This is a genomic window from Clostridium sp. DL-VIII (assembly GCF_000230835.1).
Taxonomy (GTDB): Bacteria; Bacillota; Clostridia; order Clostridiales; family Clostridiaceae; genus Clostridium.
Genome location: NZ_CM001240.1, coordinates 4,890,150 through 4,947,820, shown reverse-complemented (window position 1 = coordinate 4,947,820; position 57,671 = coordinate 4,890,150). Strand labels below are relative to the sequence as shown.

53 protein-coding genes, 2 pseudogenes, 1 riboswitch and 1 other annotated feature (2 of these 57 cut by a window edge) are annotated in these 57,671 nt (G+C 29.7%); of the genes and pseudogenes, 35 read left to right on the top strand and 20 right to left on the bottom strand.

What is annotated here, in order from left to right:
• On the bottom strand, positions 1–223 hold the 5' portion of the coding sequence (modD, locus tag CDLVIII_RS22840) for a ModD protein (RefSeq protein ID WP_009171844.1). It extends 626 nt beyond the left edge of the window; only the first 223 of its 849 coding nucleotides appear in the window; it begins with the start codon at positions 221–223; its stop codon lies beyond the left edge, outside the window.
• Positions 224–448: 225 nt separating this feature from the next.
• On the opposite strand from modD, the gene modA reads away from it, so the two are divergent.
• The 3 genes from modA to CDLVIII_RS22825 are packed head-to-tail and all read left to right on the top strand — an operon-like array spanning position 449 to position 2,858.
• Positions 449–1,291 (top strand): molybdate ABC transporter substrate-binding protein, encoded by an 843-nt coding sequence (gene modA, locus CDLVIII_RS22835; protein WP_009171843.1) that lies wholly within the window; start codon positions 449–451, stop codon positions 1,289–1,291.
• 13 nt (positions 1,292–1,304) lie between these two features.
• The gene (locus CDLVIII_RS22830; RefSeq protein WP_009171842.1) at positions 1,305–2,105 is read left to right on the top strand and encodes an ABC transporter permease subunit; all 801 of its coding nucleotides are present in this window, start codon (positions 1,305–1,307) and stop codon (positions 2,103–2,105) included.
• A 24-nt stretch (positions 2,106–2,129) separates the two neighbouring features.
• Positions 2,130–2,858, top strand: coding sequence for an ABC transporter ATP-binding protein (locus CDLVIII_RS22825; RefSeq protein WP_009171841.1), 729 nt, complete (start codon positions 2,130–2,132; stop codon positions 2,856–2,858).
• Between the two features lie 233 nt (positions 2,859–3,091).
• Here CDLVIII_RS22825 and CDLVIII_RS22820 read toward each other — a convergent pair whose 3' ends face one another.
• Positions 3,092–3,958, bottom strand: a complete 867-nt coding sequence (locus CDLVIII_RS22820) for an MBL fold metallo-hydrolase (protein WP_009171840.1) — start codon at positions 3,956–3,958, stop codon at positions 3,092–3,094.
• A 162-nt stretch (positions 3,959–4,120) separates the two neighbouring features.
• Here CDLVIII_RS22820 and CDLVIII_RS22815 point away from each other — a divergent pair, with 162 nt between their 5' ends.
• The 3 genes from CDLVIII_RS22815 to CDLVIII_RS22805 all read left to right on the top strand — a co-directional run bounded on the left by CDLVIII_RS22815 (position 4,121) and on the right by CDLVIII_RS22805 (position 6,115).
• Positions 4,121–4,954 (top strand): Mrp/NBP35 family ATP-binding protein, encoded by an 834-nt coding sequence (locus tag CDLVIII_RS22815; protein ID WP_009171839.1) that lies wholly within the window; start codon positions 4,121–4,123, stop codon positions 4,952–4,954.
• A gap of 94 nt (positions 4,955–5,048) precedes the next feature.
• The gene (locus CDLVIII_RS22810) at positions 5,049–5,489 is read left to right on the top strand and encodes a C-GCAxxG-C-C family protein (protein WP_035302513.1); all 441 of its coding nucleotides are present in this window, start codon (positions 5,049–5,051) and stop codon (positions 5,487–5,489) included.
• A 179-nt stretch (positions 5,490–5,668) separates the two neighbouring features.
• Complete coding sequence (locus CDLVIII_RS22805; protein WP_009171837.1) at positions 5,669–6,115, top strand: DUF134 domain-containing protein; 447 nt, start codon at positions 5,669–5,671, stop codon at positions 6,113–6,115.
• Positions 6,116–6,209: 94 nt separating this feature from the next.
• Here the strand turns inward: CDLVIII_RS22805 and CDLVIII_RS30225 are convergent.
• The 4 genes and pseudogenes from CDLVIII_RS30225 to dapB all read right to left on the bottom strand — a co-directional run.
• Positions 6,210–6,359 (bottom strand): annotated as a pseudogene (locus tag CDLVIII_RS30225) (dinitrogenase iron-molybdenum cofactor biosynthesis protein); the annotation flags it as partial.
• 5 nt (positions 6,360–6,364) lie between these two features.
• Positions 6,365–7,222, bottom strand: a complete 858-nt coding sequence (gene ablB, locus CDLVIII_RS22800) for a putative beta-lysine N-acetyltransferase (RefSeq protein ID WP_009171836.1) — start codon at positions 7,220–7,222, stop codon at positions 6,365–6,367.
• A complete protein-coding gene (gene ablA, locus CDLVIII_RS22795; RefSeq protein WP_009171835.1) occupies positions 7,209–8,480 on the bottom strand; it encodes a lysine 2,3-aminomutase in 1,272 nt (423 codons plus the stop codon). Before ablA ends, ablB begins: the two co-directional genes overlap by 14 nt.
• Before the next feature lie 67 nt (positions 8,481–8,547).
• On the bottom strand, positions 8,548–9,408 hold the full coding sequence (gene dapB, locus CDLVIII_RS22790; RefSeq protein ID WP_009171834.1) for a 4-hydroxy-tetrahydrodipicolinate reductase: 861 nt from the start codon (positions 9,406–9,408) through the stop codon (positions 8,548–8,550).
• A gap of 124 nt (positions 9,409–9,532) precedes the next feature.
• Positions 9,533–9,665, bottom strand: a riboswitch (cyclic di-AMP (ydaO/yuaA leader).
• Positions 9,666–9,982: 317 nt separating this feature from the next.
• Here dapB and CDLVIII_RS22785 point away from each other — a divergent pair.
• Positions 9,983–11,722: a S8 family peptidase gene (locus tag CDLVIII_RS22785; RefSeq protein WP_009171833.1), complete on the top strand. Its 1,740-nt coding sequence runs from the start codon at positions 9,983–9,985 to the stop codon at positions 11,720–11,722.
• 22 nt (positions 11,723–11,744) lie between these two features.
• On the opposite strand, the gene CDLVIII_RS22780 is transcribed toward CDLVIII_RS22785, so the two are convergent.
• Complete coding sequence (locus tag CDLVIII_RS22780; protein ID WP_009171832.1) at positions 11,745–12,104, bottom strand: multicopper oxidase domain-containing protein; 360 nt, start codon at positions 12,102–12,104, stop codon at positions 11,745–11,747.
• Between the two features lie 200 nt (positions 12,105–12,304).
• Positions 12,305–12,360, top strand: a sequence feature (sodium ion sensor (DUF1646 type); this cis-regulatory element may regulate processes involved in with the transportation of sodium ions).
• Positions 12,361–12,465: 105 nt separating this feature from the next.
• On the opposite strand from CDLVIII_RS22780, the gene nhaA reads away from it, so the two are divergent.
• Positions 12,466–13,674: a Na+/H+ antiporter NhaA gene (nhaA, locus tag CDLVIII_RS22775; protein ID WP_009171831.1), complete on the top strand. Its 1,209-nt coding sequence runs from the start codon at positions 12,466–12,468 to the stop codon at positions 13,672–13,674.
• A gap of 49 nt (positions 13,675–13,723) precedes the next feature.
• Here nhaA and CDLVIII_RS22770 read toward each other — a convergent pair whose 3' ends face one another.
• The gene (locus CDLVIII_RS22770; RefSeq protein ID WP_009171830.1) at positions 13,724–14,041 is read right to left on the bottom strand and encodes a hypothetical protein; all 318 of its coding nucleotides are present in this window, start codon (positions 14,039–14,041) and stop codon (positions 13,724–13,726) included.
• 327 nt (positions 14,042–14,368) lie between these two features.
• On the opposite strand from CDLVIII_RS22770, the gene CDLVIII_RS22765 reads away from it, so the two are divergent.
• Positions 14,369–15,019 (top strand): class I SAM-dependent methyltransferase, encoded by a 651-nt coding sequence (locus tag CDLVIII_RS22765; protein ID WP_009171829.1) that lies wholly within the window; start codon positions 14,369–14,371, stop codon positions 15,017–15,019.
• Positions 15,020–15,082: 63 nt separating this feature from the next.
• Complete coding sequence (locus tag CDLVIII_RS22760) at positions 15,083–15,583, top strand: AAA family ATPase (RefSeq protein WP_009171828.1); 501 nt, start codon at positions 15,083–15,085, stop codon at positions 15,581–15,583.
• A 251-nt stretch (positions 15,584–15,834) separates the two neighbouring features.
• Here the strand turns inward: CDLVIII_RS22760 and CDLVIII_RS31590 are convergent, their stop codons facing one another.
• Positions 15,835–16,005 (bottom strand): hypothetical protein, encoded by a 171-nt coding sequence (locus tag CDLVIII_RS31590; RefSeq protein WP_009171827.1) that lies wholly within the window; start codon positions 16,003–16,005, stop codon positions 15,835–15,837.
• Position 16,006: 1 nt separating this feature from the next.
• A complete protein-coding gene (locus tag CDLVIII_RS22755; protein WP_009171826.1) occupies positions 16,007–16,966 on the bottom strand; it encodes a hypothetical protein in 960 nt (319 codons plus the stop codon).
• A gap of 158 nt (positions 16,967–17,124) precedes the next feature.
• On the opposite strand from CDLVIII_RS22755, the gene CDLVIII_RS29460 reads away from it, so the two are divergent.
• The 5 genes from CDLVIII_RS29460 to thiH all read left to right on the top strand — a co-directional run bounded on the left by CDLVIII_RS29460 (position 17,125) and on the right by thiH (position 22,928).
• Positions 17,125–17,811, top strand: coding sequence for an Hsp20/alpha crystallin family protein (locus tag CDLVIII_RS29460; RefSeq protein ID WP_009171825.1), 687 nt, complete (start codon positions 17,125–17,127; stop codon positions 17,809–17,811).
• A 630-nt stretch (positions 17,812–18,441) separates the two neighbouring features.
• Positions 18,442–19,473 carry a CAP domain-containing protein gene (locus CDLVIII_RS22745; RefSeq protein ID WP_009171824.1) on the top strand — a complete coding sequence of 344 codons (1,032 nt, stop codon included), beginning with the start codon at positions 18,442–18,444 and terminating at the stop codon, positions 19,471–19,473.
• 670 nt (positions 19,474–20,143) lie between these two features.
• Entirely contained in the window at positions 20,144–20,341 is a 198-nt protein-coding gene (thiS, locus tag CDLVIII_RS22740) for a sulfur carrier protein ThiS (protein ID WP_009171823.1), read from the top strand.
• Positions 20,342–20,985: 644 nt separating this feature from the next.
• Positions 20,986–21,756: a thiazole synthase gene (locus CDLVIII_RS22735; protein ID WP_035301893.1), complete on the top strand. Its 771-nt coding sequence runs from the start codon at positions 20,986–20,988 to the stop codon at positions 21,754–21,756.
• An 11-nt stretch (positions 21,757–21,767) separates the two neighbouring features.
• Positions 21,768–22,928, top strand: a complete 1,161-nt coding sequence (thiH, locus tag CDLVIII_RS22730; RefSeq protein ID WP_009171821.1) for a 2-iminoacetate synthase ThiH — start codon at positions 21,768–21,770, stop codon at positions 22,926–22,928.
• Positions 22,929–23,056: 128 nt separating this feature from the next.
• On the opposite strand, the gene CDLVIII_RS22725 is transcribed toward thiH, so the two are convergent.
• Complete coding sequence (locus CDLVIII_RS22725; RefSeq protein ID WP_009171820.1) at positions 23,057–23,650, bottom strand: sigma-70 family RNA polymerase sigma factor; 594 nt, start codon at positions 23,648–23,650, stop codon at positions 23,057–23,059.
• 283 nt (positions 23,651–23,933) lie between these two features.
• Here CDLVIII_RS22725 and CDLVIII_RS22720 point away from each other — a divergent pair, with 283 nt between their 5' ends.
• On the top strand, positions 23,934–24,437 hold the full coding sequence (locus tag CDLVIII_RS22720; protein ID WP_009171819.1) for a GNAT family N-acetyltransferase: 504 nt from the start codon (positions 23,934–23,936) through the stop codon (positions 24,435–24,437).
• 29 nt (positions 24,438–24,466) lie between these two features.
• Complete coding sequence (locus CDLVIII_RS22715; protein WP_009171818.1) at positions 24,467–25,405, top strand: tRNA-dihydrouridine synthase; 939 nt, start codon at positions 24,467–24,469, stop codon at positions 25,403–25,405.
• A 94-nt stretch (positions 25,406–25,499) separates the two neighbouring features.
• On the opposite strand, the gene CDLVIII_RS22710 is transcribed toward CDLVIII_RS22715, so the two are convergent.
• Positions 25,500–26,051 carry a helix-turn-helix transcriptional regulator gene (locus tag CDLVIII_RS22710; protein WP_009171817.1) on the bottom strand — a complete coding sequence of 184 codons (552 nt, stop codon included), beginning with the start codon at positions 26,049–26,051 and terminating at the stop codon, positions 25,500–25,502.
• A 527-nt stretch (positions 26,052–26,578) separates the two neighbouring features.
• Between CDLVIII_RS22710 and CDLVIII_RS22705 the strand changes: the two genes are divergently transcribed.
• Positions 26,579–29,512, top strand: coding sequence for an EAL domain-containing protein (locus CDLVIII_RS22705; protein ID WP_009171816.1), 2,934 nt, complete (start codon positions 26,579–26,581; stop codon positions 29,510–29,512).
• Between the two features lie 53 nt (positions 29,513–29,565).
• Positions 29,566–31,314, top strand: coding sequence for a diguanylate cyclase (locus tag CDLVIII_RS22700; RefSeq protein WP_009171815.1), 1,749 nt, complete (start codon positions 29,566–29,568; stop codon positions 31,312–31,314).
• 188 nt (positions 31,315–31,502) lie between these two features.
• On the opposite strand, the gene CDLVIII_RS22695 is transcribed toward CDLVIII_RS22700, so the two are convergent.
• On the bottom strand, positions 31,503–32,375 hold the full coding sequence (locus CDLVIII_RS22695) for a LysR family transcriptional regulator (protein WP_009171814.1): 873 nt from the start codon (positions 32,373–32,375) through the stop codon (positions 31,503–31,505).
• Positions 32,376–32,701: 326 nt separating this feature from the next.
• Between CDLVIII_RS22695 and CDLVIII_RS22690 the strand changes: the two genes are divergently transcribed.
• The 3 genes from CDLVIII_RS22690 (at position 32,702) to CDLVIII_RS22680 (ending at position 36,087) form a co-directional block, all read left to right on the top strand.
• A complete protein-coding gene (locus CDLVIII_RS22690) occupies positions 32,702–33,598 on the top strand; it encodes a sugar phosphate isomerase/epimerase (protein WP_009171813.1) in 897 nt (298 codons plus the stop codon).
• A 37-nt stretch (positions 33,599–33,635) separates the two neighbouring features.
• Positions 33,636–34,607: a D-2-hydroxyacid dehydrogenase gene (locus CDLVIII_RS22685; RefSeq protein ID WP_009171812.1), complete on the top strand. Its 972-nt coding sequence runs from the start codon at positions 33,636–33,638 to the stop codon at positions 34,605–34,607.
• Between the two features lie 91 nt (positions 34,608–34,698).
• Positions 34,699–36,087, top strand: a complete 1,389-nt coding sequence (locus tag CDLVIII_RS22680) for an MFS transporter (protein WP_009171811.1) — start codon at positions 34,699–34,701, stop codon at positions 36,085–36,087.
• A gap of 385 nt (positions 36,088–36,472) precedes the next feature.
• Here the strand turns inward: CDLVIII_RS22680 and CDLVIII_RS22675 are convergent, their stop codons facing one another.
• Together CDLVIII_RS22675 and CDLVIII_RS22670 are read right to left on the bottom strand one after the other, a co-directional pair.
• Entirely contained in the window at positions 36,473–37,339 is an 867-nt protein-coding gene (locus tag CDLVIII_RS22675; RefSeq protein WP_009171810.1) for a phage replisome organizer N-terminal domain-containing protein, read from the bottom strand.
• 153 nt (positions 37,340–37,492) lie between these two features.
• On the bottom strand, positions 37,493–38,752 hold the full coding sequence (locus tag CDLVIII_RS22670; RefSeq protein ID WP_009171809.1) for a helix-turn-helix domain-containing protein: 1,260 nt from the start codon (positions 38,750–38,752) through the stop codon (positions 37,493–37,495).
• Between the two features lie 194 nt (positions 38,753–38,946).
• Here CDLVIII_RS22670 and CDLVIII_RS22665 point away from each other — a divergent pair, with 194 nt between their 5' ends.
• The 6 genes from CDLVIII_RS22665 (at position 38,947) to CDLVIII_RS22640 (ending at position 44,915) form a co-directional block, all read left to right on the top strand.
• A complete protein-coding gene (locus CDLVIII_RS22665; protein ID WP_009171808.1) occupies positions 38,947–39,900 on the top strand; it encodes a flavodoxin family protein in 954 nt (317 codons plus the stop codon).
• Between the two features lie 389 nt (positions 39,901–40,289).
• Positions 40,290–40,628 (top strand): hypothetical protein, encoded by a 339-nt coding sequence (locus CDLVIII_RS22660; RefSeq protein WP_009171807.1) that lies wholly within the window; start codon positions 40,290–40,292, stop codon positions 40,626–40,628.
• Positions 40,625–40,996, top strand: coding sequence for an IS66 family insertion sequence element accessory protein TnpB (gene tnpB, locus CDLVIII_RS22655; protein ID WP_009171051.1), 372 nt, complete (start codon positions 40,625–40,627; stop codon positions 40,994–40,996). Before CDLVIII_RS22660 ends, tnpB begins: the two co-directional genes overlap by 4 nt.
• Positions 40,997–41,075: 79 nt before the next feature.
• The gene (locus CDLVIII_RS22650) at positions 41,076–42,689 is read left to right on the top strand and encodes an IS66 family transposase (protein WP_009171806.1); all 1,614 of its coding nucleotides are present in this window, start codon (positions 41,076–41,078) and stop codon (positions 42,687–42,689) included.
• Entirely contained in the window at positions 42,676–42,954 is a 279-nt protein-coding gene (locus CDLVIII_RS22645) for a hypothetical protein (RefSeq protein ID WP_009169737.1), read from the top strand. Before CDLVIII_RS22650 ends, CDLVIII_RS22645 begins: the two co-directional genes overlap by 14 nt.
• 260 nt (positions 42,955–43,214) lie before the next feature.
• Positions 43,215–44,915 carry a methyl-accepting chemotaxis protein gene (locus CDLVIII_RS22640; RefSeq protein ID WP_009171805.1) on the top strand — a complete coding sequence of 567 codons (1,701 nt, stop codon included), beginning with the start codon at positions 43,215–43,217 and terminating at the stop codon, positions 44,913–44,915.
• A gap of 156 nt (positions 44,916–45,071) precedes the next feature.
• Here CDLVIII_RS22640 and CDLVIII_RS22635 read toward each other — a convergent pair whose 3' ends face one another.
• On the bottom strand, positions 45,072–45,728 hold the full coding sequence (locus tag CDLVIII_RS22635) for a hypothetical protein (RefSeq protein ID WP_009171804.1): 657 nt from the start codon (positions 45,726–45,728) through the stop codon (positions 45,072–45,074).
• Positions 45,729–45,796: 68 nt separating this feature from the next.
• Positions 45,797–46,069 (bottom strand): annotated as a pseudogene (locus CDLVIII_RS30885) (hypothetical protein); the annotation flags it as partial.
• Between the two features lie 588 nt (positions 46,070–46,657).
• Here CDLVIII_RS30885 and CDLVIII_RS22630 point away from each other — a divergent pair.
• Positions 46,658–48,217 carry an AAA family ATPase gene (locus tag CDLVIII_RS22630; protein ID WP_009171803.1) on the top strand — a complete coding sequence of 520 codons (1,560 nt, stop codon included), beginning with the start codon at positions 46,658–46,660 and terminating at the stop codon, positions 48,215–48,217.
• A 570-nt stretch (positions 48,218–48,787) separates the two neighbouring features.
• Here the strand turns inward: CDLVIII_RS22630 and CDLVIII_RS22625 are convergent.
• The 3 genes from CDLVIII_RS22625 to CDLVIII_RS22615 all read right to left on the bottom strand — a co-directional run bounded on the left by CDLVIII_RS22625 (position 48,788) and on the right by CDLVIII_RS22615 (position 50,345).
• Positions 48,788–49,138 carry a helix-turn-helix domain-containing protein gene (locus tag CDLVIII_RS22625; RefSeq protein ID WP_009171802.1) on the bottom strand — a complete coding sequence of 117 codons (351 nt, stop codon included), beginning with the start codon at positions 49,136–49,138 and terminating at the stop codon, positions 48,788–48,790.
• Between the two features lie 83 nt (positions 49,139–49,221).
• Positions 49,222–49,416 carry a 4-oxalocrotonate tautomerase DmpI gene (gene dmpI, locus CDLVIII_RS22620; protein ID WP_009171801.1) on the bottom strand — a complete coding sequence of 65 codons (195 nt, stop codon included), beginning with the start codon at positions 49,414–49,416 and terminating at the stop codon, positions 49,222–49,224.
• A gap of 458 nt (positions 49,417–49,874) precedes the next feature.
• Positions 49,875–50,345: a YbaK/EbsC family protein gene (locus tag CDLVIII_RS22615; protein WP_009171800.1), complete on the bottom strand. Its 471-nt coding sequence runs from the start codon at positions 50,343–50,345 to the stop codon at positions 49,875–49,877.
• 508 nt (positions 50,346–50,853) lie between these two features.
• Here CDLVIII_RS22615 and CDLVIII_RS22610 point away from each other — a divergent pair.
• From CDLVIII_RS22610 to CDLVIII_RS22585, 6 genes are all read left to right on the top strand, one after another.
• Complete coding sequence (locus CDLVIII_RS22610) at positions 50,854–51,804, top strand: WYL domain-containing transcriptional regulator (RefSeq protein ID WP_009171799.1); 951 nt, start codon at positions 50,854–50,856, stop codon at positions 51,802–51,804.
• 93 nt (positions 51,805–51,897) lie between these two features.
• Positions 51,898–52,635 (top strand): CRISPR-associated endoribonuclease Cas6, encoded by a 738-nt coding sequence (gene cas6, locus CDLVIII_RS22605; RefSeq protein ID WP_009171798.1) that lies wholly within the window; start codon positions 51,898–51,900, stop codon positions 52,633–52,635.
• Positions 52,636–52,649: 14 nt separating this feature from the next.
• The gene (cas8a1, locus tag CDLVIII_RS22600; protein WP_009171797.1) at positions 52,650–54,455 is read left to right on the top strand and encodes a type I-B CRISPR-associated protein Cas8b1/Cst1; all 1,806 of its coding nucleotides are present in this window, start codon (positions 52,650–52,652) and stop codon (positions 54,453–54,455) included.
• A gap of 1 nt (position 54,456) precedes the next feature.
• Positions 54,457–55,365, top strand: a complete 909-nt coding sequence (cas7i, locus tag CDLVIII_RS22595) for a type I-B CRISPR-associated protein Cas7/Cst2/DevR (RefSeq protein WP_009171796.1) — start codon at positions 54,457–54,459, stop codon at positions 55,363–55,365.
• Positions 55,366–55,371: 6 nt separating this feature from the next.
• A complete protein-coding gene (gene cas5b, locus CDLVIII_RS22590) occupies positions 55,372–56,043 on the top strand; it encodes a type I-B CRISPR-associated protein Cas5b (protein WP_009171795.1) in 672 nt (223 codons plus the stop codon).
• Between the two features lie 137 nt (positions 56,044–56,180).
• On the top strand, positions 56,181–57,671 hold the 5' portion of the coding sequence (locus CDLVIII_RS22585; RefSeq protein WP_009171794.1) for a CRISPR-associated helicase/endonuclease Cas3. The gene runs 729 nt beyond the window's last position; only the first 1,491 of its 2,220 coding nucleotides appear in the window; the start codon lies at positions 56,181–56,183; its stop codon lies beyond the right edge, outside the window.

Sequence of the window (57,671 nt, the reverse complement as noted above, 5' to 3'; positions counted from 1 at the left end):
CTTTTTTTATTAAAGTTCCAGAAGGTCGAGTTTTAATTAGCTTTATGCCTAATTTACTAAATATTTTTGCAACCTCTTCACAACCACAAAGAACAGCATTGTCTCTAGTAAAGAATTGTATTTTACCTATTTGATTATTAAGTCCTAAAATTAAAGTGGTTAAATCTATATATGGTACATCTTCCTTAATAAATCTGTCAATAAGTTCATCTGAAATATACATTGTGTAACGCCCCCTTTTGATATTTTTATTAATTTATATTAGACTCTTTATCAAAGCAAGTCAAGAATTTTTATTAGCATTTGACAATAATAAAATTAAAAGTTATTGAATTTAAAATATAGATAATGTATAATATAACAAAACATGGTAAAGTGCAATGATGTGAGAGAGATGGGTTGCGTTTTATCATGTTTTATTTTTAGTAATAATATAGGGGGAAGATATATGAATTTGAGAAAAGCTACAGTAGTAGGATTAATTAATTTAATGGTACTTACAATGTTTATAGGATGTACTAAAATACAAAATTTTGCACAAGGAAATACAGCACGTAAAAATACAGAAGTTCAAGTTAATACACCAGAAGCTAAAAAATATGCAGGGAAATCATTACTAGTATATTGCGCTGCAGGAATAAATGATCCAATGAATGCTATTGGAGAAAAGTTTAAAGAAAAATATGGTGCAGAGGTTCAATTTACGTATGCTAATTCGACTGAACTTATAAGTCAGATGGAAATATCCCAAAAAGGTGATATGTGCGTTTTAGCATCTGTAGAAGATTATCAGTCTGCAAAAGATAAAAATCTAATTAAAGATGAAAAGGAATTAGCTAAGCACATACCTGCTATTGCAGTACCTAAAGGAAATCCAGCAAATATAAAATCATTAAAAGATTTTGGAAATTTAGGAGTTAAGGTTATTCTAGGTGATCCACAAGTAACTCCTTTAGGAAAGCTTGCAAATAAATTATTTGAAGAACAAGGCATATTGAATTCTGCAAAAAATAATATGGTGGCTACATTTAGTACGGTAAATGAAGTAGTTACTTTTCTTTCTCAAGGTAAAGCAGATTGCTCTATTGTGTGGGAGGATAATGTTTTAAATGCATCTAAAAATTTAGATTTAATAAGTATTCCTGAAAGTGAAAATATGGTTAAAACAATTCCAATATGTATATTAGAAAGTTCAAGTGAAAGCGAATTAGCAAAAGAATTTATGAACTTTTCAGTATCTGCTGAGGCAAAGGAAATATTAAAAAAATTCAATTTAAAACCGATTGAATAAGGTAACCTGCATTATGTTTAAAAAGAATTACGAAGATATTATCTTTAAAATCATAATAGGAATATTTGTAATTATACTTTCTGTATTAATATTATTTACAATATGGTCAGTATTAAAAAGAAGTGCTCCTTATATATTAGAAAGTCTTATGGATACAGAAATTCAATTTTCTATAAAAACTACGCTATATACTTCAACGGTAGCTACTTGTATTTCTTTGTTATTTTCCATTCCTATTGCATATGGATTAGCAAAATATAATTTTTTCGGAAAAGGAGTAATTAGCGGAATAATACAAATTCCAAATTCGATTCCACCTATTGCATCGGGAATTGCATTGTTGTTATTATTCAGTAATGAAAAAATCAGTGTTTTTCTAAATAAAATACATCTTGACCCAGTGTTTTCGACTAAAGGAATTATATTGGCTCATTTTTTTATTAATGCACCATATATGATTAGAATTATAAGAACAGCCTTTGAGGAAATAAATCCTAAACTTGAATTTATTTCGAGGACTTTGGGATATGGAAACTTTGGAACGTTTTTTAAAGTGAGTATTCCTATGGCTAGGAATGGTTTGATTACTGCTATTATAATAACTTGGACTAATACCCTTGGTGAATTCGGAACGGCATTAATGCTTGCAGGTTCTATTAGGATGAAAACGGAGACATTACCAGTAGCAGTATTTTTAAATTTATCAGGTGGAAATTTAGATAAAGCTTTAGCAGCGGCAACTATTTTAATAATTATTTCTATAATAGGATTATTTTCTTTTGAATTTATAAGTAAAAAAGATAGTTTATATTAAAAGAAGCGGAAGGGAGGAGGTGTTGTGCTTAAAGTTAATCATGTATATAAAAAATTTGGAGAATTTGAACTTAAAGATATAAGTTTTCAAGTAAATGATGGGGAATATTTTGTAGTATTAGGGCCTACGGGAACAGGAAAAACGGTTATACTAGAATCAATTGCTGGAATGCATAATATAGATAAAGGTGATATTTATATTGATAATATTAATATCACAAAAACACCACCAGAAAGAAGAAATATAGGACTTGTATATCAAAGCTATTTACTATTTCCGCATTTATCTGTAAGAGATAATATAGAATTTGGGCTTAAGGCAAGAAAAATGAAGAAAAGCGAAATAAACAGAGCGTTAAGTGAAATAGTTGAAATGATTAATATAAAATATTTGTTAAATAGGAAGCCGCAAAATTTAAGTGGTGGAGAAAAGCAGAGAGTAGCTTTTGCAAGAGCCATTATTACAAAGCCTAAAATACTTTTATTAGATGAGGTTAGTAGCGCTTTAGATCCAAAAACTAAAAGGGAATTTCAAATTAATTTAAAGAAAATACATAAAAAGTTACATACGACAACAATTCATGTGACTCATGATTTTAATGAAGCGATGTATTTAGCGGATAGGATAGCAGTCATTAATAAAGGTAAAATATGTGAGATAGGACAGCCTGAGGATATATTTAAAAATCCAAAAACAGATTTTGTGGCTGAATTTATAAGTTGTAGTGGATTAGATTGGATAGATAAAAAATAATCAAAGGTAAATTTTATAGCAACTCATCTGAAAGATCAATAGAGATTATAACAGATAATGCTAAATAGATTGAAATGAAAAAGCCACCCGGATTTTAATCGAGTGGCAATTTATATGTTCCCTATAATATTTATAAAATGATAATTTACCTTTTTATAACATAATAAAGTAAATTATACTTCTCATGGTAATATCGAAAAAGTTGGTAAAGTTTAATTTTGGTAAAAGTATACTTATTTATCTAGACTTAAAATTGTTCCAGTTCTATTTATAAATGAATTTTTACAATTTTCATGAATAGCATTAACAGCATTTTCACCAGTACAATGAGATAATCCTAATAAGTCAGGAGTCAAATTATTTATACACTTAATAGATTTTTCTATTCTATCAGGATTTGCTTCGATAAGATGTGTTCCACCAATTATTCCAGCTATTTTTTCATTAGTTCTATCCTTGATGGTTTGTACAATATTTAAAAATCCTGGGTGGGCACATCCAAGTAATACTACAATTCCATTTTTAGTTTTAAGACCTAGAGAGATTTCATCATTAAAAGTATCTACTTCATACTTATCTCCGACTTTAAGCTGCATATCTTTATTTAATTTCTCAAAGTCATAATATTTGTTAAAATTAGTAAATATAAAGACATCGTCACTTACTTTAAGAATATCATCATGTACAAAATCAATGAATATATTTTTGCTCTCAATATATTTCTTATCAAAATCAATGCCTACATAAGTATAGCCGCTTTCTTTTGAAAAATCAGATTTTAGATTTCCATCAGAATAGTGGTATCTTTCAGCTTTTTCAAAAAAATATTCACTTACTATAAGTTTTGGAGTTATATTATATGTTTCTAATAATCTTCTTACTCCGCCGCAGTGGTCATAATGAGCATGGCTTAAAATTAAAACATCTACACTTTTAAGATCTATATTTAATTTTTCAGCATTGTCAATAAAATCACCAGATTTTCCTGTATCAAAAAGGATATTACAATTATCAGTTTTGATAAACATAGATAAACCATGTTCGTATTTTAATAATTTATTTTCATCTTGAGTATTTTCAATTAAAGTTGTTATTTTCATTTTTACTTCTCACCCTCATACAATAAATAGTATTTTTGGTTTTTAATTTATCATAAGTAAAATTATAACATAATATAATAGAAATTAATAGCATTTGACAATAACCTAAAAAGAGAATAATATAATATTGGCAAATGCTAATTAAAGTTGGGAGATGATTTTATGTCAGATTGTAATTCTTGTTCATCAAAAGATGGATGCACTAGAGATAAAAGTAACTGCATGATTGAAAATAATCCATTAAATAATATTAAGAAAATTATTGGAGTTATGAGCGGTAAAGGTGGAGTTGGTAAATCTTCAATTTCTGTTACTATAGCAAAACATCTAAAAGGACTTGGATATAGCGTTGGTATTTTAGATGCTGATGTAACTGGCCCAAGTGTTCCAAGACTTCTTGGAGTAGCAAATCAAAAAGCTTTTTCTTCTGAAAATATGATTCAGCCAGTGGAAACTAACGATGGTATCAAAGTTATGTCTTTAAATTTATTAATGGAGAATGAAGAAGATCCAGTAATTTGGAGAGGACCAATAATTTCAGGAATGGTTAAACAATTCTGGACTGATGTGTTTTGGGGAGAACTTGATTATTTAATAATAGATATGCCTCCAGGTACAGGAGATGTTGCATTAACAGTACTTCAATCTATTCCAATAAATGGAGTGGTTATGGTGTCAGTTCCTCAGGACTTAGTTTCAATGATAGTAGCAAAAGCTGTTAATATGGCTAAGAAAATGAACATAAATATTCTAGGTGTCATTGAAAATATGAGTTATATAACTTGTACAAAATGTGGAGAAAAGATGAAACTATTTAATGGTGATAATACAGAAAAATTTTTAAAGGATTTCGATTTAGAACTTTTAGGAGAGCTTCCTATGTTAAGTAGTATAAACAACTTGGGAAAATATAATGATGGAAGTGTAGATCAGAGTCTTGAATTATTATTTGATCCAATAGTTAAAAAAATTATTAGTAATTTCGAAAATATGTAGTTTTTTAAATAATTAGAATGCTAAAAAAGAAAGTAGTTATATTATCCATGAATTGTAAGGGAGGACTAAAGTGGAGAATATTAGAGAACGTGCTATGGAGTTATTTAAACAGGGGTATAATTGTTCTCAATCTGTATTTGGAGCTTTTTGCGAAGAGTGTGATATGGATTTTGAGACAGCACTTAAATTATCATCTTCCTTTGGAGGAGGAATGGGTAGATTACGTGAGGTTTGTGGAGCAGTAAGCGGTATGTTTATGGTAGCTGGTATGAAATATGGTTATAGCGATCCAAAGGATAGTTCATCTAAAGCTGAACATTATAAAAGAATTCAAGAGCTGGCTGAACAATTTAAGGAGAAAAATGGTTCTATAGTTTGCAGAGAGCTTCTAGGATTATCAAATCAAAAGGATAGTTACATACCAGAAGAAAGAACAGATGAATATTATAAGAAACGTCCATGTGCAGAGATTGTTGGTGATGCAGCTGAAATAATATATGAATTTACAAAATCTTACAACAGGAATGGCAGATAAGAAAGATTAGAATTTTAAGATATGATAAAAATATTCAATAGTGAAAATGTGGTTTTGTTACTATATATGGAGATTTGAAGCTTTTCATAAAATTGAGTATAATTAATTTAATAAATAATTATAACATAGTTAGGTATTATACCAGTTTGAATATATAGTAATCCAAGGAGGATAAAAAAGTGGCAAGACCAACAAAATTCAGAAGAGTCGAGTTTTTTCCAGAAGATGATTATTTTGTACCATGGGGAAAGCCAAAATGTCAAATTGAAGAAATAGTCTTAAAAGTAGAAGAACTTGAGGCAATGAGATTGAAAGATATTGAGGAATTAAATCAAGAAGAATGTGCTGAAAAAATGCAAGTATCAAGACAGACTTTTCAAAATATAATAGATAGTGCAAGAAAAAAAGTGGCTACAGCCTTAACAGAAGGAAAGGCAATAAGAATAAGTGGTGGTCACTACACTACAAAGCTTTGTAAATTTAAATGTTTAGAATGTGGAACAATCTATGAAATAAACTATGATCAAGATAGAGCCATTTGCCCAAACTGTGGTTCAGATAAAGTTATGTGCAGTAAAAAAGCAGGATTCTGTAGAAATTGGTGTAAAGGTAATAATGCAGAATAAAATATTTAATATAAAATCAAAATTAGTAGTAAAAAAAGTTGTTCATAGTAATTTCAAAAATCACTATGAACAACTTTTTAATTAAATTTATTAATTATGAACATTCATGTTCATGACAGACGTCACCAGAATCTACAAGGGAACCTTCAATCCATTTTAAAGCTACAGTTTTAACATCTCCAGAGCAGCCACGTAAAACTTTTATACCAGCATTATTTAACACTCGTACAGCATTTTTAAGAATATATACTAGTCATTGTGTATATTTTTTACCCAAATGTTCATATCTTCAAAGGTGCCGCAGATATTACAGTTATTAACCATGCGGCCTGTAAAGGTATAATTATGCTTACTTAACACATAATTAATACTCGGATTTATTGCTCTTGATAAACTATATAAAGTCATAAAGCCCTTAGCTTTAAGATCACATTCTAATGAATTAATAATATTAGATAATACTCCATTCCCCCCATAGGCAGGATAAGTAGCACAGTCAGTTATTTCTGCATTTAAATTCTCAATATCCATATCTGCAGAAGCTATGCTGATAATTTTTCCATCATAAATAGCAACTTTATATAAAACTTTTTTATTCATAGTTTCCTTTAAAAATTCCTCATCATAAATAGGAGAGGGATATGTTGAAAAAACAGTGGAAAAAAGTTTGATCATCTCTTTTATATCATTTTTATTTGCATTTCTTATAGTATAATTCAAATTGCTTTGTTTAGTAGTAAAAGTGTTTTTTATATCTAAACATTTTTTTATTAATAAATTTTTCTCAATAAAATTACTGCACAATTCTCTATTACTATTAATAAAATATGACATGCAAAGGGCATCTTCGCCTTTAAAGAATCCATCAATTTTTCCTTCTAATTTGAAACCTGCATCTGAAAAAATCTCAGATGATTCAGTAGTACAATTACAAATAATTTTGCCTAGATGCTGCTTTGAAGCATAGTGAATAATTCTTCTTAGATTTTGAGTAGTTATATTACTATTATTAATTATTTTCACACGTCTACTTGTTAAATCTACATATATTCTAGTACGATCTATATTGGTATAATAGTTATTATTTTTATAGCTATCTGATTTCATTAAATTCTTTCCTCCTTCTCATTCTTACATTGCTCATTGGAGTAAGACATATTCTCTCATCTCTGTAGAGTTTCTCTAGTCCTTTATAATCGTCTTTTTTAAATTTATCACATATACCGCAATTTTTACATTCATGAGTTTTATCAGATGGTTCAGTATAAGTACATAGTATACCTTCATAATTTCTAAGTACTAATTTTTCAGGGGATTGAGATACTAAGTATTGAGGATTAATAGGTATTTTTCCACCACCGCCTGGTGCATCTATTACAAAGGTTGGAACGGCAAATCCAGAAGTATGTCCTCGTAAAAGCTCTATAATTTCAATACCAGCTGAGACTGGAGTTCTAAAATGTTCTATTCCTTCGGATAAATCACATTGGTATATATAATAAGGTCGTACTCTGTTTTTAACTAATTTTTGAACTAAATCTTTCATAATGTAAGGGCAATCATTGATATTCTTTAACAAAACAGATTGGTTACCAAGGGGAATTCCAGAGTCAGCAAGCATTTTACAGGCAAGCATTGCTTCTTTAGTTATTTCTTTTGGATGGTTAAAGTGAGTATTAATCCAAACAGGATGATATTTTTTTATTATATTGCATAAATTGGAGGTTATTCGTTGAGGCATAACTACTGGAACTCTGGTGCCTATTCTTATAACTTCAACATGTTCAATTTCTCTTAATTTTTTTAATATAAATTCAAGTTTTTCATCTGAAACACACAATGCATCTCCCCCAGAAAGTAAAACATCTCGTACTTCTTTATGTACCTTAATATATTCAATAGCTTTTAAAATATCATCGTTACATAAGGAACTGTCTTCATGCCCAGCAAAACGTCTTCTTGTACAATGTCTGCAATACATCGAACATTGTTCTGTAATTAGAAGAAGAACTCTATCAGGATACCTGTGTGTAAGTCCGGGGACGGGGGAGTCAACTGTTTCATGTAAGGGATCGCTAATATCATACTCTGATATTTCTGTTTCATGAATGGTAGGAATAGCTTGTCTTCTAATTGGACAATTATAATCATCGGAATCTATTAGTGTCGCATAATAAGGTGTAATAGCCATCTTTAGCTTTTTTAGACTAGCATTTACTCCGAGTTTCTCTTCTTCTGTGAGACTTACGACTTGTTCCAACTCATCTACAGTAGTGATTCTGTTGGCAATCTGCCATTTCCAATCATTCCATTGTTCTTTAGTTACATCTTTCCATATAGATATATCTTTATAATTTCTTTTCATAAATTAATCACTCCTTTTAAACGTTAACAAGGGTCTGCTTGAATATTTTTAGGCTTTTTCAGTAGTATTATTTATCAAGATCTATTGCTATCATTTTTTTATTTATGCTAGAATTCTCTTTCTTTTGCTTAATATATAAATCTTCAATAACTTTTGATAAGGATAATACATCACTCATTTCATAAAATCCAATTTTGTCTTTGATAAAATTTATTGCATGAATTGCACCAGAGGCGAAGACTTTTCGTGAAAATGACTCATGAGAAATTGTGATTTTATCATATTCACCAGCAATTAATACCTCATGCTTTCCAACGATACCACCAGCGCGGACTGAATTTGTAGGGATTTTGTCTTTACTAATATCTTTGCCTAGATATAATAGACCATCCTCTATTTCGTTAACTATTTTAAGTGCTGTAGCAGATGGGATATCTTTCTTATTTTTATGATGTGATTCAGTAACTTGGAAATCGTAATTATCTAATAAAATAGATGCTAATTTTGCTAGTACCATTAAGACATTTACGCCAAGTGTAATATTAGGTGCATATACTATACCAGTCTGATTGTTATAAGCCAACATCCTGATTTTTTCCAAATCCTCCTTAGAGAAACCTGTGGTACCTATAACTAAATTAATTCCAAGATTGGATATTATTTGTACGTTATTTAATGTAGCCTCAGGAGCAGAAAAATCTACTATAACATCTGGTCTACATTTTATAAGAAGTTCCTCTAATTTATTTGTTCCTTCTATTTTAATACCAATATCCTGAATTCCGATTGCTTGACCTAAATCCATATTTTTCTTTGTGCTCCCTGGACTGCACATGGCTAATACAATTTTCATATCTGTTTGCTTAAATATCATCTTGGCTATTTCTTTTCCAGTTTTTCCAATACCAATTACACATATTTTTAACATAATAAGCCTCCTTAAAGTATTAATTATAATTAAGCAAAATAATAAGCTGCAGAGAAGTCTCCACAGCTTATTAAGTAATAATATTTATGGGTATACTAAAAAAACTATATTATTATAGTATTTAAAAACTTCTCTTCAACGCTTACGAGATTAGCTGACGGATTCGGATTGAAGAAAATTAACCCTACTTATCATACTGATAAGATTAACCCCAATAATTGGTTCTCCCGTTCAAATTGATTCAGCGCTACCAATATTATTTTTTGCTTATATCTTTATATAACCATATCATTTTCGTATATATATGTCAATATACATACGAACATATATATGTTTCAATATATACAGAAAAATATATATTAAAACAATTAATAAGATGATTATAAAATGGATAATTTAGTGAATAAACAAATATTATTAACTATAAGAGTTATTATTAAATTTCCTGCAATGCAAAAAAAAAATAATTCACACTGCGGCTGGTTTCATTGATATATACTTAAATATCAGAACGTGTCAATAAATATATATGGATGTTATATACACTTATGAGTGGTTTGATTGGGGGGAGAAAATGCAGAAGAACATATTAGCCGAGAGAGTAATTAATGATATAAACTATGATAACTATGTGGTACTGTATCGGGGAGATATTGAGGCTGAAATTTCGAAGATTCCAAATTATTATGTGACAATAATCAATGATAAGTATGCAATAGTATCTGTAAAGAAAGATGTTGAAATTAATATGGGGAATGAACCTCATATACAGGCAATAACATATGTTGTTCCAGCAGAATTTTATACTTTACAGCAGGTTTCACCAATTGAGGCATCTCAAGCTAGTTTCGTACAGGTGGGATCACCCTTAAACTTAACTGGCAGAGGAGTTAATGTAGCAATAATTGATTCGGGAATTGATTACTTAAACGAAGAGTTTATGAATGTTAATGGTGAAACTAGAATTGAAAGTATTTGGGACCAGACTACAACAACAACTGAAGAAAAGACGTATGATCCTGTTCCATTTGGAAATGTATATGATAGGAACAAAATAAATGAGGCTATAAGAGCTTATAGAGAAGGAAATTCTCCTTATGATATAGTTCCTACTCTAGATGAGATTGGGCATGGTACTAATATGGCTGGAATAATTGGTGCAACGGGGAAGGATCAAAATTTAAAGGGAGTGGTTCCAGAATGTAATTTTGTAGTAGTAAAGCTAATAAGGGACATTTCATATGAAAAGCAATTTCCAGAAACTCAAGTTCCAGTATTTAATATAACTGCCATTTTTGCAGCAATAGAATATTTATATGAATATATATTAATAAATGGAAAACCAATGGTTATATATTTTCCTCTTGGAAGTACAATAGGAAATCATAAAGGAACAGGAATTTTAGAGAACTTCATAAGTTCAATTTTAATAAATAAGGGTATAACTGTAGTCACTGGAACTGGTAATCAAAGGAATGCAGAAGGGCATGCATATGGAGTGGTAACTACAGTTAGTGGGGTTAAAGGAAGTGAAGCAGGAACTATTGAGCTAATAGTATCACCTGAACAAAAAAATCTATGGGGAGTTCAGATTTGGTCTAGTGTACCAAACGTAATGTCTTTAGAAGTGGTATCGCCATCAGGAGAAACTACAGGTGCAATATCACTCTTGATAAATTATACATTTAATTTTACCTTCATATTTGAGAAAACTAATGTTAAAGTGAACTATTATTTGCCTGAAGAGATTACTGGAGATGAATTAATACGCATTAGATTTTATAATTTACAGCCAGGCATATGGAGGCTTAGGATAACTGCAAATTATATCACAAATGGAAGGTATGATGCATGGCTGCCACAAAGAGGTTTAACTGTTGGAAATACTAGATTTAGTTTTGCTGATCCATTTGGGACAATAACCAATCCAGGTAATTCACTTTATATATTGACAGCAGCAGCATATAATCAAAATAATAACAACATTGTTGATTACTCTGGGATGGCATTCTTGGAGTCATACATAAATGTAATTGACATTGCTGCAGGTGGCGTAAATGCATTGACTGTAGCACCTGGAAATAAAACAGCAGTAGTTAATGGGACTAGTGTATCAGCAGCGATTGTTTCAGGTGCTTGTGCAATGTTGTTTCAATGGGGGATTGTTGATGGACATCAGCCAGAAATGTTTTCTGAAACACTTAAAGCTTATCTTGCAAAAGGAGGAATTGCAAGAAGCGGAGATATTATACCTAATCAATATTGGGGATATGGAATCTTGAATGTACCAAAGATATTTGAAAATATGACATAAATCATAATATTAAGCATCACATTTAATGCCAGGCAAACTTTTGTAGTATATTATAAAGTTTGGCTGGCATTATCTTAGGTGTACATGGCTCTATGTCAGGGTCTCCATCTTGGCAGTTTGGTTTTGAAAGTCCATGTACATGAAGTGCAGTTGGTGTATCTAATTTATTTTCTACAGTAAGACTTATCAATTCACCTTGTTTAATTACTATTATTGGACCTGGAGTAGAACAATTATATCCAAACGCATTTATAGCAAGGTTACTCAGTATATTATGTTTAATTGGTTCTGCAGTTAAATGAAAGTATCTGGTATTCTTTTCAAGATAATATTTAGCAAAAGGGATATCAGGAGAGGCAAGTTTACTTTTCGTGTTTTCCATTAAGATACTCCTTACAAAAGTAATTAAAATATTTGCGCATTATAGAATATGGTTTTAACAAGTTAACTGTTACAATATCTAAATGAAAGAAATTATAAATATATAATTATTACATAAAATAAGGTTTTTCAAATACTTGATTTTTGTCCTAATATATACTATAATCAATACTGCGAAAAAAAGTAAATATAACTAGATACGGTTGGGCAAATTATATAATTTGTTTTCAAGCAATTAGTTTCTGGGGTGGGAAACTCTTTTTAGAGTATTCTCACCTTTTTGTTTTATGGAGTTTTTTTATTTAAGAAAAGAGTTTTATAAAATAGATTATTGGACATATGAATAGGGAAGGAGATCATGGATGAAAAACAAAATTAAAAATAAAGTATTAACCCCGTTTTTATATTTTTTTAAGAATGAATCGGCTAGTGGAATAATACTTTTAGTTTGTACTATTTTAGCAATTGTAGTTGCTAATTCAAAGTTTTTATCAGTGTATGAAAATATACTGCATACTGATATAACTATAGGATACGGTGAGTTATCTTTATCTATGTCCGTTCTTCATTGGATTAATGATGGGCTCATGGCTATATTCTTTTTAGTTGTTGGTATGGAAATAAAGAGAGAAGTAGTATTTGGAGAGCTTAAATCATTTAAGAAAACAATACTTCCAATATCTGCAGCTATAGGAGGAATGATCGTTCCAGCAATAATATATGCATTATTTAATTATAAAGAAGTAACTATTACAGGATGGGGAATTCCAATGGCAACAGATATTGCATTTGCTATTGGGATGCTTTCATTAGTTGCAAAAAATGCACCTAAGGGTATAACTGTTTTTCTTACAGCATTAGCCATAGTTGATGATTTAGGAGCTATTATAGTTATAGCAATATTTTATAACAGTCAGATTTCATGGTTAGCTCTTGCTATGGGATTAATAGTTTTTATAGCACTTTTACTAGCTAATAAATTTAAAATAAAATATACTTCTGTCTACATTGTTATGGGAATAATTCTATGGATCTGCCTTTTAAAATCTGGAATACATGCAACAATTGCAGGAGTTTTACTTGGGATGTCATTACCAATAGGAGAAAATATTCATAAATTTAAATCTTCAATTTTATATAAGCTTCAGCATGTTTTAACACCTTGGTCTAGCTTTGGAATTATGCCGATATTCGCTTTTGCAAATGCTGGAATAACAATTAATGCCGATAGCTTTTCGAAAAATATATTTTCACCAGCATGTTTGGGGATTATATTTGGACTTTTTATTGGCAAACAAGTGGGTATATTTGGAACTTCATATATTTTAGTAAAATTAAAAATTGCTAAATTACCATCTAATGTAACTAAAAGACATTTATATGGAGCAAGTGTTCTTGGGGGTATTGGATTCACTATGTCAATATTTGTTTCATCTTTATCATTTGACGATGCAACCATATTATCAATGGCAAAAATGTGTATTATGATTGCTTCAATTTTAGCAGCAATATATGGAACTATAGTTTTTAAAGTCATTAAGACAAAAAGTAAAAAACTAAGTGCATCATAAAAAGATATACCAAAAGGTTAAGTTTAATAAGGTAAAGTATTAAGCTTATTTAAGAAATAACGATCTCTCCATCTCCGGTTACTATAATTTTATATCCTTCTTCAAGAGGAAAAAGATTATATTTTTGTGACTGAGGCCATAACCGAATAGATTGAATAGGAGTTTCCTTAGTGTCTAAAATAAGTACATAAATGCGCTCATTAAAAGAAACATTTTGAATTGTATATTCCTTACTGGAAGATAAATTTAAATCTTCAGCTTTATAGAAGCCTTGTTTAAAAGTTTTAGGTTGAGCATTAACAGGAATTATAAAAATAGAAAATGATAAAAATGTACACAGTAAAAATATTGACGTACTTTTTTTCATAAAAACATTCCCTTCATATTTTAAATACAATAAAAGTTGGTAATTTACTTTTATTATGCAAAATTATAAAAAATATATACCATACTAATAATTGTTTTAGAATATGTTGGTGAAGTCTGTGATTTTAGATATATTTTTCACTATGCTGAATGAAAATGCCTTTAGCTTCAATCATTGAATTTACCGATCTTGGAAATTAGTTTGAGGATAAAAATTAAGACCGTAAAAAAGATTAGCTTTAGAGCCTCAGGGCGGTATGATACACTTAAAACGTAGTAATTAAAAAGTTTTAATTATCAGAGTATTAAGATATTGGAGGATACAAAAGTGTCAGTAGAAAAAATGAGTGAATTTTTTACTAAACGCGTAGATGATTATGATAAACATATGATTAATAGTGTAGAAGGATGCAAAGAGGGATATGTTAAAATGGCAGAATTGCTGCCAAAAGATGTTAATGAAATATTAGATTTGGGATGTGGAACTGGATTAGAACTTGATGAAATATTTAAAACTAAGCCGTATATACATGTAACCGGTATAGATTTAACTAAGGCTATGTTAGATAAGTTGAAACAAAAGCATTCAGATAAGAATTTATCATTAATAAATGCAAATTATTTTGATTATGATTTTGGTAGCTGTAAATTTGATGCAGCAATATCATTTCAAACTATGCATCATTTTTCACATGAAAAGAAGATTAAGTTATATTCAAAGGTTTTTAATGCATTAAAAGCGAATGGCCAGTATATTGAATGCGATTGTATGATAGAAAATCAAGAAGAAGAAAATTTTTATTATAGTGAGAATGAAAGAATACGAAAAGAAAACAATATTCAAGATAATGAGTTTTATCATTATGATACGCCTTGTACTATTGATAATCAAATTAAAATGTTATATAAAGCTGGTTTTGAAAACGTTGAGATGAATTTTAGAATTGGAAATACTACAATAATTGTTGCTAGAAAGTGATGTTGTCTCATAGCTAAAAAGTATATTATTATATTAAGTACTTTTAGGAGGGAGATGTGAATAATGAAAAAGAAACTGATAATTATTAATGGAACTATGGGGGTTGGTAAGACAGCAACCTGCAAAGAATTAAATAAAAAACTTGAAAATTCAGTATGGCTTGATGGTGATTGGTGTTGGATGATGAACCCTTTTAAAGTGAATGATGAAAATAAAAAGATGGTAATTAATAATATAACGTATCTATTACGAAGCTTTTTAACTAATTCATCAATAAAATATATTATTTTCAATTGGGTAATACATGTAGAAAATATTTTTAGTGACGTATTAGAGCCATTGAATGATTTGGATTTTGAAGTTGTTAAGATAAGTCTCACCTGCAGTGAAGAAGCTTTGAAAAAGAGGATACTACAGGATGTTAAGAGTAATTTGAGAGAAGAAGCTTGCTTAAGCAGAAGCATTGAACGTCTTAAAATGTATGAGAATATGACTACAGAAAAAATTGATACAAGCAATCTTTCTATATTAGAAACTGTAGATAAGATAATGAAGATTGTTTAACTATATATAAATCAACAGCTTTTAACTTGGATTTGTGTGATGCTAAACCCAAATTACATAATATGATTATGTTAAGATATGTTTTGTTAAAAGTACTTAAACTTATTGAAGAGTTGAGTGCAGTTTAATGGAATACAAGAAGCTGTAAGAATTCTAAGTTTGAAGCTATTGATCTTCATAAGCTCTGTAATAATTAGATTTACAATTATTACAGAACTTTAAAGTTAAATTAAGATAATATTAACAAAAGATCATTTATCAATATAATTGCCACTTATTTCATTTACATTATCAACTATAAAAAGATTATGCCCGTTAGTGTACTTAAGGTTATATTGTGTAGAGATACAACCAGAATTTTCATCGATTTGATAATATTTATAATTATGAATATTATTGATTGAATTATTTTTATTTTTCATTTTATATATTCCTCCAGCCTTGAGTCATAATGGTAATGTTCATGTTTGATCTTTCGAGATTACCTTCAAAGATATAACCATTAGACTCATTTAATGTTTCGATAATACCAGAGCATACAGAAAAATTACCATTATCATCTGCAGCCTCTTCAGCTATAAAGGGAGAATTTAATTTGAAATCATTCTCATATATTTTATATAGATTCCAGATCTTTTTTTCAAATTCTTGATTACAGTATGTTACAGGGAGTTTTATATCTTCTTTTGCTTCCTTACGTGTAATCATATAATTGTGGGAAGGCAGTCTTTCTGTAAGAATATTTATAATTTCATTTATTTTATATTCATCTGTATACTCCATATGCATCAGCAGAAGCTTTTTTGCTATAGAACGTATTAGAGCATGAGTTCTATATACACTTCCAGCAGCAAGAGGATGAACATATTCAGTTAATTCTAGAAACATATTCATTAATGATTCATCAGTTTTAAGTCCAACTATATCTTTAGCCAAGGATATAAAAGAATAAACATCTTCAACATTGATTGGAAGCTGATTATGTAGATCATTTTCCTTTGTGCTGAAAGGGCTGATTATGTTAGGGTCTACAGGACTAAGCTCTGACATTCTTCCCATAACTATTTCAGAAGCTCCAAGGCATATAAGAGTTCCTGAACTATATGCTTTATATGGTATAATTACCGAGAAGTTATCAGTGAATTCATAGATAAGTTCGACTAATCGTAAAGCGGTAAGGATGTCGCCACCCTTGGTATATAGTATTAAATCAATTTTGTCATTCTTATTTAGAGTTTTTAATTGATCATAAAATATTGGAATGATATCTGGAGCAATTCGTATGCTTACATTTTTTCTATCACCACAAATGTAGCAAATTACTTTTGAATTTCTTTCTTCTGATATTTCTTTTATAAGATTTATTCTATTAATATTATCCACGCAGTTACCACTTCCTTTTATAAATTACTTTTTATAATACCTAGATAGTTTGTTCAAAAAGATAAAAAATAATATAAAAATAATGAGTATACAAATTTTTTTTTAGAACAAAATAAGACGGTAATTTGAAAATTAAATTCAAAAGGGAGGAAGTTACGATGAAAGAAAAAACAAATGTAAATGTTAATGGAATGAAGGTAAAATTAGCTCCAATGAGCGCAAACACATCTTTTGGAGGAAAAAGCGTATCATATGGAATTTTAGGAGAAGAAGGAAGTCAAATAAATGCTTTGGGTAATCAAGCGGGAGGATCTGGTAATTTGAACTGGGGAAATGCATATGGAGAAACTAACGGTATAAATAACTGGCAGCAATCATTTGGTGCATATCCAGCTATTTCAGCTTCAAATTATAATCAATATTCCAGCGGAACAATAGGTCAAGGTATGCAATATGGTCAATATGGAAATCAGTATGGTCAATACGGAAATCAATATGGGCAATTGAACTATGCAAAAAGATTTAATCAAGGTCAATCATTGCAACCTAACGTAGATATATCAGAAACCTCAAATGATATAGTGATATCAGCTTATGTGTCAAATGATATTATGAATGATGTTGCTTTAAATATTTCTGAGGATTCAGTTACTATTTCAGGTTCAGTATGGAATGGAAGAGAAAGTATTGCGTTAAGAAGAATAATCCCACTTTCAACAAGTGTAAGAGCTGAAGCTTGTGATGCTTCTTTACAAAGCGGTACTCTTGAAATAAGACTTCCTAAAACAGAAAAAATGAATAGAAATAAGCCAACATTATCAAAAGACGTTCAAAATATTAATTAATATTAAGGCGTGTATATAATTGGTTAAGATTAAAACAAGACATAAAGATATAATAATAATTCTATAAATAAAAGGAGCATTTAAAGCAAAAGAGCTTTAAGTGCTCCTTTTATTTATAGAAAAGAAGTGCGGAAAATTAATAAAATTTACAAGTTTTATGGATTAATAATTATATTAATAATAATTATAATTACATTAGGCGGTTAGAGTTGATTTTTGAATTAGTTCTACATAATATATGATTTAAAATTATAATTTAGATTGTTTTAATGCATGAGTGATTATTGGAATATATATGAAAAAATAATAAAATTATATTGAATAAAATTTAATAAAAATAAATAAAAATTCAATTTTCTGAAAAATAAATATAAGGGGGGAGCCGTTGAAATACAAGGAATTAAATGATATCATATAGTAAAAAGGAAGAAATAAGAGCATATAAGAGAAATATATAGGTAATATAACTATAAACAGATACTCAAAGAATGTACTTGTTGAAAAATGTCGAAACTGTGATAGTATAAAAACATGGACTTCGTAGAAACGGTAAACATGAATAAATTTTAAAAAATACGTTTACATATTAAAGTAAAGAAGCCAAATAAAAAATACAAAGGAGAAAAACTAATGAAGAAAGCTTTTTTGACAAAGATAGTGACAGCGGTTATTGCAGCGAGTACAATGACTACTCTAACACCATTAGGAGTATCTGCAGAGACTATTGATCAATCAAATTACAATTATTACGGCAACTTATTACAAAGTTATCAAAATAGAATGCCAAAACCAGCGAATGTAGGTTGGGTTAATAACAATGGACAATGGTCTTTCTTTGATAATAAAGGTGCAAAACAAACAGGAGTAATTAACGTTAATGGTCAAACCTATTGTTTAAATCAAAATGGAGTAATGGAAACAGGAAATGTTACAGTTAATAATAGCACATATACATGTTCTCAAAATGGACAAGTAGTAGGAACTCAAACGCCTACAGCAGATAAAGTGTTTGACGCAAATAACAATGTAGTTAAAAATAACAATAAAACGTCTACAGTTACTACTTCAACTGGAAATAATGGAACTACAACTAAGAATAACACAGGAAGTACAAAAACAAATACAGGAACAACTACGAATTCAGGAAATACTACTGGTAAAAACACAGCTAGTACAAATACTTCAACAAGTACAGGAAGCACAACTAATACATCTGCCAGCACAAATTCAGTAGATGTACAAGGACTACCTAAGTTGCCTTCAAACTACTCTGTAAGTGTACAAGCTGCTGCTGAACAAAAAATTCTTGATTTAATGAATCAAAAAAGAACAGAAGCAGGTCTTAAGCCACTAACTATTGACAATACATTAGTGCAAGTAGCAAGATATAAGAGTAATGACATGATACAAAATAACTTCTTTGACCACACAAATCCAGATGGAACAAAGTGGACAAACTGGTTGCAAACATTAGGATATAAGTATACAACAACTGGAGAAAATATTGCATATAATACTAGTGATGCAAATCAATTATTTGATCAATGGTGGAACTCTCCAGGTCACAGAGCAAACATGATGAATTCTTCATATACTAAGGTTGGTATAGGAGTAGTTTATGGAAATGGAAAATACATGGGAACACAAGAATTCTCAAACTAGTATATAGACATCCAATTTTAAATTTAGAGTTATGTGGTAACTAACCGAAATCACATACATATTTATTCCATAGGACTTATGAAATTTTCGCTGGAAAGTTCTAAGTGAAAGGTTGTACCCATTTCTGCGTGTTCCTCAAGCAAGTTGAGGACAAGCAAAAATGGAACAACCTTTCACTAACAACTTTAGAGCAGCTTAATTTCAAATGCCTATTACATAAATATGTATGTGATTTCTGATATAGGTACACATAAAAGTTTAATTAAGTATAGATAATTATTCTATATATTAGTTTAATTTATTAGTTGTAAGCTTTTCGCGTTAATTAATGGAGAGCTATACTACTGGCAAAAGATACGTTAAGTGAAAAAGTTTGAAAAATGTAAACAGAGGTTAAACTGCCATATGCAATTTAACTAAATTAAATTTTATGAATTTATCAGATGAGTTGAATTCTATAAATTTATGAATTTGACACTGGATTAGTATAATGATATAATTTATTACAGAGTGTGAAGCCACACGAAGGGGTACACCACCTTGGGTGTATTTTTTCGTGTGGCTTTTTTTGCGCAAAAGGCATATGAAATTAAATAATAAATGGGAAAGATGTTAGTAGGTGGATTTATTGTTTTGGGATTGTGTCTAATATAAGAAAGGGGTGACAAGGATGGTAAAAATAAATGGAGAAGAAGTAAGTATTGAAAGTGGACTATCTTTAGAAGAAGTTATTGTTAATCAAGGATACACTATAGAAAAAACTGTAGTTGAGCTTAATGGTGAAATAATACCAAAAGCTCAGTATAAACAAACTAATATCAAAGATGGTGATGCCCTAGAAGTAATCAGCTTTGTAGGTGGAGGCTGATATAGATAAACCAGAAACTTAATTTATTACCTGTAATCTTGGGGCTATACTGCACACAGTTGTAAGTTATGAATTAATAATTAAGTCTCCCGAATGGGATTCCTAAAATATATTTTGGAAAAAACTATGGGCTTTTCCACTTCAAACTCATAACTGGTTAGGTTTTTTCTTTAGCTTATCAAAACATTAATTGCAGGTTATAAGTTTAGTTCATATGGTGAATGTGTACAGGTATCCTAAAAATGGTTGCTTATACACTTGGAATTCTTATTGAGATTACATGAATTGGATTAATGTATATGTCAAATTTATATATAGAATACTTATGCATTTAAGTTAGACTTTTGTGTGTATCTATACTAGAAATCATATACATTTTTGTGAAGCAGGCATTTGAAATTGAGCTGCTAAAAGTTCTTAATGTAAGCTTGTTCCGTTTGCTGCTTGTCACGAACTTGTTTCGGGAGCATGCAGAAACGGGTGCATGCTCACATTTAGAACTTTCAGCGAAAATTTCACAAGTCCTGCGGAATAAAAATGCATGTGATTTCGGTAAGTTACCACATAAGTTTAATTTTAAAGTTGCATATCTATAAATAATGTATATGAAGCATTTTATAAGAATATTTAAAGGAGTGGTTATGGTGAAAAAAGATACATTAGTAATTGGGGGACATGAATTTTCTTCTAGATTCATTTTGGGTTCTGGAAAATATAATTTGGAGTTAATTAAGGCGGCAGTAGAAAATGCTGGTGCACAGATAATTACTTTAGCATTAAGACGCGCGAATACAAATGGAGGAGAGAATATTTTAGATTATATTCCAAAAGGAGTAACTTTACTTCCAAATACCTCTGGAGCTAGAAATGCAGAAGAAGCTGTTAGAATTGCAAGACTTGCTAGAGAAATGAGCTGTGGGAATTTTGTCAAGGTTGAAATTATTCGCGACTCAAAATATCTGCTTCCAGATAATTATGAGACAATTAAGGCAACAGAAATCCTTGCAAAAGAAGGCTTTATAGTAATGCCTTATATGCATGCAGATTTAAATGTAGCTCGTGATTTAGTTAACGCTGGAGCTGCATGTATTATGCCCCTTGCATCACCAATTGGTTCTAATAGAGGATTAGCTACAAAAGATTTTATTAAAATATTAGTAGATGAAATTGATCTTCCAATTATAGTTGATGCGGGAATTGGACGTCCATCTCAGGCTTGTGAAGCAATGGAAATGGGAGTTGCAGCTGTTATGGCTAATACTGCTATTGCAACAGCGGGTGATATTCCAGCTATGGCAGGCGCTTTTAGACAAGCTATAGAAGCAGGCCGTGCAGCGTATCTTTCTGGTTTAGGCCGTGTGCTTGATAGAGGTGCAGCAGCATCTTCACCATTAACAGGCTTTTTGCAGGATTAGGAGGGGAAGTTATGAATAAGCAACGCGTAAATCACATGGAATATATGCCGGGAATGGAAGTTTTAGAATCAGATGTAATGGATCAGGTTGTAAGCAGCATGGAAGCTTATGATTATGATAAATACACAGCAGGAGATGTTAGGAAAGCATTAGATAACACTTATCGTACAATAGAAGATTTTGCAGCACTATTATCTCCAGCAGCAGCACCATTTTTAGAAGAAATGGCACGACTTGCACAAGAAGAGACAAGGAAGCATTTTGGTAATTCAATTTACATGTTTACACCTTTATACCTTGCAAATTACTGTGAGAATTATTGCATTTACTGCGGTTTTAACTGTCATAATAAAATACGACGTGCAAAGTTAAATGCTGAGGAAATTGAAAAGGAAATGCAGGCTATAGCTAAAACTGGCTTAGAAGAAATCCTTCTTCTTACAGGAGAAAGCAGAAAGATGTCAGATGTAGAGTACATAGGAGAAGCTTGCAAAATAGCACGTAAATATTTTAAACTGGTAGGACTTGAGGTTTATCCAATGAACTCTGATGAATATGAATATCTTCGTAAGTGCGGTGCTGATTTTGTTACTGTATTCCAAGAAACATATAATTCAGACAAATATGAAACTCTTCACCTAGAAGGACATAAGCGTATTTTCCCTTATAGAATAAATGCTCAGGAAAGAGCACTAAAGGGTGGCATGCGTGGGGTTGGCTTTGCAGCACTCCTTGGACTAGATGACTTCCGTAAAGATGCTTTTGCTACAGGACTACATGCATATCTTCTTCAAAGGAAGTATCCACATGCTGAAATTGCATTTTCATGTCCAAGACTAAGACCAATTATTAATAATGATAAAATTAATCCAAAAGATGTTCACGAGCCACAGCTTTTACAAGTAATAACTGCATATCGTCTTTTTATGCCTTTTGCAAGCATAACTATTTCAACAAGAGAACGTGCAGAATTCCGTAATAATGTAATAGGGCTTGCAGCTACTAAGATTTCAGCAGGGGTAAGTACCGGAATTGGAAGCCACAGCGATGATTCAGAGGATAGAGGCGATGACCAATTTGAAATTGCAGATAACAGAAATGTAGATGAAGTATATGAGGCAATTAAAAAAAGAGGATTGCAGCCAGTAATGAATGACTATGTTTATGTATAGATAAACAACTTTAAACTTATGTGATTTCAAGTATAGGGACACACAAGAATCTAACTTTAAGTAGATAATTATTCTATATATAAAGTTGAGTTTATGAAAATAAGATCCAAGGCTTGATACCTTGGATCTTATTTTATGGATGAAATTTCTTTACTTGCTTTATTAAAATATTTACTTAGCTTCATTAAGGTAATAGCTTTCTTTCTGTTTGCTGTTGAATAAGGCAGATTTTTCATGGAAGCATAAGATGACAGACGATTGTTTTGGAAAAATATAAATTTAATTAGCTCTCTTTCTTCTTTATCTAAATAGTTAAGTGCTGATTTTAAAGCTTCAAAGTCACATTTACTGCAAAGTACATCTTCAAGGCTGTCATCATTTGAGGGTAAATTGTTTTCTAAATCATCAGATAAGGTAAGAGCTTCAGAACCTTCAAGTGAGCTTCTATTCTTAACTCTTTTAATTAAGTCGTTAATATTATTTTTTATTCCATTGGTAGCATAAGCAACAAATCTATGATTTGCACAGTTATACATGGATAGACATTTAAAAAGTGAGTGATAGCATTCGTTTTGTATATCATTTTTATCATATCCGTGTAGAAAAGTTCTTTTTGCAATGTTAAGTATTAAAGGTCTAAATTCTTTAGCTAACTTTTCCTTGGATAATGTATCTCCAGCCTTTGACTTTAGTACTAAGTTTTCAATGTATTCATAATCCATATAGGACCTCCTTGATAATTAATAAAGAAATATACTTAGAGAAAAAATAGATGTAAAATTATTCCTGTAAAAAGTATATATGAGGTGGGGATACTTATTTTTTTAGAAATTAGAAAGTTTAGTTATAGAAATTATAAAAATGTTTCTATATTTAACTTGATTAGACTTAGGAATTTCTATTATGATATCTTTATGGACAAAATTATATAAGGCGCATGAAAATAAAGAACAAGTCCAAAGTTGCCATTTATTTGATTGTGCCTAAAGCAAAAGGAGAACTTTTATGGAATTTAGAAAATCAGTTGAAGCTGATATTGATAATATAATGAACATAATTAAGCAGGCTCAAAGTTATTTTAAGGAAAATGGAATTGATCAGTGGCAGAATAATTATCCGAATTCAGAAACAATCAAAAATGATATTAAGTGTGAAAATAGTTATGTGTTATTAGATGAAAACAAAATTGTTGCCACAGCTGTGATTTCCTTCGATGGAGAAAAAACTTATGATACCATTTATAATGGAGAATGGCTTAGTAATAATAAATTCGCAGTTGTTCATAGGATAGCAGTTGATAATAGCTGCAAGGGAAGAGGAGTATCGTCATTAATTATAAAAAATGTAGAGAAGCTTTGTCTGGAGAAAGGTATACATAGCATTAAAATAGATACTCACAAAGAAAATATGTCTATGCAGAAACTATTAAAGAAAAATGAATTTAAATATTGCGGGATAATTTATCTAGAAGATAAAAATGAGAGAATAGCCTTTGAAAAGTTAATATAGATTAAGAAAAGGAGCTTTTTATATAATATATGAAATTTTATTATGCACCCATGGAAGGAATTACAGGACATATTTATAGAAATGTCCACAATGACCTTTTTAAAAATGATATGGACAAATATTTTTCACCCTTTGTTGTTGCAAATCAAAGCAAAAGCCTTAAGACAAAAGAATTAGTTGATATCTTACCTGAAAATAATCAAGGGATAACTTTAGTTCCACAAATACTAACCAATAATGCGAAAGATTTTATAAATACAGCAAAAAAAATGAAGTATCTTGGATATGATGAAATTAATTTAAACTTAGGATGCCCATCTGGAACTGTGGTTTCGAAAAATAGAGGTTCAGGATTTCTTTCAAAAAGAAAGGAATTGGATGAATTTCTAGAAGAGATTTTTTCTGAGGCAGTAACTAAAATTTCAATAAAAACGAGACTAGGAAAAGACAAGCCTGAAGAGTTCTATGAGCTTATTAAAATATTCAATAAATATCCTATGGAAGAGCTTATAATTCATCCAAGAACCCAAAAGGATTTTTATGGAAATGAACCTAATCTTAAGGTCTTTAAAGATGCATTAAGCCTAAGCAAAAATACTGTCTGCTATAATGGTGATATTTTTACAGTTGAAGCTTATAAAGAGTTTACTAAGAATTTTAAAAGTGTCCAAACAATAATGCTCGGCAGAGGACTGCTAGCAAACCCTGAACTTGTAAGAAATATTATTAATGGGACTAAACTTAATAAGGAAACTTTAAAAGAATTCCACGATAGAATATATGAAGCATATAAGAAGTATCTTAGTGGAGAGATTTATGTATTACATAAAATGAAGGAATTATGGTTTTATATGATTAAGATGTTTCATGATGGTGAAAATTATGCGAGGAGAATAAGAATGTGTGATAATTTCAAGGATTATGAGGCAGCAGTGCTATGTTTATTTAAAGAAAGAGAGCTTATATAACAATAAGACCAAACATTATGATGTTTGGTCTTATTGTTATAAACTTGACTTTATTAAACTTTAAATTATTGGTATTTATCATATAAAAGTCAAGCTACTCTTTATCTATTTTTACTCGTAACATTTTATTTTTAACTTTTACTGCGTATTTTAATTCATATGCTGGTGCACCATTATTAATTGCTTTTGCAATTTCGTCCATTTCTTTTTTTATATTTTCCTCATCAGCATACCAACCAAGTAAAATTGATTTTTCTCCCCAAAACGATCCATTATTAACACCAATAAGCCAATATTTAGGCTCGTCATTTTTGGCTTTATAAATTACATGTGACGCCAAAACCTTGTAGCAATTAACAATTAATTTTCCGTCATATGATTTAATAGTGATTTTACCAGTTGGTACAATTATATTAGTGGCTAAAGTTTCTTTACTTTCAGTAGAATTCATTTCACCTAACATTAAATAATCTAAGGACACATTAAGTTCTTTAGATAAAATAATCAATTTTTCTATTTCCGGATAGCTACTTCCTTGTTCCCATTTAGAAACTGCTTGACGGCTAACTCCAATTATTTCTGCTAGCTCTTCCTGCGAAATATGTCTTTCTTGCCTAAGTGATTTTAAATTAGCTGCAAATCCCATGATTTCTTACCTCTTTTCTTCATTATCATATGTAAATTATAATAGGTTTTACATTAAAATAACACTAACCTGCAATTGCAAATTCGCAACTCATATTTGCATTGTTCATAAGTTTTATAGAAAAATGCTTCAATGTTAATTTTTCTTCGTTTTTCTCTCCGCTATATAAACCCTAATCTTAAGTATCAATTTCGCATTTAATGCAGTATTTAATTGAAGTTTTTATAATTATTAAGGTTTTAATAAATATACATGATAAACTGTTAAAATTATCATGTAAAATAATAGAAATGAATGCTGAAAAATGTTGAAACACCAAAAGTTGAATGATAGAATATAGTTATAGTTGAAAAATTTTGGATACAGACTTTTATGGTGCATATTTATGCTATGTTTTATGCAGCTTTAATTTTGAAACGCATTTAATAGAAGATGACATTATTTGATAAATTGTTACTGTGACAAAGTAAAAATCATTTCTTTTTGTTTTAATTATAGCTATTCTATTTTAAGAGGGGTATTAGATTATGAAGGTGTCTTTTAGGATAAAATTATTTATCTTTTGTGTGGTCATTATATTATTTACATCGATTCCTATTGCAATAATTACAAGGAATTATATGATTAATTCCTTGAAGGAGGATTTGGTATCAGATAGTAAGAGGCAGGTAGAAGAATTAGATGATAATATTTTGAGTTTAATCAATAATATGAAAGAAAATGCAAAAATATTAGCAGATGATAAAGATATTAAAAAAGCTGATGAATCAGTATCTGCCTTATTTAATATAAAAGATGTTGATGTAAATAAGAAATATTCAGGACAGATACAAGGGCTGGAGAGTGATATTTATAGTAAGCTTGAACTTTATGCTAGAACTCATAGTGAGACGCAATATGCATGCTTTGGAACTAAATGGGGTGGGTACATTCAATGGCCAGATGGACTCGGAAATGGTAATTTTGATCCTAGAAAGAGGCCATGGTATTCTTTAGCTTTAGAGCATCCAGATGAGGTAGTTATTTCAGATCCTTATGGAGTTGAAATTGATAAAACTAATAATATAATCATAAGTGCATGCACTACTGTAAGAAATGATTCTGGTGATATAGTTGGAGTAATATCTATTGATACAAGTTTAAATAAATTATCAGATATTATAAGAAATACAAAAAGTATAAATAATGGGTATTATTTTTTGTATTTAAAAGATGGAACTATATTGGCGAATGCAAATTCAGATTTAAACTTTAAAAACATAAAAGGTTTGGAGGAAAAGAATTCTGAAAGCAGTAGTACTAACAATTTTGAATTTAGTGATACTTCTAAATTTATAAATACGGAAAATGGTAGTTTTGATGCTGCTGTAAATGGAAGCGATAGTTTTGTTAATGTCTATACATCACCTTACACAGGGTGGAAGCTTGCAACCGTCATACCTAAAAATGAATTTATGACGGAAGTAAGAAATGTTGAAAATATGATAATTAAAATTACAATTTGCATTTTAATATTAGGAATAGCTTTAACTTATTTTGTTATTAAAACTATAACTTCTCCAATAAAAAAATTGACTACTCTTATGAAAACTGTTGAAGAAGGAGAGCTTTTGGTTAAAGCAACTATTGAAACGAATGATGAATTTGGAGCCTTGGGAGGTTCATTTAATTTGATGATGGAGCGTTTGAATTCAAATTATGAGGAGCTATCAGCTTTGTATGAAGAATTAGTAGCTACAGAGGAAGAGCTTAGAACTCAATATGAAGAACTTCAACATAATGAAGAAGCTTTAAGAAATAGCGAGGAAAGATATAAGCTTGCTTTAGAATGTGCTAACGATTCAATTTGGGAATGGAATCTAGATACTGGAGAGTTTTTCTGCTCTGATAAATTGATGGATATTATTGGTGATGAATGGAAGATATATAAGGATGCCAGAGACTTTACATATAATTTAGTTCATACTGAGGATTTGGATAGACTAGAAAAAGAAATAAATAAACATATTAATAATGAAACAAAATCTATAGAAATTGAATATAGGCTCAAAAGAAATGATGGTTATTATGTTTGGGTATTGTGTAAAGGAAAGGCTATAAGAAATTCTGAAAATAAGGTTTTAAAACTTGCAGGTTCAATTTCAGATATATCAAGAAAGAAGCTTTCAGAAGAAAAATTGGAGTTTATGGCTTATTATGATACACTCACTAAACTTCCGAATAAAGCTTTACTTATTAAGAAACTAAACGAGCAGTTTAAAATTAGCAAAAAAGAACAAAAATCAGGAGCCGTGTTCTTTATTGATTTAGATGATTTTAAAAATATAAATGATTTAATGGGACATAAATATGGCGATGAAGTACTTGTTTATTTATCGAGGTATTTACATAAAATAATGCGTGAAAGAGATATTGTATGCAAATTCAGCGGCGATGAATTTATAATAATTAGTCCTTTAATTGAAGAAGCTGAAGTTGAAGATTATGCAAATAAAATGCTAGGGTTATTTAATCAGAGTCTTAATATTGACAACACACAAACATTTGTGACAGCAAGTATTGGAATTGCATTATATCCTAAGGATGGCATGGATGCAGATACAATAATAAAAAATTCAAGTTTAGCTATGTATAAAGCAAAAGAGATGGGTAAGAATAGGTATGCATTATATAATCATGAAATTTATTTAAAGTTGGAAAGAATAAATAATATTAATAATATATTAAGAAATGCTATTATCAATAATGAATTTAGTGTCAATTATCAACCACAATATGATACCGTAAAGAATGAAGTGTTTGGATTTGAAGCATTAATTAGGTTAAATAGCAGAGAGCTTGGCTTCATATCTCCAGCAGAATTTATTCCAATAGCAGAAAAGTATGGTTATATAACAGAAATAACGCTGTGGGTCTTAAGAGAAGCCTGCAAACAGAGTGTTCAGCTTTTTGAAAATGGTTATAATTTTAAAAGTATGAGTATTAATATTTCATCTGTTGATTTACAACAAGCTGGTTTTCTAGAAAAAGTTATAGAAATTATTGAGGAAACAGGTGTAGAAACTAAGTTTATTGAATTAGAAATTACTGAGACAGTATTAATGAAATCCATAGATTCAAGCATAGATATATTGAAAGAATTTATGAATATGGGAATTAGAATTGCTCTCGATGATTTTGGAACAGGTTATTCTTCGCTTGCTTATTTAAGAAAAATTCCAATAAGTACATTAAAGATAGATAAATCATTTATAGATGATATTCATTCTAGTAATGTAGAAAAATCCATCATTAATAGTGTAATTAGAATGGCCCATGCTATGGATTTAAAGGTAGTAGCAGAAGGAGTTGAAAATAGAGAACAATTTTTAATTCTAAAAGATAAAAGTTGTGATTATATTCAAGGTTATTACTTTAGTAAACCACTGCCTGCAAGCAAAATTGAGGAAATATTTATATAAATCATGCTATAGCCTTGTATTAGCGTTAGAGTAAGGCAAAGGAGAGATCATAGATGAAAAAGATTATGAATATAATAGTGCTTATAGCTTTAATTGTAGGCATATATTCATTTTTTCACATGAGGAAAGTAAAAAATCTTCAAGCTATAAATGGAAATATGTATCTCGATAAATATGATTTCGCAGGACAAGGAATAATTGATTTGGATGGACAGTGGGAAATATATAATAATGAATTATTAACCCCAGAGGATTTGAAAAATAGAAAACCAGATCAATATTTAACGATTCCAGGCAACTTAAAGGAGCAGCTAGGAGAAAATAATGCAGGATATATGACTTTAAAATTAGAAATAGAAGTTCCAAAAGATGTTATATATGGATTTAGAATAAAAAGGTTATTATCAGCTTCAAAACTTTGGGTAAATGGAATAGTTCAAGGCGAGGTTGGAAAAGTCGGAAAAAGCTATGAGGATGAGAAGGCTATATATCTGCCAATATACTCATATTTTATGCCTGAAGATGGGCATATTGAAATTGTAATTCAGACTTCAGACTATAGAGAAGTGTTTCCTACTATTCAGTCAATGGAGCTTGGACTTAAAGATCAGATAATAAATGAATCGCTTATTGCTTCTGGAATAGACTTTATAATATTTGGCGGATTGCTCGTAATAGAATTAATCTTCATATCGCTATATAAAAGAATGCCGAATAAAAAATCATATTTATTTTTTGTTATATTATGTTTGTTTATACAATTAAGATGCTTGTTTTTAAATGAGAGAATAATTGTCCATTTCTTTCCTAATATGCCTTTTGAGTTATTAAGCAAAACAGCAGCACTTACATATTATTTATGGATACCAGTATATGTGTTTTTCATAAAAGATGTATTTACTAATATGAATAGGAGAACTGTTATGATATCATCAATGTTCTCTATAATTTTTGGAGGTATATGTCTTTTTACTAACAATACTTTTTATGATAAACTGTCAGTTCCAGGTGAAATAATTGTAATTATTATTGCAGCTGATATATTTGCCTTCCTCATAAAAAAAGTTAAAGAAAAAGAACAAAACAGCATAATATCCCTCATAGCTTTTGGCGGTTTAATCATAACTGGAGTTAATGATATGCTTGTTAATAATGGACTGCCATATGTTGGTAGATATCTTTTTCAAATAGGTATGTTTATATTTGTACTTTTAGAAACTTATTCCTTAACTTTAAATTATACATATCAAGTAAATAAAACAAAAATTCTTAAAGAAAAAAACAAAGAGATATATGAAAAATCTATAAGAGATGGACTTACCAATTTATATAATAGATATTACATTGACAAAATTTTAGACGATATGATTGATGAATATATAGAGAGCGGAGCTATCTTTACTATAATGATGATTGACGTTGATTTTTTCAAGCATATTAATGATACTTATGGTCATTTATGTGGAGACAAGGTGCTTATGGATATTAGCAGTTTTCTTATGGATAATTTAAGAAAGACAGATTTTATTGGACGCTATGGCGGAGAAGAATTTATTATTATTTTTCCACATACAAGGATACAAGAAGCTAATAAAATAGCAGAAAATATAAGAATAAGTATTGAGGCACTTCAAGTAGATGAACATATAAAAGTAACAATAAGCGGTGGTTTGTATGAAAATAATACAAAAGTAAAACAGTTGGCTATACAAAATGTTGATAAGCTATTATATTTAGCAAAAGAAAAAGGCAGAAATAGAATAGAAGTAATGGAAGAAGAGGAGGAGGAAAGTAGAGAGTGATGCTTAAAGCATTATCAAAAAAATAACAAGTCGTCATCAGCCAGCCTATTTTTCATCATACTTCATCAGTGGAGTAACTGAATATACCAGATATTGGGGCAATATACTTCATTGTCTGATGAAAAATATCCTCGGCGTATTTGTACTTGCTATTTTCTTTCATATGTTTTATCTGCAATTTAGTTGTTTTATATGTGCGAAAATATATTTATGAAATTTTCAGCAGCAGGAGATATATAACTATTTTTAGACCACGCTAGAGCTAATTGGGTTAAAAGCAGTTCGTTATCAATTTCTTTGCATATTAAATTTGAAGAACTAATTAATTCAAATGAAGATTTTGGGACTATAGCGATTCCAAGGCCATGCTTTGCCCAAAGTAAAGAGGTTCTCGCGTCTTCATTTATGCAAAATACATTTGGCTCAAAGTTACAATCAGCACATGCCTTATATATGACTTCTTTGTACCTTTTATAGAATATTAAGGGTTTTTCATTTAATTCACAAATACGAATTACTTTGTTTTCAGTCCAATTTAATTCTTTTCTCATTGCCGCAATCATAGGTTCTTTATGTAGATAAATTGATTTGATTTCTAAGCTGCTAAAGGGAGTTCTTACAAAAGCAAGCTCAATTATACCTTTACTTAGCAGTTCTAATAATTCATAGGTATTACCTTCAGAAAGTTCAAAATTTATAAAGGGATATTTTTTATGAAACTCATTGAATTTACTATTTAAAATATAAGAGCCTGAAGAGGAGATAGTGCCTACTGACAGGGTTCCAGAAATTCCTTTTTGCAAGTCTTTAACTTCATTTGCAGCGGTTTCTGTTAAAGCTAAAATTTGTTTAACACGCTTATAAAATATACGTCCTGCATTAGTTAGTTTAATATTCCGGCTTCGGCTTCCACGTTCAATAAGCTTCATACCAAGTTCTTCTTCAAGGCTTTTAAGCTGATAAGTCAAAGGAGGCTGTGCCATATGAAGCTTCTTAGCTGCACTTGTTATCTGACCTTCTTCTACTATTGTATAAAAATATTTTAATTGCTTAATATCCATTTTTACCTCTTTCTATATAAAAAATATATATTTCATGTGTATATTATGTATTTTTAATATATAGATATTTTCGTTATAATGGTAAATGAAATTTGAAAAATATTCAATAACTTTTTAATGTAAAGGGAAATATACAAAATTTTTTATATATGTTTTAAGCAGTATGAAAAGTTAAAAGTATTACTACGAAGTGGCATTGTATAGTCACTTTGTTCTGATAGATCAGTTTGCTGTATAATTCTTTGAATTATGTAATTTTATAAGCAAAATCTCAATTAAAAAATGAAAAAAGTAATTAAATATAAACTATAAGGAGCTGATATTAAATGAAAGAATCTATTCATAAATATTTTCAAGTTGGAACTATCCAATGGATGAGTTATCCAAAACATGAAGCACTTGATGCTATAAAAAAAATAGCTAGCGATGACTATTTTGATGCAATAGAAATCTGTAGATTTGACGATGACGACAATAGGATTAAGGCTAAAAAGTTGCTTGGGCAATCTCATTTGAAGATATGCTATGGAGCACAGCCAGCATTACTTGGAACAAAGTTAAATCCAAATGATATTGATGAAGAAGGCAGAAAGAAAGCAGAGGATATTTTAATTAAAGCAATAGATGAAGCTGAATATTTAGGTGCAAAAGGAATTGCTTTTTTAGCTGGAAAGTGGGAAGAAAAAAATAAAAGTCTTGCTTATGAGCAGCTACTTAAGACTGCAAGAGCTATCTGTGACTATGCGGCAGCAAAAGATATGTTTATAGAACTGGAAGTTTTTGATTTTAATATGGATAAGGCTGCCTTAATTGGACCCGCACCATATGCAGCACATTTTGCTGAAGACATTAGGAAAACGCACAATAATTTTGGATTACTCGTAGATCTTTCACATTTTCCAACAACATATGAAACCTCTAAATTTGTAATTAAAACCTTAAAACCATATATTACACATTTTCATATTGGGAATGCGATGGTAAAAAAAGGAAGAGAAGCTTATGGCGACCAACATCCACGTTTTGGTTTCCCGGACAGTTCAAATGATACATTGGAATTATTGGATTTCTTCAATGCACTAATAGAAGAAGGTTTCTTTGACGCAAAAAATCCATATGTATTGTCTTTTGAAGTAAAACCATGGGGAGATGAAGAACCAGATATTATTCTAGCAAATACAAAACGTGTCTTAAATCGTGCCTGGGCATTATTAGAAGATTAAATTTATTTGTAAATACTTAGAAAGGAAGAGATAAAGAATGAAAATTGTGATTCTAGATGGCTATACATTAAATCCAGGAGATCTTGATTGGAAAGGGATGGAGGAGCTTGGAGCTTGTACAATATATGATCGAACTTCCCATACAGACATAGAAGAAATAATCAAAAGAATTGATGATGCAGAAGTTGTCATTACTAATAAAACACCAATATCAAAATTTGTAATGGATTCTTGTCCAAACATAAAATACATAGGAGTACTAGCTACAGGTTACAATATAGTTGATATAAATGCAGCGAAGGAAAAGGGAATTCCTGTTTCAAATGTTCCTACATATGGAACCAATGCAGTTGGACAATTCGCAATTGCATTGCTTTTAGAAATCTGTCACCATATCGGGCACCATAGTAAGGCTGTATTAGAAGGGCGATGGGAGAATAGTGCAGACTGGTGTTTCTGGGACTACCCATTAATTGAGCTTACAGGCAAGACTATTGGAATTATTGGTTTTGGGCGCATAGGCCAGGCTACTGGAAAAATTGCTCAGGCACTTGGAATGAAAGTTCTGGCTTATAATCCATCTAAAAATCTTGAATTAGAGTCTGAAACTTGTAGATATGCAGAGTTAGAGGAATTATATGCAAATTCAGATGTAATTTCATTACATTGTCCATTATCATCAAAGACAGAAAAAATTATAAATAAAAGCTCCATTGAAAAAATGAAGAATGGTGTAATCATAATAAATAATTCACGCGGTCAGTTAATTGCAGAAGAAGATTTAGCAGAGGCCTTAAATTTAGGAAAAATTGCAGCAGCAGGTTTAGATGTGGTAGCAGTGGAACCTATCAAAGGTGATAATCCGCTTTTAAAAGCAAAAAACTGTATTATCACTCCACACATTTCATGGGCATCAAAGGAAAGTAGACTGAGATTAATGAATATTGCAGTGGATAATTTAAAAGCATTTATAAATGGAGTACCTGTAAACATAGTGAATAATTTGTAAAAATAATCTTAGGATACTTAAAAATAAAGAGATTAATTTATGATTTTGTTACGTAAAAACAGTCTGAAATAAAACTTGGGGAGGAAGAATTTTGAGCTATACAAAATTAAGGAATATTGCATTAGTTGTTGCGTTGTGTCACTTTATGGAAATGTTAGATGCAACTATAATCACTACGGCTATTCCGTCAATTTCTAATTATTTTCACATATCAACATCATTTGTAAGCATGGCAATAACAGCATATATTACAGCTTTAGCTGTCTGCATACCAATAAGTGGCTGGATGGCAGTTCGTTTTAATGTAAAAAAGATATTTTTAGCGGCAATATTCATATTTACAATAGCTTCACTTGGATGTGCCTTAAGCAGTAATTTCTTGTTTCTTATTTTAATGAGGGTATTACAGGGAATAGGAGGGGCTATGATGTTTCCGGTAGGACGATTAATTGTACTTCAGCAGACAGAGAAAAAAGATCTGATCTTAATGATATCCTTTTTAGTATGGCCTGGATTAATAGCTCCGGCAATAGCACCTTTAATTGGAGGCTTGATTGTAACTTATGCTTCCTGGCACTGGATATTTTTAATCAATGTTCCTATTGGCATAATTGCATTTATTCTTAGCCAGCATTTATTTGATGATTCTAAAGGAGATCCAACAATAAGCCTTGATTGGAAGGGGGTTATTCTAATAAGCATTGGAGCTGGAGGGTTAGTTATTGCCTCAGAAATATTATCAGATGCAGCAGCATCCTGGGAGCTTGGAATAATATTATTTACATTTTTCTTTATAGAAATTTTGTTTGCATTGTATTATCTAAAACGTATTTCTAATCCGCTGATAAATCTTTCTGTATTAAAATACAAAACATTTAGAATATCTCAAACAGGTGGTTCTCTATTCTGGTTTTCAGTTGGTTCTGCACCATACTTATTAACCTTGTTATTTCAAAATCAGTTCGGATGGAGCCCAACCTTTGCAGGCAGCATAGTTTTATTTATATTTTTTGGTAATGTTTCTATAAAACCTGCAAGTACATATTTGTTGAATCACTTTGGTTTTAAGAAGGTATTTATGGTCTCAATAATAGTTGTAATTATTTCTATGTTAATAAGTAGTGCTTTCTCAAAGGAGACACCTATTATTATTTTAATTATTGTAACAACCTTAAGCGGAATGGGAAGATCACTAACCTTGACCTCTTATAATACAATAAGTTTCAGTGAATTAAATCCAGAAGAAACACGTGCGGCCAATACCCTTGCATCAACAACTCAAAATATGGCGCAAGCAGTAGGAATCGCTATTACGTCAATTGCCTTACATATAGGAAATATAGTATTTAATGGAGGAAAAAATCCTGGAATAGAGTATAAATTTACATTTATATTATTAGCGTTTTTTGCTTTTCTGGCATTGCTGGAAATTTTATTACTTCCTAAAAAACTAGGGAATTCTATTTTGAGAAAGAATTAGGAAGAATATTTTAACTTGTAATAAAAAATATAGAAATAGGTTTATCTCTAGAAACACAGATCATCCTTTGGTGATTTATTTGGAGATAAGGTGCTTATAGATATTAGCAGCTATAAAAGATTTGGCTATACAAAATGTTGATAAGCTATTATATTCAGCAAAAGAAAGAGGCAGAAATATAATAGAAGTAAGGCACAATCAAAAAAATAACAAGTAAATTTGCTATCCTATTTTCCATCATGCTGTGTCGCTAAATTGTCCTAATAGACCCGCTATGAGAACAATTCAGCTCCTTACCTGATGAGAAATACCCATAGCAACTTTGGACTTGTTATTTATTTTCATGTGCCTAATGGAAAAGGAGGAGGAAAGTAGAAAGTGACGCTTAAAAGCTGAAACTGTTTATTAAGATATCACTTTTACCGAGCTTTGGCTCACCACTAGAAAGTTCCATTATTTCTTCATTATTATCTTCATCAAAAGAGATTACGCTTGTGACTTTTTTCTTTGTGGTCCGACATTTATTTGCTTTCATTTTCTTTTCAGAAGTTTCTGTAACTTTACTATGAGCATCTAAATTTTTTTGGTCAGTTTTCTGAGCGGTAGTGTCAAGTTTATCACTGGCAGCTTCTTCAATGCAATTTGTGTTTTTTACGGACTTTATGGCATCAATGTTACTAGTATTAACGTCTATTAATACCTCTTTATTAATATTGCTGCTAAAGTTTATGCTGCCTGCTTGATTAGTATCTACTTCTTGATTTATATCAATGTGGTTTAATGAAATGACGTTATTAATTGGTGCCTTAACTTTATTATTGTAATTTTCCAAGTGAGCGTTAGTATTATTATTTTCAGCTGATTCTTTAGAACTAGGTACCATATCCTCAGAAACTTTTTCAGTAGCAGTTTTTGCTGTTTTTTCTGTCTTAATATTTTGGTGCTTTACAAAATTTTTAACTACATAGACTCCACCAGCCATAAGTTCAACCATTTCTAATTTTATAAAGGTGTCTAAAGCCAAGCTGACTTCCGCAGCTTCTCTATTAAATTCTATTGCTAAGGTTTCAATTGTATATGGGATGTTTTTAGACATATATAATTCTCCATTTAAATTTACTTTTCCGCATAAAGCTAAAAGCCTGGTCCAAACATAGTGGATTACATCTCTTTCAGGCATTCTATCAATTATTTTAAATTTTGTATCCTCATACATATCAACTCTTAATCTAATAAATTTTCTTTCTCTCATTTTCCTTCACTCCTATATAAAGCACAGCAAAAAAACTCTTTAAGACTTATCTTATTAATCTTTTCATGCGCGTAATTTTTATTTTCATATAGGATATATGTTAATAATAGAAGAATAACAATAATAAATAAAAATTTTTTTGAAATAAATTTCTTACAAATTAGATTTTGCTTGAGTCTTATATTCTAGAATCTTAAAGGATAGCTCTAAAGTAAACAAATTACTGCTGTCATCAAGTGCTACTCCAAGTATTTTATGAATTTTATTAAAGCGGTAAAAGAATGTACTTCTATGTATATTTAATTTTTTTGCAGTGATATTTGCATTTCTATTATTTTCAAAATAGGTCTTTAGAGTTAAGAATAAATCGGTTTTATTTTCTTTATCAAAGTTCATTATTTGATTAAGCCAAGGATGAATTAAAGCTGATAAGCTTATCTTATTTAAATTACCATTTGAATCATCATAAATTTGAAATATATAATAATCTATATAATTTTCAAAGTAACTAATATTATCCGTTGCTATATTTTCGGATAAGTTTAAAGCACACATTGACTGATAAAAGAAGTCATGTATATTTAACAGGTTTTGAAAGGGAAGGCTTATACCACATTTCAATTTGTTTAAATGCAAAAAGTTTAATAGGTTTTCTTTTATAGAAGCTGTAATAACTTCATTATATTCATTGCTGATAAGAAAAATAATTTTATCAGCATAATAAGTAGAAATGCAGTTTTCAAGTATTACCTTAAGTCTATTAATTAATTCCCTTAAGGCAAAATTGTGTCTATAATCCTTATACTTTTGCTTAAAAGGTATAGATAGAATAATAAAATTTTCCTTTATACTAAAATTATTGTTTTGTAATCTTCCTATAATATATTCAATATTGTCAATTTTATTTATTAATAAATCCATTAAGTAGTATTCTTCATTTAATCCTGAGGTGGTGACAAATAAGTTTTCTCTTTCTAATTGAATAGAAAGTACTTTAGATAGGGCATTTGTCAGTTCTAAATCATCTTCTAGAAATTCCCTATTACTTTGCAAAACTCCAATGTATCCAACTGTAATATTATTAATTATTATTGCGCAGAAAATTAAATTCTCGTCATCATAATAAAAGAAGGAATTAGTTGTATTGTAAATATTGTCGATACATTTACTTTTTTTCATTAAGGCTACTATATCCAGCATAAGATATTCTTCACCATTGTGAGTTTCTATATTTGAATTATTAGTTTTTGCAAGCTTTGAGCGAGCAATAATTCTATAACTGGTATCTAAAATGAAAATTTGATTGTTTAATAGATTTTCAGCTACACTGAGAATTTTATCAATATTTCCATTGTTTAATAAACTATCATAAATTTCATATTTCTTTATATCTAAATAATTTCTTTTGCACATTAATTTTGCTCCTTATCATTATTAAAAAAATGTATGAATTGGATATAGCTAAATAGAGAATTTTTAGACTTATTTTTGATGAAGGCAAGTTTTCCATATGTTAATATTAATACAATTCGTTTATTTTGGTAAGAGAAATTAAATTACCAGAAAATATTTAAATTAAAGATATTAATACAAAGGAGAATTTTATTATGACTTTTTCAATATTAGGTATAACAGCAGGAAGAAAAGATTCAAATTCTGAAATTCTATTAAAGGAAGCACTACTTGCATGTCAGGAACAAGGTGCAGACGTAAAAATGATTAATTTAAGAGACTATAACATTATTGAATGTTCTGGATGCACAGCGTGCACGCATGGTATGACTAGTGGAAAAAATGTTGGATGTACATTAAGCAAAAAAGATGATAAGCAGGCAATCATGGATGTTATGTTAAATGTAGATGCTATAATTGTATCAGCACCAACATATGATTTAATGCCAACAGCAACGTTCACAAAGTTTATGCATAGAAATTTAGCATATGAATCAGCATTTTTAGAATCAATTGGAGCAATTAAGCATAGAGATAGAGTAGCTGGATTAATTGCAGTTGGAGGCTCTACTCGTTCATGGCAGTCGATGGCTTTAGAAAGCATGCAGGCTACATGTTTTACAAATGACTTTAACGTAGTAGATATGTATTTAGCAACAAGAGTACCAGCGCCAAAACAATGTTTATTACATGATGATATGATAAAGCGTGCTCATAAAATGGGTGAAAATATCATGAGATCATTAAACACACCAGTATCAGAAAGAGAATGGCTTGGTGATGAAGGCATGGGATGGTGCCCGCATTGTCATTCAAATGCATTAATTTTAGGAGAGCCACAATGGGATGGAGTATATTTCCCAGTTGAATGTCAAGTTTGTGGTGCAGGCGGAAATTTAGAAAAGACAGAAGAAGGTAAGTGGAAGTTTGTAATTCAAGAAGATGGCTTAAGTCGTGATCGTACAGATACTAAAGGAAGACAGGAGCATGTAAAGGAAATTATGCATACACAAGGTGGTTTCTATACAGAAGAAAATTTAGCAACGGTTAAAGAAAGGTTTGCTAAATATAAGGATTTAAAATTTCCTACAATTGAAATTAACAAATAATAAAATAGGGATAGGGCATTAATATACAAAGGCTATATGATGTTTTGAAAAATTGATGGAAAAATCGAAAGTTATATCCCAACTTATTATAGATAGAAATGCAAAAAAATTATAAAAAATAATCAGAATAGTAGATAATATATTTTAGCAAAAGTTATAAATTTATAATAAGGTTATAACTTTTGCTAATTTTTTTTATATTAATTGTAGGTTATACAAGTTGAATAAATTAGGTAAAGAAAGTAATTTTGTTTAATGCTAAAAATAATGGAGGGATATTTATATGATTATTAATAAATTAGAGTAAGCGCTGGAACAAATACCGTCATGTAAATAGACCTTCAATTTGATATGCTCTAATAAAGTAAATCAGATTGGAGGTTTTTAATATGGCATCCACAAATGAAAATCTGCTCCTTTGGGAGCAACGGATCAATGAAAGAAATGAAAGTGGTATGACAGTCAAAGAATGGTGTGAAAAGAAAGGAATTAGTAAACATAAATATAATTATTGGAATCACAAAATACTAACTAGAAAAGAAAAGCCTGTTGAAAAAATAGCATTTACTGAAATTACCCCAATCCTTTCAGAAAATGATAATCTAGTATCAAACTCAAATAAATCTGATGATTTTCAGATACTCTACAAAGATATACAGGTTACGATTCCAAGCAATTTTAATCAAAATTCTTTAGCAGGACTAATGAGGGTTCTGCAAGAATTATGATGCACCATATAGCCGATGGGGCGGAGCACATATATCTTGCACTCGGTGCCACCGATTTTCGCAAGCAGCAAAACGGACTAGCCGCATTGGTTTCATTGAAATTTAATCTTAATCCATACTCTGGTACAAGTGTTTTCTTATTTTGCAATAAAAGGCACACCTCTCTTAGAGCACTTAGATGGGACAAAAATGGATTTATATTAGTTACAAAGTTTCTTTCTGATGACATGAAATTTCAGTGGCCAAAAAATGAAGGAGAAGTACGTGATATAACCAAACGTCAAATGGAATGGCTTTTAGATGGGCTACAAATTGATCAGAAAAAAGCACATCGAGAAAGGATTGACACTACGGGAATGATTTTCTAAAATCGTCTAAAAAGCTAGTAAAATAGCCACTTTTCTGGTATAATATAAGTAGAGAATTAACTAGAAAGGAGCCTTTGCTATGCAGTTTTTAGATAAGAAAGATTTACGAATTAAAGAACTTGAAAATGAAAATAAAAAACTGCAAGAAAAGGTGAATATGTTAGAGCATAATGTTGAACTCCTTACTCAAGCGGTTTTGCATGCATCAAAACAACGTTTTGGGGCGTCAAGTGAAAAAACTCCTAAAACAGATGGGCAATGCTCTCTTTTTGGTGAAACATATGATGAAATTCTAGATGAAAGCAAAATTATAAATATTAAAGAACATAAAAGACCTGTAAGAAAAAAAGGTGACAGAGAAAAATTAATTAAGGCACTGCCACACGAAGTAGTTGAATGTGTTCTTGATGGAGAAGCTTTGTGCAAAATCTGTGGAAGTGATCTTAAAGTAATTGGAAAGAAAAAAGTAAGATCGGAAATGGAATATATTCCAGCAAAGCTTATAATAAAAGATTATGTTCAATATGTATACAAATGTATTGAGTGTGGGAAAAATGATATAAATCCATATGATTCTATATATTGTGCACCTGTACCAGCACCTGTGCTTACGCATTCCGTCGCTTCGCCTTCAATTATAGCCTGGCTAATGTATCAAAAGTATATGATGTCTATGCCGTTATACCGTCAGGAAAAAGATTTTAAAAGGATGGGTGCTGAACTTAAAAGAGATATGATGGCAAATTGGATAATACATAGCTCTGAATATTGGCTAAAGCCCCTATATGAACTCATGCATAAACAATTATTAAAGTGCAGTATTATCATGAGTGATGAGACAACATGGCAGGTAAACAAGGAAAAAGATAAGAAAGCATCTAGTAAATCATATATATGGATACATAGAACTGGGGACTGTGAAGGTCCGCCAGTAATTCTATATCAATATACTAGCAGTCGTGCTGGAGATCATGCAAAAGCTTTTTTAGATGGATTCACTGGTTATCATGTAAGTGATGCGTATGCAGGATATGAGAAAGTTGAAGGAATCACTAGATGCTTGTGCTTTAGCCATCTAAGAAGATATTATCTTGATGCTATCCCACTAGATTCTGGTAAGAAAGAGATTTCAGGATCCGGCGGAGCCATTGGACGGGCTTATTGTGATAAACTCTTTAAATTCGAAAGAAAATGGAAAGAGTTATCTCCAGAAGAAAGAAAAAATAACAGGATTATATATAGTATCCCTATATTGGATGCCTTTTTTGCATGGGCAGAAAAAACAGTTACAAAACAAGAGCCCTTAAGAAAGGCGCTGTATTATACATTAAATCATAAAGAATATTTTTCAAACTTCTTGCTTGATGGAAGAATACCTTTATCAAATAATTTATCTGAAATTGCTGTGAAACCAGTAGCAATTACAAGAAAAAATTCGTTATTTTCAGATTCGCCAGCTGGGGCGGAAGCGTCAGCAATTATATTTAGCATTATAAATATAGCCGCAGCTAATAATCTAGATGCATACAAGTATTTGGAGTATATATTCCGCAATTTACCTAATATTAATTTTACATCAAACGATTCTGTTCTTGAAGAATATTTACCATGGGCAGATCAAGTGCAACTTGAATGCAAAATAAATACAGAAGAAACTAACCCAAAGGAGGAGAATATAAGTGAGTCAGCCTAATATAGACTATATGATGAATATGACTAAAGAATTTCTTAGCGGAAGAATTGACGAAATAGCTTATACTCTAGATTTTCCATATGAACTTGAAAAAAGATACAATAAAATGCACAGAGAAGATGATGATTATTGTGAATTGATATATGAATGTCTTTATGAAGAAGGAATAGCTATTTTTAATGACTTATCAGATTCTGAATTTAAAAAACTTATTCGAAAACAATATAACTACATAAAGAAAATTGCAAAAGAAGGTTTTTATTAAAAAAGTAGCTTCTCAAGTTCCTGAGAAGCTACTTTTTTTCAATACGGCAGGTGTTCCACCGCTTACTAAATTAGATGATGGAACATATTATTGTTTTTGTTGATTAAGTAGTAAAAAGAAGTTTATGATAATGATTAGGTAAATTTATAAAAAAATCAAGATAATAGATGAAATGTTTTAGCGAAAGTTATAAACTATAAATAAGCGTATAATTTTCGCTAATTTTTTGCTTAAATAAGATTATAAGGGGAATGATTCGAATGATAAAAGGGATAAAGCTAAAAGTATTGTTACCATTAATATCACTTAGTTTGTTTTTTATAGTGTTTATGGCAATACAATTTAACGCCACAAGTAACAATTTAAAAAAGGTACGGGAAATGAATAATAAATATTTTTATATAAGCACTAAAGCTGATGAACTAAAATTAGATGTTGTACAAGTCCAGCAATTTCTTACAGATATTAGCGCGACAAGAGGCGCAAAAGGCTTTGATGATGGGTTTGATGAAGCAGAAAAATTTGCTAAGGATCTAGAAAGTGTTGTGAGTGATCTTAAAGAAAAAAATCCAGAAAGTGCAAGTGAATTAGATAATATACAAAAAAGTTTTGAAACTTATTATGAAACAGGAAAGAAAATGGCACAAGCTTACATAGACGGTGGTCCTGAAAAAGGAAATTTATCTATGGGAGAATTTGATTCTACTTCAGAAAAGATTAATGAGGAAGCAGATACATTTAACGAAGCAGCAGCAAAAAACATTGAAATATCTATGAGTAGTATAGAAAATGATATAAGAAATACAATAATTTTAATGGGAATATCTGTTTTAGCATTGGTGATAATATTTGTTATAGCTTGGAGATATATATCTAAAAGTATTGTTGCACCAATAACTACTATGCTTTCAAAACTTAATGAAATGTCTAATAATGGTGGAGATTTAACCCAAAGGATTGATTTTCATAGCAATGATGAGATTGGTGAAATGGCAAAAAGTTTTAATTTAATGCAGGAGTCTTTTAGGCAGATTATCAATGTTGTTATTAATGAATCAAGAAATGTCGAAAATAAAGTTAAAAAAACTAATGAAAATATAGGTGAGTTATCTGGATTAATTGAAGATGTTTATGCTACAACAGAAGAATTATCAAGTGGTATGGAGGAGACAGCAGCTTCAACAGAAGAAATGAGCAATAATACATCTTTAATTAACTCAGATATGAAGGGAATTGCACTAAAGGCAAAAAGTGAAGCTGAAAATTCGAAGCTTATAAATGAGAGAGCTAATGAACTTAAAAATAAAGCTGTTAATTCTATGGAAAATGCTCAAAAGATTAATTCACAAACTCAAAGTAAATTATTAGAAGCTATTGAAAAAGCTAAAGAAGTAGAAAAGATAAAGGTTTTATCAGAAGCTATTTTAGAAATTGCTTCTCAAACAAATTTATTAGCATTAAATGCATCAATAGAGGCCCAAAGAGCAGGTGAAGCAGGCAAAGGTTTTTCAGTAGTAGCAGAAGAAATTAGAAATCTTGCAGAAGATTCTAAAAACACTGTATCAGAAATAAGTAATATTAGTAATATCGTTATGGGAATAGTAGACAACTTAGTTTCTACTTCTCAAGATATGCTTAAATTTATTAATGTTGATGTGATAAATGATTATGAGATGATTGTTAAAACAGGAGAGCAGTATAGTAAAGATGCAGCTATGGTTTATGATATGACAACAGAATTTAGCAATAAATCTAACAGTATGATGGATTCTATGCTTAGGGTTTCGGATGCGGTAAAACAAATAAATGATTCAAATACTGAATTAGCTGCTGGAACCACTAATATTGCAGAAAATATAAATACCATATCCGAAAGTTCGGGAAATGTTGTTGAATTAATTAAGGAAGTTAGTGTAAGCACTAATAAGCTAATTAGTATGGTTAATAATTTTAAGGTATAACTATGGTTATTAAAAATAAGTAGCTTAAAGAGAAAAGACAAGCGTAACTATTTTAAGCTTGTCTTTTCTGTTATTTAAATTTTCTTCGTATTACAATGCTCATAGATTTTTTTGCATTGCTTTCCTTTAAAATTTTTGTAGCTCCAAAGAAATTTCTTAATTCAGAAAATATAAAAATCCATAGAATATAGAAACAAGTGAAAATGGTATAATTGTTGCAGGAAATCCATTGTAATTATCTTTCTTATATATATATCCAATTATGATGGAATCTACTAAAGTACCAATAAAAATTAATAACGAAGCAATGGCATATGCCCAAAGTTTATCTGATACATTATGGATGCCAACTATCCATATAGCATAATATAGATAGTCACCTAATCCACAAGTGGGTATAAGTTCATTGTTTCTTGTTTTACCATAAACAATTAATTTAGACACAAATTGAATATTAGACATTGCTTTGGCGTTCGCTGTATTTTTTCCGTACTTTGTAAAACTTAATACATCCATTATAGATACTGCGATACCAATAGCAATAACAGTTTCTATATCTATAACACTACCAAATGCAATCCCCATATGCATTACAGCAAACATAGATATTAATCCGAGCACAAACAAACGTTCTTTATTGTATCTTATAGTAAAAGTATACACAACAATAAAAATCAACCCTACAATACCTAACACTATTTTAAATATCTTAGGTTCGATATACATTAATGATATAGTAAATAGTGAATATATAATTATATAAAATATAGACCATTTTACACCTTGTTTGTATCTGATTTCTTTTTCTTCCATGAATGCAACATCTCCATTAACATAATTTTAGATAATCATTCGTCATTTTATTATGCATAACTTATAGATTATGTATAATAAAGATACCTGTATATAAATACTGGTTGTATCGTTTTAAAATCCTTAACCATAATATAGCTATGTGCTATCAAATTTTTGGTTCGTGCTACCTATTTTTCTGTACTGAATGTGTTTATTCACTTATGCTATTTAAAATAATTTCCAAGATATTTTGCTGCAACTCCATTAAAAGAGCCTATACCAAGAAATTCATTAATACAGTTGAGTATCTTATGTCTCCAGTAAAAAGAAGTTGAAATATTAATTTCTACTTCTTTAGCATAAGGCTTTTGCTTGTGCTGATACTGATATTACATTACTTATGGTTATACCTCCGAAAACTGATTATATCTATATTATAAACTATTTTTGGAAAAGAATCATAAATCAACCACTATTTAAAACAGAGCCGAATATTTAAGTAATACTATTGAACCTAGGAGTTAAATTAGCTCAAATTTCAAATCAAGCCTCATAAATGCATTAGATATTTGAGGATATGGGTGAGAGAGATTTATTAAAATATCAATTGGGCATCTGCAGAATAAAGTAGATGCTCTTTATTTTCATATGCCTTATACAAAACTGAAAATATAATTTGATTAGCAATTATGGATCAAGTTGATCTAGTTCTAAGTATTGATAAGTATAAGAAAGTCGAAGGTGAATTTAAAACAAATATTTCAGATAGATAATGTTTAAAGTGAAATTATGGGATATAATAAAGGAATAAAGGGATGATAAGAGTGGAATAATGGCTATATATATAGTGATAGAAAGCATGAAGGTAAATAAAGCTCTAAATACATGAGTTTACATAGTAATGCAAATAATATAGTAAAGTAATTATAGATGAATAGGAGGATTTCATGGCTATATATTTAAATACTGATAAACCTTTTGAAAATTATAGAGAACTTGTGAATGAAGAGTATTTTGTGGATAAATCTTTTATGATAAAATTGATTAACGAAAAAATATCTACAAAAAATAAATATATATGCATAACAAGACCAAGAAGGTTTGGTAAATCAAGTATTGCTGATATGTTAGGTGCTTATTATTCTAAAGCAGTAGATTCAAAAGAAATATTTAATAATCTTAATATAAGTAATGCAGCTACCTATGATGAACATTTAAATAAGTATAATGTAATTAATATATCTTTTAATACAATGTCTGAAGTCGGAAATACTTATGATGATTATATTAAGATGATAAGAGATACGATAAAAAAAGATATAGCGCAAAAGTATCCCCATATTACCTCAGATGATTATTTTAATTTAAGCTCCATGTTATATGAGACTAAAGATAAATTTATTTTTATATTTGATGAATGGGATTATATTTTTTCTAATAATATTTTTGAAGAAAATCAGAATGATTTTTTAGAGTTTTTAAGAAATCTTTTAAAGGATCAGCCTTATGTGGCTTTAGTATATATGACAGGTGTTCTTCCTATAAAGAAATATTCTAGTGGTTCAGCGCTTAATATGTTTGATGAGTTTACTTTTTTAAAAGATAGAACCTTTGATGAGTATTTTGGATTTACGGAAGATGAAGTTATAAAACTTTGCAATAAAAATAAAAGTATTAGTTTTAAGGAATTGGAAAGTTGGTATAATGGATATTTAACAGCAAAAGGCATAAAGATATATAATCCACGTTCAGTAGTAAAAGCGCTTCAAAATAATTACTGTGAAAGTTATTGGACCAATACTGGTGCTATGGATGAAGTAACAGAGTATCTTAAGTACAATACTTTGGAAATTAGGGACGATGTTATAGAAATGGTATCAGGGAACGAAATTGATATAACTATTGATGAAGATTTTAGAGCAGGTCAAGGAGCACCAAGAAATAAGGAAGAAATATATTCTGCTATGATAGTACTTGGATTTTTATCATATCATGACGGATACTTAAGAATCCCTAATAAAGAACTTATGAAGGAGTTTGAGAAATCTTTAGAAGATAAATCATTTGGATATGTTTCAGAGATAATTGAAAATTCCAAGAGAATGCTAAGAGCAACAGTTAAAGGTGACACAAAAACTGTAGAATCAATATTGCATGATATTCATAACTCGGAAATACCAATACTTCAGTATAATGACGAGAATAGTTTATCATGTGTGTTAACTTTAGCATACCTTTCTGCCAGAGATACTTCTAGAGTAGAACGTGAGGAGAAAACAGGGAAAGGTTATGCAGACTTTACGTTTCATCCAAGAAGAAAAAATGATATTCCTTTCATAGTTGAACTTAAGAAGGATGAAACTACAGAGGTGGCAATAAATCAAATAAGGAAAAAAGAATATGTAGAAAAATTTAAAAAAGAAAATGAAAATAAGAAAGTATTGCTAGTTGCAATATGTTATGATTCAAGGGAAAAAGAACATAATTGCAGAATTGAAGAAATTTAGGATTTGCTAGATAGGTTGCTTTAACCTATCTGTATTTCCTGAAAATGTTAAATAGGGGGATGTCTATTATCAAAAGATATAGCTATAGAAATTTCAACTTTACCAGCTCAAAAATCTAAGAAAATCTGAAAAATTAGATAAATAGGTCTTTTTGTAAATTATCTTTGTAGATTGGTAAGTTTTTTAGAATGTGTTATTATTACTGTAAGAAAAGTGATTAGTAAGTTATAAGAATGGCTTATTTACTTTGGATTAACATTATAACATGAGATGTATTTAAATGCATGTGCAACGACAGTACTGAATAACCCAACAGGATTAACATTAACATGAGATGTATTTAAATTCTTGATGAGGAAGTTGTTGTTTCTGTTTATTGTTTATATACTTTAAAATAAGCAGTATCTTTGATAATATAGCCAGTCTGTTCTAATACAGATACACAGCATACACACATGTTAGAATAGGCTGCATAATAGCTATAAATTACTTAATGCGGCCTAATCTTGTTTCATTTTATGAGAATTAGTTAATTTGTCTTTATAATTATCTCATTGTATGAGAGCATATCTAATTATCGAGTGTCTTTGAATAATTGAATACTTCTTCAGACCAAGTACGTGACCATTCTCCAAATGGACGCAATAACTCCATGAGTTCTTTTCCGCGTGTAGTTAATTGGTAACCATCATTAGTGCGCTCTACAATATCGGCTTCTCTAAGTTCCTTGATACGGTTGTTTAATATTGTAGGAGAGATTGACTCACACCGTTTTTGAAGTTCTCTAAAAGTAGAAGGGCCCTCCTGTAAATTCCAAATGATACCCATTGCCCAATTTTTACCTAAAAGGTCAAAGAGAGCCATAATCGGGACACCGGATTTAGAGCCCCTAACGGGTTTACCTGGACATGGAACTGCCATATTAATTCCTCCTTGAAAAATATCTCTAAATATAAATCGCTCCTCGCTTGTAATAGAAAAGCGAGGAACTTAAGTATTTTGTCTTATTTGTTAGCTAATTTTTCAGCCAATGTTTGACCGCCGATACCAATACTATCAGCATCATATTCCTCAATAAAGACAGTGAAAGAACTTGCTGGAGAATTAGTAACTTCAGCAGCTACAGAAGTTAATTTTTCAATTAATTCCTTTTTCTTTTCAGGTTGAGTTTTTTTCATTTTCATAGTAATTACTGGCATAACTGCACCTCTTTCTAATATGTATTTGATATTGGCGCTACAAAAAAAGTAGCGTGCTACAGATATTATAGCATGCTACTTTTTCTGTAGCAATATTTTTTTGAAATTTTATTAAATGGATAACTCAAGTAAAGAAATAAGCATCAAATTAAGCAATAGTTCGAATGTTTAAAAAATGAAGGGGTAGACTTAAAATATTAGGCATTCCAACAAACATGAGGGATATATAACAAGATCAAAAGTGGCTATTGGAACAAGGATATCAAAGGAAGAAATTAAGGAGAGAAGATATGGTTAGATATTTTAGAGGATGATACTTCACAGTATCCGGAATATATTGTCTTGGGAGTTGGAATGGGAGAGATGAGTGCCAGAAGCTTTGGGTTTATGGAATATAGATGAGTATAAGAAAATACGGATTAACAAGAGGGCAGTGTATTTTTTATATACTCATACTGTTAATTCCAACCTTTGCAAACATCAATCCATTCTTTATAATTAGAATATTTTTCTAATTCCTCGAGAGAAAGTTCTATTGCACTATTTCTGCTGCCGCATGCAGGATATATTTTTAAAAATCTTTTTAGTGATTCATCTAAATATACTTCAATGTCAGATCTAATTCCAAAGGGACATACACCTCCAACAGGATGCCCTGTTATTTGCTCCACTTCATCACCTTTTAGCATTACTGCTTTTGTATGATACTGCGCTTTGTACTTAGAATTATCAATTTTTGCATCTCCAGCCATCACAATTAAAATTGCCTTATCATTAATTTTAAACGACATTGTTTTTGCAATTTCTTTCTCTTCACAATTAATAGCTGTTGCTGCTTCTTCCACAGTTGCACTAGATATAGGAAGTTCCAGTATTCTATCTTCCATGTTCCACTTTTTAAAGTAATTTTTTACCGATTCAAGTGACATAATAATTCCTCCTGTTTTTTATATTGTAATTGAAATTTTTATTCATGCGAGTGCTAAAGTTAGTAAAGCACACTAATATCCTTATAATGCTTATTATAACATATTTTATAAAATTATATATATTGGTTTCTAAATCCTAAATTCTTTTGGCCAATGCTTTGAGTTGCAGTGTCAATTTTATCAGTAGCAGCTTCTTTAATGCAATCCGTATTTAGTTCAGAATATTTCATACCATTAATAGAACTAGTATTAGTGCTCTTGGATATTTTTAGATCAATATTATTGATGATATTATAGATATATATAGGTTTAGCAAAAATAGATAATTGTTTTATATATAAGTTAACTTTAAAAATTTCTTATCTATATAAAAAGTAAATGCGAGTAATATTTATGGAAAATTTTATTATTGTACAAGAAAAGATTCGAATAATAAAAAATAAATTTGAACTGTACTTATATATAGGGAAAAACGTATAATTATGGTAACATAAAATGGAGGGATAATATGGGGAATTTAAATAATACGTTAAAAATGTTATTTATGTTGAAGTCAGGAGGAGTCATTAAAGCTAAAGATATTGCTAATAGGCTAGAAATAGATGAGAAGCAGGTGCGGAGATACAAAGAGAATTTGGATGAATTTTTTGACATAGAATCAATATCCGGAAAAAACGGTGGATACAAATTGAATGCGGATTATTTTCCATTTAAGGAAGTATTAACTGAAAAAGAAGTAATCTTGTTAAAAGAAGCAATCTCATCTTTAGATGCAGATTATATTGAAAACAATCCACAACTACTTAAAGCAATAGAAAAAATAAATTATACAATTCTTAATAATGAAAGTAATGAAGAGTCTTGTGAACAAATAATTCCTTATTCCAGAGTTCGAAATATGAAAACAAATCTGCAAAAAGTATTTGAAGATATTTATAAAAATATACTAAGCAGTCAAGAGATTATAATAGATTATAAAGATAATGAAGGAAAAATCACAGAAAGAAGAGTACAACCGTACCAGTTTATTACATATAAAGGAGAAAAATATTTAGTGGCTTTTTGTTTGTTGCGTAACCAAATACGATTTTTTAAGATTAGAAGAATTGCAGAGTATAAAATAACATCAATAAAATTTGAAAAGATTATTGATGTAAAAAGACTATTAGAAGATTATAAGAAAAATAGTATTGGCATTTTTGGAGGGAAAAAGTATAACTTGAAATTGGAGATTAAATATCCAATGGCTAACATAATTAAAGAAAGAATATGGGTTGAAAATCAAGAAATAGATGATGTAACATTTCAAGATAGAATTATATTTAAAGCATCAATGACAGGTGGACCAGAAATAATATCATGGATACTTAGTATGGGAACCTGCGTTAAGGTGATTGAACCAGAAGAATTAAAATCTGAAATGCATAAAAATTTAGAAGAGATGGTAAAAAATATTTAAATAAAATTATAACCTATACAATATATGTACAGAAAAGGTGATAACATGCTGTTAAAAGATGAAACAAAAAATTTGAATGGAGGTGAAATCTAAATGAGAATTAAAGTGAATTTTAAGGCTGAACAAAATAAATTTCCTTTGAGTTATAGAATGATGATTTCTAGTGTTATAAAGAAATCACTAGAAATATCGGATGAAGAATATTTCAAAAATATGTATTACTATGAGGAAAAGAAAAATAAGAGAATAAAACCATTTACCTTTTCAGTATTCTTTAAAGATTACAAAATTGATAAAGGAGAGGTGAATCTAAATGGACAAGGCTCAATAATAATATCGACTCCAGATTATAATTTTGGAATAATTCTTTACAATGGTTTATTAAGGTTAAGAGTATATGATTATAAGGAATACAAAATAAATATTCAGAAAGTACTTTTAGAAAAAGAAAAAACTATTAATGAAGATGAAATTTTATGTAGAACTCTTTCACCAATATATATTAGAACTAATGACAATAAAACTGTAACTATTGATGAAATAAATAAATTTAATGCTGAATTAAATTATATAGCTAATATTGCCATAGAGACTTATAGCGGAAGAGGATTAGAAGAAGAGCTGAAATTTACACCTGTAAAAATGAAAAAAGTAGTTGCAAAAGAGAAAATAACAGATTTTAAATTACTAAATAATAAAGAATTTTTATATATAGAAGGCTACGCAGGTACATTCAAGTTAGAAGGCAGCATAGAAGATTTAAAACTATTGAAACAGCTAGGCCTAGGCTTTAGAAGAAGTGAAGGCTTCGGATTATTTGATTTAGTGTAAAGGAGGTGTGAAAATTGAAAATATATAATTCTGAACAATGGTTTTATAAGCTAGGAATTGTGGGATTTAACCGAATCATTAAATATAACAGAGAGTACCATGGTTTGAATATAGATAAATATAATTATAAGGTTTCAGGTGATTTTATAGAATTTGATTCAGAACTCCTAGAAGATTTCCCTTCTTATTATTATAACTATTTTATAAATGAATACAATGTTTCAGAGTCAATGAATGAGAAACTAGATAAGTTAGTATGGGCCGCAAAAGATAAGGAGAAATTCAAAGATAGATTAAGCGATATTAGAAAAATCATAGGAGACAGAAATAAGAAGATAGAGAAATTACAAGTTGTTGAACTTGATAGATGTAAAGATATACATTCTAAATTAGGAAAAATCAAGTTTGAGCAGTTAGCAGAAGTAGAGGAATTAGTTAAAAAATATGAAGATATTGTTCAGTTAGAGCATTTAAACAATCCTATGACTGTAGCATATTTCAAATCAGCTTTGAACCAAAGTTTCTTTGGTCAGGTGAGTTTTTTAAATGTTTGTAATAATAGCAAGAGTATAATCGAGCAAAAAGAGATATTTTTTAATGATTATGTAAAACCAGTATTAGATGGAGATAAATTTGCAAAAGTAATTAATGAGAAAAATGAATTAAGTTTAAAAAAATATATTGATGAGAAAATAGCTACATCTGATAGCAAAAAAATCAATGTGGTTGATAAATTGTTATCGCAAATTAATAAAAACTTATTTGAAAAAAAGAGAAAAGTAGAATCAGTTAATTTTATATTAGAAAATTATAACACATGTAGAATTTGCGATGAAAATCTTTCATTTGGCGATGATTATACTGATGGAAGTTTCATTCCATTAGCAATAAGTAATGCTAATAGTAAGAATCTGTTTTGGAAATTTGATAGCAGGTATCCAATATGCCCATTATGTAAATTAGTTTTATTTTGCACATCTGCTGGATGCACTAGAATATTTAAAAGCTATCTAAATGATAAGTATGATTATAATGACAAGTTATACTATGGTTTTGTAAGCATAGATGGTGATTTAAAAGAACTAATACAAGAAAATGATAACTTTAGAAATGTTACTAATAAAGATGGAACATTTGAAGAATTCATTTTAGATAGTGTAAAGCAAAATAAGAAAATAAGTTCTTGGCAGCTTGAAAATATTCTTTATGTAGAATTTAATGCAGATTATAGATCAAGAAATTCTAAATTAAATTATTTCAATATACCAACATATTTAGCAAGCTTTTTAAGAAATAATTATGAGGAACTAGATAACATAAAAAATCAAAGAGAAAAGATGAAGATTTTTGATTTTATGGTTCAAAGAAAAGATTTGAAACATGTTATAGATTTAGAACTTAGAGCTTTGATTAATGAGGAAGTATATGCTAATAGAGATATTTTAAGAATAATCAGGATAAGAAATTACTTGAAACAATATAAAGGAGGATGTAAAAAGGTGGACGAATTAGCTAAAAAAAATTTGAATTATTTATATTTCCAAGGCACTGACATAGCTAAGATTTATAGGTTGAATAACAGTGAAAACAAAATATCTGGATTAAGTTATAGATTATTGAATTCTGCTAAGGCAGAAAATAAAAAAGATTTTATGGATACAATCATAAGAATATATATGTCTGTAGATAAAGAAATACCAATGATATTTTTAGAGGTAATGAAAGAGTCAAAATTAGATTTTGAAGAAATAGCTCACAGCTTTATAGCTGGATTAAATTCCAAAGGGATAGAAAATGGTAATAAAGAGGGGGAAAACTAATATGAGTAAATCAATCACATGCAGTATTATATTTCAAGGTCAAAGTTTAAATTATGGTGAAGGAATAGGAAATATTTCAGAATTGAAAAAGTTAACAAGAGGAAACGGAAATCTTCATACGTTGGAAACTAGACAAGCGTTAACTTATGATATAAGAAGACTGGGAAAGGATATTTTCGGATGGAATTTACAAACAGTAGATAAGAGCAAAGGAACAATACAATTTAAGAATGAATACACAATTAAAGATTCTGAGGAAATGGATTTGTTTGGATACATGAAGACGGCAAAAAAAGAGGGCGATGAAAAAGGTGGATCAGCAATTAGATCTGCTGTAGCAAGAGTATCGACTGCTATTTCTTTAGAACCATATAAAAGCGATATGGATTTTTTAAGCAACAAAGGTTTCGCAGATAGAATTGGAGAGCATCCTAATTTAGCAAATAGTGAGCAGCATTTAAGTTATTATACTTATACGCTTACTATTGATTTAGATAAAGTTGGAGTGGATGGAGATATAAATTTAGATAAGAATGAAAAAGCAAAAAGAGTTAATCAATTATTAGATCTAATAAAAGTTCTTAATAGAAATATTAGAGGAAGACAAGAAAATTTATCTCCATTATTTATAATCGGTGGAGTATATGATATAGCTAATCCATTTTTTATGGGAAGAATCGGGTTAGAAGTGAACAAAGGAAAGTTTAATATAAAGACTAAACCTTTAGAAGATGCTTTAAGTATGAGTATACTTGATTGCGATGTTAAAGAAAATACCAATATGGGAGTAGTTTCAGGAGTTTTTGAAAATGAAGAGGAATTATGTAAATTAGTTAAAGAGGAAATTTCTAATATAGAAGGATTCTTTAAACAATTAAAGAACAAAGTTACTGCTTACTATGGGGTGTGATTTTAGATGAAGGCTTTAAAGTTAAAATTATACCAGGAAACTGTTTGCTATAAAAAACCGTATGCATTTAAAGTTACAGAGACTTATCCATTGCCACCATATTCAACAGTTATTGGAATGTTACACAACATTATAGGTGCAGGAAAAGATGAATATCATCAAATGGAAATATCAGTTCAGGGAAGATATGAAGGGATTTTTTCAACATATAATACAACTAGGTTTTACAATGGAGATAATATAACTTCTATGCCTTTAAATGTTCACATGCTTTATGGAGTATCTTTAATAATTCATGTGGCTTCAGATGAAGATACCTTAAATAAGATCTACGAAGGCTTTAAAACTACTGATACAGCGTTTACTCTTGGAAGGCGTGAAGATTTAGTAAGACTGGATGATATTAAGTTTGTAGAACTAAATAAATTAGAGAAGAAAGATGAATTTGATGAAGAGCAGGATATTAAATTAAAGTATTCCATATATGTTCCTGATAAGTATATAACGTCATTAAGAGGTATCGCATACAAAATTAATAAGGTGTATAAGGTTGTAAATGCTCTGAGGAAATGGGAAAAGGTAAAAGTTAAATATGTTGAATATGATGAATTATTAGATAATGGTGAATATTATATTGATAATGATTCTATAGAGAAAGATATTGCATTTTTAGCTTAAAAAATTATTGATTAAATGCAATATAATATTTAGGCATATTTCAAAATAGCAGGACATCATGTTAGTGTGATTTATATCATGACCCTGTTAATTCCTATACCTATTAATAGAAATAAAATGAGAGGTACGGTGAAAAAATGATATATTATGCAAAAACAAAACCTATCGAAACTATAAGAGAGCATACAGACAATGTTTTAAAAGAATGTAAAAACCTAAAAGGTGTATATGAAATTGAAATCAATAATATAATTAAAAATTTTATAGAACCAGAGTATTTTTGGAAGTTGTTAGAGTTTTGTTGTGAATATCATGATTATGGTAAATGTAATGTACAGTTTCAAAATAAGCTTAGAAAAAAGATAAGAGAAATGAAAGAGGTTGAGCAAAAAAGTGGAGATTTTAATGAAATTCCATGTGATGAACATGAAGAAATTCCGCATAATTATCTGTCACCAGCTTTTCTTCCTATTGAAAAATTAAGGGAAATTAACGATGAAAGATTAAGAAATAGTATATATCAAGCTATAGCATATCACCATGAGAGAAAAAGCATACCAGATCCAAGTGAGATAAAAGAATATATTAAAGATACCTTGAATAAAGAACTGGATGGAATAAACAAGCATATGGAGAATGGTGTTAACAAGGTATTTGCAGGCTATGCAGCAAAAATAGAAAATATAAGAAGAATTAAAGATAAGGATGAAAATTATAGATTTTATATTATGCTTAAAGGAATGCTTCATAGATTGGATCATTCAGCTTCAGCTCATGTCGATGTTGAGGAAAAGTTAAAAAAAACTGTTGGTGAGTGTACAGAAGATTTCTTTAATAAAAATCATTGGGATCTTAGAGAGCCACAGAAATTTGCAATGGAGCATAGGGAAGATAATTTATTAATTACAGCTTCAACAGGTATAGGTAAAACAGAAAGTGCTTTGCTATGGATAGATGATAAAAAAAGCTTTTTTACTTTGCCATTAAGAGTTAGCTTAAATGCTTTATATTCAAGAGTAAAAGATGACATTGGTTATAATAGTGTAGGGTTACTTCATTCAAGTGCTTTGGAATACATGGAAAAACAGGAAGATGAGGAAGCTTATAAAACATATGAAGAGGCATCACTTTTAAGTAAAAAATTAAGTTTTTCAACGATAGATCAAATCTTTAAGTATCCTTTTAAATATTTAGGATATGAAAAGGTACTTGCAACTTTGGCATATTCTAAAGTTGTAATAGATGAAATTCAAGCTTACTCACCAGAAATAGCTGCAGTTATTTTATATGCCATAAAGCAATTAAATGATATGGGTGGAAAGTTTATGATAATGACTGCAACCCTTCCTAGAATTTACAAAGATAAGCTTAAAGAGTTTAATATTAATTTTAAAGAAGAGAAATTTATATCAGATAATGACAGGCATAAAATTAAATTGGTGGATGATGAAATAATTAATTCCATTGAGAAGGTTCTTAAATTTGGAAGAAAAAATAAAGTATTAATTATAGTTAACACAGTTGATAAAGCTATTGAATATTATAAAGCTTTAAAAGATAGTGGCTTAAATGTGAATTTATTACATTCACTATTTAATAACAATGATAGAAGTAGAAAAGAAGAGGAA

Coding starts and splice junctions, on each gene's coding strand:
- CDLVIII_RS22640 (WP_009171805.1), top strand. CDS start 43,215: ATGATAAAAGGGATAAAGCTAAAAGTATTGTTACCATTAATATCACTT.
- CDLVIII_RS22815 (WP_009171839.1), top strand. CDS start 4,121: ATGTCAGATTGTAATTCTTGTTCATCAAAAGATGGATGCACTAGAGAT.
- CDLVIII_RS22830 (WP_009171842.1), top strand. CDS start 1,305: ATGTTTAAAAAGAATTACGAAGATATTATCTTTAAAATCATAATAGGA.
- CDLVIII_RS22660 (WP_009171807.1), top strand. CDS start 40,290: ATGGCATCCACAAATGAAAATCTGCTCCTTTGGGAGCAACGGATCAAT.
- modA (WP_009171843.1), top strand. CDS start 449: ATGAATTTGAGAAAAGCTACAGTAGTAGGATTAATTAATTTAATGGTA.
- CDLVIII_RS22810 (WP_035302513.1), top strand. CDS start 5,049: ATGGAGTTATTTAAACAGGGGTATAATTGTTCTCAATCTGTATTTGGA.
- CDLVIII_RS22820 (WP_009171840.1), bottom strand. CDS start 3,958: ATGAAAATAACAACTTTAATTGAAAATACTCAAGATGAAAATAAATTA.
- CDLVIII_RS22720 (WP_009171819.1), top strand. CDS start 23,934: ATGGAATTTAGAAAATCAGTTGAAGCTGATATTGATAATATAATGAAC.
- cas5b (WP_009171795.1), top strand. CDS start 55,372: ATGAAGGCTTTAAAGTTAAAATTATACCAGGAAACTGTTTGCTATAAA.
- CDLVIII_RS22715 (WP_009171818.1), top strand. CDS start 24,467: ATGAAATTTTATTATGCACCCATGGAAGGAATTACAGGACATATTTAT.
- CDLVIII_RS22695 (WP_009171814.1), bottom strand. CDS start 32,375: ATGGATATTAAGCAATTAAAATATTTTTATACAATAGTAGAAGAAGGT.
- CDLVIII_RS22785 (WP_009171833.1), top strand. CDS start 9,983: ATGCAGAAGAACATATTAGCCGAGAGAGTAATTAATGATATAAACTAT.
- thiS (WP_009171823.1), top strand. CDS start 20,144: ATGGTAAAAATAAATGGAGAAGAAGTAAGTATTGAAAGTGGACTATCT.
- CDLVIII_RS29460 (WP_009171825.1), top strand. CDS start 17,125: ATGAAAGAAAAAACAAATGTAAATGTTAATGGAATGAAGGTAAAATTA.
- CDLVIII_RS22635 (WP_009171804.1), bottom strand. CDS start 45,728: ATGGAAGAAAAAGAAATCAGATACAAACAAGGTGTAAAATGGTCTATA.
- CDLVIII_RS22725 (WP_009171820.1), bottom strand. CDS start 23,650: ATGGATTATGAATACATTGAAAACTTAGTACTAAAGTCAAAGGCTGGA.
- CDLVIII_RS22650 (WP_009171806.1), top strand. CDS start 41,076: ATGCAGTTTTTAGATAAGAAAGATTTACGAATTAAAGAACTTGAAAAT.
- CDLVIII_RS22685 (WP_009171812.1), top strand. CDS start 33,636: ATGAAAATTGTGATTCTAGATGGCTATACATTAAATCCAGGAGATCTT.
- CDLVIII_RS22675 (WP_009171810.1), bottom strand. CDS start 37,339: ATGAGAGAAAGAAAATTTATTAGATTAAGAGTTGATATGTATGAGGAT.
- dmpI (WP_009171801.1), bottom strand. CDS start 49,416: ATGCCAGTAATTACTATGAAAATGAAAAAAACTCAACCTGAAAAGAAA.
- CDLVIII_RS22630 (WP_009171803.1), top strand. CDS start 46,658: ATGGCTATATATTTAAATACTGATAAACCTTTTGAAAATTATAGAGAA.
- nhaA (WP_009171831.1), top strand. CDS start 12,466: ATGAAAAACAAAATTAAAAATAAAGTATTAACCCCGTTTTTATATTTT.
- cas7i (WP_009171796.1), top strand. CDS start 54,457: ATGAGTAAATCAATCACATGCAGTATTATATTTCAAGGTCAAAGTTTA.
- CDLVIII_RS22705 (WP_009171816.1), top strand. CDS start 26,579: ATGAAGGTGTCTTTTAGGATAAAATTATTTATCTTTTGTGTGGTCATT.
- thiH (WP_009171821.1), top strand. CDS start 21,768: ATGAATAAGCAACGCGTAAATCACATGGAATATATGCCGGGAATGGAA.
- CDLVIII_RS22615 (WP_009171800.1), bottom strand. CDS start 50,345: ATGTCACTTGAATCGGTAAAAAATTACTTTAAAAAGTGGAACATGGAA.
- ablB (WP_009171836.1), bottom strand. CDS start 7,222: ATGAAATCAGATAGCTATAAAAATAATAACTATTATACCAATATAGAT.
- CDLVIII_RS22745 (WP_009171824.1), top strand. CDS start 18,442: ATGAAGAAAGCTTTTTTGACAAAGATAGTGACAGCGGTTATTGCAGCG.
- CDLVIII_RS22690 (WP_009171813.1), top strand. CDS start 32,702: ATGAAAGAATCTATTCATAAATATTTTCAAGTTGGAACTATCCAATGG.
- CDLVIII_RS22770 (WP_009171830.1), bottom strand. CDS start 14,041: ATGAAAAAAAGTACGTCAATATTTTTACTGTGTACATTTTTATCATTT.
- CDLVIII_RS22760 (WP_009171828.1), top strand. CDS start 15,083: ATGAAAAAGAAACTGATAATTATTAATGGAACTATGGGGGTTGGTAAG.
- CDLVIII_RS22670 (WP_009171809.1), bottom strand. CDS start 38,752: ATGTGCAAAAGAAATTATTTAGATATAAAGAAATATGAAATTTATGAT.
- CDLVIII_RS22710 (WP_009171817.1), bottom strand. CDS start 26,051: ATGGGATTTGCAGCTAATTTAAAATCACTTAGGCAAGAAAGACATATT.
- cas6 (WP_009171798.1), top strand. CDS start 51,898: ATGAGAATTAAAGTGAATTTTAAGGCTGAACAAAATAAATTTCCTTTG.
- CDLVIII_RS22780 (WP_009171832.1), bottom strand. CDS start 12,104: ATGGAAAACACGAAAAGTAAACTTGCCTCTCCTGATATCCCTTTTGCT.
- dapB (WP_009171834.1), bottom strand. CDS start 9,408: ATGTTAAAAATATGTGTAATTGGTATTGGAAAAACTGGAAAAGAAATA.
- CDLVIII_RS31590 (WP_009171827.1), bottom strand. CDS start 16,005: ATGAAAAATAAAAATAATTCAATCAATAATATTCATAATTATAAATAT.
- CDLVIII_RS22625 (WP_009171802.1), bottom strand. CDS start 49,138: ATGGCAGTTCCATGTCCAGGTAAACCCGTTAGGGGCTCTAAATCCGGT.
- CDLVIII_RS22700 (WP_009171815.1), top strand. CDS start 29,566: ATGAAAAAGATTATGAATATAATAGTGCTTATAGCTTTAATTGTAGGC.
- ablA (WP_009171835.1), bottom strand. CDS start 8,480: ATGAAAAGAAATTATAAAGATATATCTATATGGAAAGATGTAACTAAA.
- CDLVIII_RS22610 (WP_009171799.1), top strand. CDS start 50,854: ATGGGGAATTTAAATAATACGTTAAAAATGTTATTTATGTTGAAGTCA.
- tnpB (WP_009171051.1), top strand. CDS start 40,625: ATGATGCACCATATAGCCGATGGGGCGGAGCACATATATCTTGCACTC.
- CDLVIII_RS22665 (WP_009171808.1), top strand. CDS start 38,947: ATGACTTTTTCAATATTAGGTATAACAGCAGGAAGAAAAGATTCAAAT.